Raw genomic sequence first — 56,490 nt, 5'->3', positions numbered from 1 at the left:
GTGACCCAGGTCTCTGGGTTTGGGGATGATTCTTCCCGCTGATCCTAAAGACACGTATGTGGGGGCGTATAAGAAATACGCCCCCACATTGTGTTAGTTCACGAAGACGTGACTTCCGAGGCCAGTTCGACGAAGTCGCGGTCCGGATTTCCAAAGCGATGCATGGTCATCGACACGGCTTGCTCGGCGAGCCAGTACCGCAGTTCTACGCGACCCGAGGCGGTAACTGCGTCGTCGAGCAGAGCCAGTTCCGGTCGGCTCGCGACCAGCGACGTCAGGTCGTCCGTGGGAGTGCCAGCCACGCGGATTCGGGTGATCTTGCGTCCGTCGACCTGTGCGAGGAAGCTACGCGTGTCGAGTTCGACGCTGACGGCGAGGCCCAGTCCGACGGCTGCACTGAGCACCTTACGAATATTGGCACCGACACCATGGTCGGGAGACACCCACACATCGGCACCGCTGCGGTGGGCAGCGGCCAGCAGGCGTGCGAGCTGTGCCGGTTCCGCGTCGGCGCTGACACGCAAGGCCACCCAAGTTGGACGGTAGCGGAAGATGTTCGCTTCGCTGGTCAGTCCGGTTTCATCGCGCGGGGTACCGAACTCGGTGTTCCAGGCACGATCGTCGTCGGCGATTGCGGCGCGCAACCATGCGGTATCGCCGGAAGACAGACCCGCCTCGACAGTGTTGGCGAACTTCGCCAGTCGTGGCGACGGCGGGGCTCCCAGCGCCGGGAGTTGGCTGCCGTTGGCCCAGGTACCCATGAGCATCAGGTAGTTGGGGCCGCCAGCCTTGGAGCCGAGTCCCACCGACGAGCGCTTCCAGCCACCGAACGGTTGCCTGCGCACGATCGCGCCGGTGATGCCGCGGTTCACGTAAACGTTGCCAGCCTGCACGCGGTTGAGCCAGGTGCGGACTTCCCGGACTTCGAGGGAATGCAGGCCTGCAGTCAGACCAAAATCGGTGGCATTTTGCAGGTCGATGGCTTCGTCGAGGGACTCCGCGCGCATTAATCCGAGAACTGGCCCGAAGCATTCGGTGAGGTGGAAGAACGAGCCGGGTGCGACGCCGTCCTTGATGCCTGGCGACCAGAGACGGCCGGAGCCGTCGAGTTGACGTGGCTTGCACAGCCAGGACTCACCGGGTTCGAGGGTGGTCAAGGAGCGCAGCAGCTTGTCGCTGGGGTCTTCGGTCAGCGGGCCGATGGTTGCTGACAAGTTCGCAGGCCAGTCGACGACCATCGACGAGGCGGCGTCGACCAACTGGCGGCGGAAGCGCTCGGAAGTGTAGGTGCTGCCGACGAGAATGCCGAGCGAGGCCGCCGAGCATTTCTGGCCGGCGTGACCGAACGCGCTGTGGACTAGGTCGGCGATCGCCAGGTCGCGGTCCGCCGATGGGGTGATGATCAGGGCGTTCTTGCCGGAGGTCTCGGCGTTGATCCGCAGCTCCGGTCGCCACGACGAGAACAGGGCGGCAGTCTCGGAAGCACCGGTCAGGATTACCCGGTCAACATCGGGGTGGCTGATCAACCGACGCCCAGCCGGGCCTTCGTCGGGGAACACTCCCTGACACGCGTCGCGGGGGACGCCAGCCTCCCACAGGGCTTCGAGGATGGCCATTGAGCAGTGGGGAGTGGGGTTCGACGGCTTGTGGATCACGGATGCGCCAACCGCGAGGGCAGCGAAGGTGCCGCCCGCCGGGATCGCGATGGGGAAGTTCCACGGCGGAGTGACGACCACCACGCGATCTGGAACGAACTTGGCACCGGGAATGGTGTCGAGTTCGAGCGCGCGGTGAGCGTAGTAGCGGGCGAAGTCGATGGCCTCGGAGATTTCCGGGTCGGACTGGGCGACTGCTTTGCCTGCCTCGGCGGCGGCCAGGGACACCAAGTGCCCTCGGCGGTGAGCCATGATGTCGGCGGCGCGGTACAGGATCGCGGCGCGTTCGGCCGCCGGACGGGCGCTCCACTCGATTGCGGCAGTGCGGGCACGGGCGATCAGGGCATCGACTTCGTGTTCTGCCACTTTCGCGGGAACCGTCTGCGCCGCAAGCCATTCCGGAGTAGCGGTGGCGATCGCCTCGCGTGCCCATGCCTGGTTGGCGGGAACGGCCGGGTTGGTGTCGGGCTCGTTGGCGAAAGCGGGAATGGCGGTGTCCGACGACAGCGATGCCGCCTGCTCTGCACCGCGATCCTGGCGATCGTTGCCCAGCGGGGCACGATGACCATCGTGAATCAGGATCTCAGCAAGTTGGTCGACGCAGGTGCGGAAACGACCGGCCTCCAAGGCGAAAGCGGCGCTACCGGGCGTCAGGTCGAAGATGCTCGACATGAAGTTCTCGGAGGCAGCATTCTCCTCCAACCGGCGCACGAGGTACGAGATCGCAACGTCAAACTGTTGCGGCTTGACGGTCGGAACGTACAGCAGCAGCGTGCCGACGTCAGCGCTGAGCACCTCGGCCTGCTCGGTGGCCATACCCTGCAGCATCTCGAACTCGACTCGATCGGCAACGCCGCGGTCGTCGGCCAGCAGGTGCGCAAAGGCAATATCGAACAGGTTGTGTCCGGCGACGCCGACACGGAGCCCCCGCATGTGGTCGCGGTTCAGCAGCCAGTGCAAGACCAGCTTGTAGTTGGCGTCGGTCGCGGACTTCGACGGGCACGTCACCTTCGGCCAGCCGGCGACCTCGGCGTGGACGGTCTCCATCGCCAAGTTGGCACCCTTGACCAATCGCACCTTGATGCTGGCCCCACCATCGGCAACCCGCTTCGAGGCGAACTCCGACAGTCGCTGCATGGCACCGAGAGTGTCGGGTAGGTACGCCTGCAAGACGATGCCCGCCTCGAAGTTCTTCAGTTCGGGACGGCTCAGCAGGCGGGTGAACACCTCGATGGTGAGGTCCAGGTCCCGGTACTCCTCCATGTCGAGGTTGATGAATTTGGTGCCGCGTGGAGCGGCTGCGGCTTCGAGGAACATGGGTGTCAGGCGGCTCAGAACTTCTTCGACAGTTTCGTCGAACGCCCACATCGAGATCTGTGAGACGACCGACGAGACTTTGATCGACACGTAGTCGACATCGTCGCGCCGCAGCAGGGCGCGGGCGTCAGCAAGATGGTTATCGGCTTCGGCATCGCCAAGGACGGCTTCGCCGAGCGGGTTGATGTTGAGACGGTGACCGGTTTCGCGGAGTTTGGCGACCGACTTGCGGAACGGGCGGTCGCGGGCATCGACAATCATGTGCCCCACCATGGCGCGCATGCGCGAGCGTGCGGCCGGGATGACAACGCGCGGGAGTTTGTCGGCCAGCACGCCGCCAGCGGCAATCTGGAGACGGTCAAGACGGCCAAGCGTTGAGGGCATCTTACGGGCGAGTTCGGCGAGGGCTTCCCCGGCGGCGTCGATGTCCTCGGTGCCGATCACGCGGTCAACGAAGCCGACGGTGAAGTCCAGTCCGTTGGGGTCGGAGAGGACGGCGGCGAGGCGCTGGGCGGACGGATGCGGCTCAACGTCCGAGGTTGCCGCAGCCCGCAACCATTGCGTCACAAGGCTTTCGGCACGGTCAGCAAGGTCGTGCAATTCTGCGGTCGCGTCGACCGGCGAGCCTGCAGGGAGGTCTGCGGACGGATTAGTGGCGTGTACTGCGGTCATGTTGCCAGTAGACGACAGGAGCGTCGATGCGGTCGTCGTTGATGTCTACGAATCAAAACGCCTTTTGTTGTGCGATCGTCCAGATGTGGTGGAAGACTTGAAAACCATGGTGGATAGATCCCCGATATCGGTCGCGGAGGTGATTGGGGCACTCGACACGGCGGTCGTTCGAGTGGCTTCGATGTCGACCGTCGCCGACACCGGTCAGGTTGATTCGGTCGCGGTAATCGATTCCACGGAGTTGGCGACGCTGCCCGAGGCGGTGACCGAAGCGCTCCTGCTGGTGGGGATCGCCGATGCCGACCTGCTGCAGTGGCTCCGGAGTCTCGGGGAGCCTGCCGCCGCGGGGCGACGACCGGCAGTGGTCTTGGTGAAGTCCGACCCACCGCAACTCGATGAGGCAGCCGCCGCGTCGGGGGTGGCGGTTGTGGTGATCGATCCGCGCGCGCGGTGGGATCGGGTGTTGACCACCGTGCAGGCGAGTCTGGACCGTCACCACGATGATGAACTCGGTACCGCGCTCACCGCCGGAGTCGATGTGGACCTCATCGGCCTCGTGGGTCTCATTGCGCACGGTACGGGCGGCTTGGTCTCGATCGAAGATGCGACGAGTGCCCGAGTGCTCGCGTACTCGCCGTCGAAAGGCGAAGCTGACGATCTGCGGGTGGAGACGATTTTGGGCCGCGCGGGCCCGCCAGCCTACTTGGACTTGCTCAGACGGTGGGGAGTCTTCGATGCGATCCGGCGCGGCAACGAGGTGGTCGACGTTCCCGAGCATCCCGAGCAGGGAATGCGGCGTCGCCTGGTGGTGGGAATCCACTCTCGCGCCGGGCGCCACCTCGGGTCGATTTGGGTTCAGGAAGGTCTCGGGCCGCTGGCTTCGGACGCAGTCGATGTGCTGCGAGGTGCGGCCGCTATTGCCGCCCGCATCCTGACCCGCGAACTACAGGCACCCACCGCGGAGTCGCAACTGGTGCAGCGGGTTTTCGGCGCGCACGGTGGCGTCGACGCGACATCTGCCGGGGCCTATCTGGCCTGGCCGGTCGATGAGCCGATCGCCGTTATCGGCGTGGTGCCGGTCGGTGGGGATGAAGCCGCCCATGCCGATGCCATGACGTCCGTGGGTGGTTCGCTTCGGTTGCACGCCAGTGCTTTTGCTCCGTCCGCCCTGACCTCGGTCATGGATGGACGAGCCTACCTGCTGCTCCCTGCGGCTGGTGCCGACGCGATTACCCGGTGGGTTGGCGGTCTCGTTCGGCGGTTCGATGGTGACCCGGCGCTCGGCGGTGCGGTGCTTCGCGCAGCGATCGTCATGCCGCTGGCGGGGTTGGCCGAGGCACCAGCCGGGCGTGCCGAGGTGGACCGAGTTTTGTCGGCAACGACCCCCGACGTCGAGCAGACACGGGTGACGACGCTGGCCGAATCCCGGACGGCAGTCCTGCTCGGCGAGATCCTTCAAACGTTGGCCGGACGGGCCGACCTCATTGACCCGCGCGTGGAACTCATTGCCCGCTACGACGCCGAACACGCCACCGAACTGGTACCGACTATGTCGGCGTACCTCGCGGTGGCGGGGCGAGTGCGGGATGCCGCCGCGGCAATGGGCATTCACGCCAACACCCTCCGCTATCGGATAGATCGGGCCCAACAACTGTCTGGCCTCAGACTCGACGACCCCGACGATCGGCTCCTCACCGCCATCACCTTGGCAGTCCGTGAGCGACGGGCCGCCCATCGCTCGGGCCGCGTCGATATGCAGTAGGGATAGAGGTATGGAAACTACGCGCGAGATGGCGGCAAATCGATTACAAAGCTGGGATCGTCGCGTCATCGACGACGTCGACGGGAAGCTACGCAAGTCAGCCGTCGCCATCACCGTGGTCCGGCGAGGGGAGATGTACGGGATTTGGGTTGCCCGTCGCCCCAAAACGATGCGTAATCACGCCAACCAGTTCGCTCTTCCAGGGGGACGATGTGATGCGGGAGAAACCGCGATCGAAGCGGCATTGCGCGAACTGCACGAGGAAATCGGCGTCGAACTCACGCAAGATGCGGTGATCGGGGTGCTAGACGACTATGAGACTCGGTCCGGCTACCTCATGACGCCCGTAGTGTGTTGGGTCGACGAGGATCCGGCCATTGCGCCCAGCCCCGACGAGATCGGCGAACTGTTCTTCGTCACCTTTGACGAACTCCGGCGGCCGCCACTGTTCAGCACCATCCCGCAGTCGCCCCGAACCCTGGTAGCGCTGCAGATCGCGGGCACAGTGGTGCACGCGCCGACTGCCGCAGTGATCTACCAGTTCGCCGAAGTGGTCCTCGCCGGCCGCGATACCCGCGTCTACGACCTGGAGCAACCGGTCTTCGCGTGGCAGTAGCCGCCCTATACCGCCAGGTGGTGAGTGGTGATGCCGTGCGTCGGCGGCCGACGTGACGGGTCCGGGACGTGAGCGCTGGTCAGCACAAAGGCCTCGGCGCTGGAGAACTCCCAGTCCTCGCGCCACGACTCCGGAGGATTGCTCAGCAATTGACCGGGCGTGAGCCACTCGTAAATTTCGGCGTAGGACCGAGAAGTATTCGCGCTGACGGTCCGCATCAGCATGGACGGGTGAAGGTCGTCGAACGTTCGCAGGCCCATCGAAGCCACGAATTGTTTGGCGTTGTCGACGACGTGGCGCTGCAAGTTGTAGACGCGCTCGGATTTGTCGGGCACGTTCAGTGCCCGCTGACGCTTGGGGTCCTGCGTCGTCACACCTACCGGGCAGTGATTGGTGTGGCAGCGTTGCGCCTGGATGCACCCGACGGCCATCATCATGGCGCGCGCGGCGAGGGTGAAGTCGGCACCCTGGATGACTCGTTTAATGATGTCGATGCCGTTCGTGATTTTACCGGATGCCCCAATCCGGATCTGGTCGCGCAGACCGGTCCCGACCAGCGCATTGTGCACGGTCATCAGACCCTGGGTCAGTGGCATTCCGACGTTGTCCTCGAATTCGATCGGTGCCGCCCCGGTTCCGCCTTCGGCGCCGTCGACGATGATGAAGTCGGGCGCGATGCCCGTTTCCAGAATTGCCTTGCAGATCCCGAGCAGTTCACTGCGCGAACCGACACACAGCTTGAACCCAATGGGTTTGCCGTCAGATAGTTCGCGAAGTTGGCCGATGAACTGGCACAGGCCAATGGGGGTGTGAAAAGCATTGTGCGAAGGCGGTGAAACGACGCTCTTGCCGGCTTCCACACCGCGCATCTCAGCAATCTCGGCCGTCACCTTGGCGCCGGGCATCACCCCACCCAAACCGGGCTTCGCGCCCTGCGAGAGCTTGATGGAAATGCATTTCACCTGAGGTGTCGCCGCCTTCTTGCGAAACATCTCGGGGTCGAAGTGGCCGTCGAGCGTGCGTGCACCAAAGTAGCCGGTACCGATTTCCCAGATGAGATCCCCACCCGGCTGCAGGTGATATGGGCTCAGGCCACCCTCCCCGGTGTCGTGGGCGAAGCCGCCCTTCGCGGCTCCGGTATTGAGCGCCAGGATCGCATTTGCCGACAGCGCACCGAAGCTCATCGCCGACACGTTGTACATGGCGATGTCGTACGGCTGCTTGCATGCCGGTCCGCCGATCCGCGCCCGCGGTGATCCCTCCGGAGCCGGCTGCGCGACGATCGAATGCTGCACGTACTCGTAGCCGATAGCGCTCGGATCTCGTTCGGTACCAAACGGATCCACGTCTTTGACGTCCTTAGCCCGCTCATAAATCGTGGTGCGGGTATCGCGGTCGAAGGGTGTGCCGTCGGTGTTGCGTTCGACGAAGTACTGCTGAATCTCCGGACGCATCACTTCCATCAGGAACCGCATATGCCCAATGATCGGATAGTTGCGCAGGATCGAGTGTCGACGCTGGGTGAGGTCGTAGACGCCGGTCAGTGCAAGCAGCGCCAGCGGCACGGTTAGAAACAACCACCAGGGTGAAACAAGAAACACCAACAGCAACGACAGCCCGCTCACCACCGCGATCCCGACAACGATTAGCCAACGCATAGCGTGCCCCACCCTTCGATCGGCGACATCCCTTGCCTTGTAATGTATGCCGCCGATCTCACAGGCGGGATAAAACCGACTTTGGCGCCCCCGCGGGCCTACCGGCCAATTTCCTCATTTCTGTCACGATTCGACCGATCCGTCACGACACGCCGTGATCGGTGACGGAACTGTCGTGTCGCTGAGCGATGTCTGTGACAGAAATGAGGAAATTTGACGGGCTTTCCGGGCCGAAAAGCGTTAGGCGACGGGCGCGGCCACCTCGGCTCGGGCCGCGACCGCTGCGGCGACCATGCGCTTCAACGCCACGACGACCTCATCGGTGCGACGCGTCTTGAGCCCACAGTCGGGGTTCACCCACAGGCGATTAGCCGACACGGCACCCAGTGCCTCGCGGAGCGACGTGGTGATCTCGTCGATACTCGGGATGCGAGGCGAGTGAATGTCGTATACCCCGGGACCCACCTGGGCAGCGAAGCCCGCGTCGTTGAGGTCGTCGAGCACCTCCATGTGCGAGCGCGCCGCTTCGATGGACGTCACGTCGGCGTCAAGCGCCGCGATTGCCCCGATGACATCGCCGAACTCGGAATAACACAGGTGCGTATGCACCGCGGTGGTGTCTTCGACGCCCGCGGTCGACAGGCGGAAGGCACGTACCGCCCAATCGAGGTAGGCGGCTCGATCAGCGGTCCGCAACGGCAGGAGTTCGCGGAGTGCCGGCTCGTCGACCTGAATAATCGGGACCCCGGCCCGCTCCAGATCGACGGTTTCGTCGCGGATCGCCAGCGCTACCTGGTTTGCCGTCACGGCGAGCGGCTGATCGTCGCGGACAAACGACCACGCGATGATCGTCACCGGACCGGTCAACATGCCCTTGACCGGTCGGTTCGTCAACGACTGCGCGTAAGTGGTCCAGCCGACTGTCATCGGGGTGGGCCGTGCCACGTCACCGAACAGGATCGGCGGCCGCACACACCGGGAACCGTACGACTGCACCCAGCCGTTGGCGGTGGCGGCGAAACCGTCGAGTTGCTCGGCGAAGTACTGCACCATGTCGTTGCGTTCCGGTTCCCCATGAACCAGCACGTCGAGGCCAACTTTCTCCTGCAAGGCGATCACCTGGGCGATCTCTTGCTCCATCCGCGCGCGGTACGTGGCCGCATCGATGGTCCCGTTCTTCAGTGCCGACCGGGCCCTGCGGATTTCGACGGTTTGCGGGTACGAGCCGATGGTCGTCGTGGGGAGAATAGGCAGAGGCAAAGCCGCATCTTGGGCTTCCCGCCGAACAGCGGCGTCGGCGCGTGTCCAATCCGACGACGAGAGGCCGGTCAGGCGCTCACGAACGGCCGGCACGTGCAGGCGAGGGTCAGTGGTTCGCGACAGCAGAGCCGTGCGCGATGCCGTGAACTGCGGCTCTTGGTCCGCTTCACCGTGCAACAAGGCCCGGGAAAGCGCACCAACCTCGGCGAACTTTTCCTCAGCGAACGCGAGCCAGCCGTACAGGGCGTCGTCGATCTGCGACTCGCCGCGCAGCGTATACGGCACGTGGAGCGTGGAACACGACGTCGAAACCGCCAGTGATCCGACGTGTGGTCGTAGTTCGCGGAGGGTTTCCAACGCTGCGTGCAGGTCGGTCCGCCAGATATTACGACCGTCGACGACGCCGGCAACGACATGCTTGCCGGTTAGCTGGGCGTCGCGAATTGAATCGGCCGAGCCAGCAATGAGGTCGACGCCAACGCCGTCAATTCCCGTGCGACCCAGGGCTGCCAACCGGTCGCGAGCATCGCCGAAGTAGGTCTGCACCAACAGCTTCGGACGATCTGTCGATTCCGACAGGGCGCGGTAGACGCGCTCTGCCAAGCCGGCGAGACCCTCGGCCTGATCGGTCACCAGGGTGGGCTCGTCGAGTTGGACCCACTCGACGCCCGCGGCCGCCAACTGCGCCAACAGGTCGACGTACAGGGGGAGCAACTCGTCGATCCGCGCCAGCGGGCTGATCGAGACCGCCTCGGCATCGTCGCCGACCGTCTTCGACAGGGCTAGGAAAGTGATCGGGCCGACGACCACGGGTCGTGCCGGGATGCCGAGAGCTTGGGCATCTGCGACCGCGCCGAGCACGGTACTCGCGTCGAGCGCGAAGCTGGTCTCCGGACCGATCTCAGGGACCAAATAGTGGTAGTTCGTGTCGAACCACTTGGTCATTTCCAACGGGGCCACGGTGTCGTTTCCACGGGCCGCGGCAAAGTAGCGGTCCAACGGATCGGTAATTGACGCCACCCGAGGGGGCAGGGCGCCGAGCATCACGGCGGCGTCGAGCATGTGGTCGTAGTACGAGAATGTGTTTACCGGAACGGAGTCAAAGCCATTGCGTACCATTTGATTCCAGCTGTCGCGCGCAATACTGTCGGCAACCTGCTTGAGGTTGGCAGCATCGGTTCGGCCCGCCCAATAGGCTTCGACGGCGCGCTTGAGTTCCCGATTTGCGCCGATTCGGGCGACGCCGGGGACCGTCGTCGTGAAGGTGCCGCGGTGTGGACTTGGGGCCTTGTCGTTGGACATGACGTTTCTTCTCTCCTGCATGAGTAGTTAACGGGTTGCCGCCATGTACGGGCACAGAAGAAACGAAGACTTCGAGCCCTTCCGCGAGGCGGACAACCATCGGGAGCGTGTGCTTCCGATGCATCAGGCAGGTCTTCGGGCTGGTCGGCGTGCGTGCTCGCCGTAAGGGAGCCCGCTTCTAGTGGCCGTCGCTTCCCGGGAGCTGCGAGTGCAGCACATTCCCAGTGCAGGTGACGGCGGTCGTTCCGACATACCGCTGCGGGTCAGCTCCGGATTCTCACCGGATTCCCTCTTCACGGGCGGACACTGCACGGTGGCGGTGTCGTCGCGTCGACGCCCGGGGTCGAGAAGCAGGGGCTCCTTGAGTATCTCGTTCGGGCGAACCAGTTGCGATCTCAATACTATTCAAACGAGTAGAATTGGGCGTCATGGGATTTGGCGATGATTTTAATTCAGGGTCGTCGGCTGGATCTGTCGCTGGAATCGTCCTCGTTGCTCGCGGGGATGAGCGCATTCCCGCAGGTGAGAGCGACGTACCTGGCATTGAACGACTGATGGCTGCGGTGTCAAGCCTTGGCGCTGGTGGATGTGATTCGGTCTACGTGGCGCTTGGGGCACGCGTGGTGCCAGCACCTGACACCATCTCAACCACCCTGTATTTGCCCGAGTGGTACGACAGTCTCGACGCCTGTGTGAGGGCGGCGCTGAGTTTCGTGGACCAGCATCCGGCGCTCGACGGCGCGGTCCTGCAGACCCTCGATAGTCCTGATCCTGGTCCGAGCGCGGTGTCTCGAGTGTTGGCGGTGGCCGCGCAGGGTCCGAACACGATTTGCCGTGCCGAGTTCGCAGGGAAGCCAGCCCAGCCCGTTTATTTGGGTGCGGATCGGATCCGCGAGGCGATCGAGCAGGCGGGTGCCGGCCTCACGACGGTCCGCTACTTGATCGATCACCGCAACGACGTTGTGGGCGTCGACTGCACCGACTTGGGGAACCCCGCCAACTCGGTGCTGTAGGCCGAACCGTTCGGCCTTCCCCATAACGCGCCCCCACTTGTTCTCGCATGATGCGTTGATTCCCGCACTACGTTAGACGTGGTGCGGGAATCAACGCATCATGCGGGAACGGCCTAGGTGCGGTTCGGGACGCCGACGGTCAGGGGGGCGGGTGTCACGTCGAGCAACGCTGTGGCGCAGCGGGCGGCAGGGTCGGCGGCGGCGGAAAGCGCGTCGCCGAAGCCGTCGCGGCTCAGGCCACGGAACGTGCCGTCGCGGTCGACTCCAATGAGGGCCGCGAGTTCGCCCGTCGTCGGGACACAAATCGCCCAGGTGAGACTGGATTCGTCGGCCCACGCCGCATCGGTGTCGCGAACATAGCCTGCGGGGTCGTCGATACCGAGAAGCGTCAAGGCCGGAACGTCCGAGAGCCGATCGTCGTCCCGGAGGGCACGCAAGTACCAAGCACCCGCATTGATCTCGACAGCTTCCACATTCGACTCCTAAAAACAGCTATGCCGTACTTTGGGCCCAGTAAGCGGGCCCAAAGTACGGCATAAGCGGATAAGACTACTTAATCTCCAGCAGGACGGTGCCCTGGGTGACGGCAGCGCCAGCTTCAGCCGACAGCCCGGTGATCGTGCCAGCCTTGTGCGCGGTGACCGGGTTCTCCATCTTCATCGCTTCCAGCACCAAGACCAGATCGCCTTCTTCGACGGTGTCGCCCTCAGCGACGGCAACCTTCACGACGGTGCCCTGCATCGGTGCGGTCACGGCGTCGCCCGAAGCAGCGGCCGCGCCGCCCTTCTTGCGGGTGCGTGCCTTCGGCTTGCGGGTGGTTGCACCGTTACCGGAGCCGCCGCCCAAGTTGAGGTCGCCCGGGAGCGAGACCTCGACACGACGACCGCCAACCTCGACGACAACCTTCTGTCGTGGGGCTGAGTCATCTTCGATGGCTTCGCCGTCGGTGTACGGCTCGATGGTGTTGTCCCAGTCGGTCTCAATCCACTTGGTGTAGATGTCGAAACCGTCTTCGCCGCCAATGAAGGCGGGGTTGGAGACGATGTGGCGGTGGAACGGGATGACGGTTGCGAGACCGCCGACCTCGAACTCAGCGAGCGCACGGCGTGCGCGGTCGAGGGCCTGGTTGCGGTCCTCGCCGGTCACGATGAGCTTGGCGAGCATCGAGTCGAACTGGCCGCCGATGACGTCGCCTTCGCGGACGCCGGAGTCAACGCGGACACCGGGGCCCGAGGGCTCGCGGTAGGTGCTGACGGGGCCGGGGGCGGGGAGAAAGCCGCGACCGGCGTCCTCACCGTTGATGCGGAACTCGAAGGAGTGGCCGCGCGGTGCGGGATCCTCGGTGAGGGTCAGCGCCTTACCTTCGGCGATGGCGAACTGCTGGCGAACCAGGTCGATGCCTGCGGTTTCCTCGGTGACAGGGTGCTCCACCTGGAGGCGCGTGTTGACCTCGAGGAACGAGACGGTGTCGCCCTGGACGAGGTATTCCACGGTGCCTGCACCGTAGTAGCCTGCTTCCTTGCAGATGGCCTTGGCCGAGTTGTGGATGCGGGCGCGCTGGTCGTCGGTCAAGAACGGCGCCGGGGCCTCCTCGACGAGCTTCTGGAAACGACGCTGCAGCGAGCAGTCGCGGGTACCGGCAACGATCACGTTTCCGTGCTGGTCGGCGATGACCTGGGCCTCAACGTGGCGGGCCTTGTCGAGGTACTGCTCAACGAAGCACTCGCCGCGACCGAAGGCGGCAACAGCCTCGCGGGTGGCGGACTCGAACAGTTCGGGGATCTCTTCGACGGTGTGCGCGACCTTCATGCCGCGACCGCCGCCGCCGAATGCCGCCTTGATGGCAACGGGAACGCCGTATTCCTTGGCGAAGGCGACGACTTCGTCGGCACCCTGCACGGGGTCCTTGGTGCCTGCGGCCATCGGGGCGTTGGCGCGCTCAGCGATGTGGCGAGCGGTGACCTTGTCGCCTAGGTCGCGAATCGACTGCGGTGACGGACCGATCCAGGTGAGGCCAGCGTCGAGCACAGCCTGTGCGAAGTCAGCGTTTTCCGAAAGGAAGCCGTATCCGGGGTGGATGGCGTCAGCACCGGAGCGAGCGGCAGCGTCGAGCAGCTTGTCGAAGACCAGGTACGACTCGGCGGAAGTCTGGCCACCCAGTGCGAAGGCCTCGTCGGCAAGCTGAACGAACATGGCGTTCGCATCGGGCTCGGCGTAAACGGCAACACTGGCGATGCCCGCATCCTTGGCGGCACGAATGACGCGGACGGCAATTTCGCCGCGGTTGGCGATGAGGACCTTCTTGATGGTCGTCTGGCTGATCTCAGCGGAACTGGTCACTGGCACTCCTGTGGCCCACCGCTCGGCGGGCCGTTGTCGGGGACGGCGTTCACCATCCGGGGTCGACGGGCTGCGTCTCGTGCGGGACGTTTCCCGCGCGTAGTTCTCTCACGTACGTCGCTTTGGGCGACCAACGTGATTTCCGCGACTTAGATTATCGCACCGAGCGATTGCTCGGTACGTGGCATGTCGCACAACTATGGAAACTGTCTACCTCCCATTCGCTGTACGCGCGAGTAGGGAGGCAAAATCGTCAAGGAAGGTTGGCACGTTCTCAGCGCCCGTCGCCGGATATCGCGCGTGCATCCGCAGACCGCCCGGAGTTCGGTTGGCCCACACGTAAACTTCGTCGTCAGCGTACGAATGGCTCCGCAGAACTCGGGCTGCACCCGCATCGCCGATGTCGGATTTAGGGCTGGCCCGCGTGTCCATATAGGAGAACACCATGTGCGGTGATCCGGTGACGCCAATGAGATCTGCCACACGTAGGAACGGGAGGTCGGCCCCATGTCTCGAATTGGTTAGTTCGGCGGTACTTCGACACGCGGCGACGGCCAATGTTGGGTCGTCGGACACGTCGATCACCATCGGTGCCAGTCCGACAAACCAGCCGAGCGAATGTAGCCATGTCCGATCGGTCCGCGTGTGGCGCGGCATTACGACGGCAAACTCGTCGGCACCGCACGCCTCGCGGAAGGCGACGGCCAAGGCCCCGAGAAGGCCACCGACGAGGGAGGCCCCGGCCGCGGCACAGAAGTCTTCAAACCGGACCGCGGCGGATTCATCGAGCAGGAGGGCAGTCCGCGATGGTTGGACCGGCATCGGTGGCGCATCGTCGGCGGTGACGACACCCGGGCGCAGATCGCGGAGCGACGACGTGGAGGCCACCTTGGCCGATGGGTTCAGCAGGGGATTGGCTGGCATCTGATTGTCGAAGCGCTGAACAAAGTGGGCCCACGTCTGCGCTGCCGGATGGTCGATATCGGCGGCCTCGGCTTCCCGTCGCTGCGCGTCGCTGAAGTCGAGGTAGCTTCCCGACGACTCAAGCTGTGCCGGGCGACGATCGCGAGCAGCCCGGTACAGCTCCGACAGTTCGTGGTGTGCGGTCACCAGCGAATAGCCATCGACGAGCGAGTGGTCGGCGGCGAACAGCAAGGTGAAACTGTTGGGTCGGGCGACCGTTGCGAACCGGTAGGCCGGCCAATGCAGAGGTGCGGTGGCGCGGTCGAAGGAACCGGCAATCTGCTCCAACAGCAGCGGTGTCTCGGTATACCAACCGATGCGCGCCATCTTGAGCTGCACGGTTTCCGGCGCAGTTGTGTAGCGTTCCGTCAGGTAGTTAGCGTCGTGATCGGCTTTCAGGACGACGTGCGAGCGCAGCACTTCGTGACGGTTGATGTAGGCGGCTACCGCGGCGCGCACGGACGGCACCGACATTGGCTCGTCGAATTCGACGGACAGTCCCAGCCACGACTCCCGCCCGCCTTCGCGGTGCGTTCGGGCACGATATTCGAAGGCCGAGCGGAGATGCTCCTCGTGATTGTGCGAGGTTTCGCGGTCGTCGCGTCGCCAACTGCCGAGGCCGCCAGCGACTGCTGGAATCCATTCGACGAGGCCGCCCGGTCGAATTGGCGCATCAAGAATCTGGATGAAGTCCATTCCGGTGAGCTGGCTTTCAGCCTGCGGTTTGCTCTTTGACCTGACGCTTGATGCGGGCCAGCATTCCAGCCATTCCGTTCAGGCGCAGCGGGCTGACGACCGCTGCCAAGCCCAAATCGTGGAAGAAATCGTTCGGGACATCGGTGATCTCCGCCGCGCTGGCACCGTCGAGCCCCTCGTGCAGGATCGCCGCAAAACCACGCGTTGTCGGTGCCTCCGGCGGCGCGCTGAAATACAGGCGCACGGCCGACGCGTCGGAGGCGTCAACCGACAAGAAGATCGGCGACTGGCACTCGGGGACCGGTTCCATGGCCTCGACCTTTAACGTCTCCGGCAGATCAGGCAGATCTCTGGCGAACTCCAACAGAAGGGTCACCTTGTCGGAATCGACCATCTCCGAGAAGTCGGAGACGATTTCGGCAAGCGGGGCAGGCAAGCTCATGAGGGCCTTCGCTCACTCAGTTCGCAGCGAGGGTGCCGGGCTCTTCGCCGACCGCGATCGGAACGCGAACGCGGTTGCCCCACTCGGTCCACGAACCGTCGTAGTTGCGAACGTTGTCGAAGCCGAGCAGGTACGTCAGCACAAACCACGTGTGGCTCGAGCGTTCGCCAATACGGCAGTAGGCGATCGTCGGGGTCTTCGGGTCGAGGCCCGAGTAGACCTCCTTCAACTCTTCCAGCGAGCGGAAGCGACTGTCGGGTGCGGCGGCCTTCGCCCACGGGATCGAAACGGCCGTCGGGATGTGTCCGCCGCGCAGCGTGCCTTCCTGCGGGTAGTCGGGCATGTGGGTGCGCTCGCCGGTGTATTCCTGCGGCGACCGCACGTCGATCAGCGGGGTGCTGCCGAGTTCGGCAATCACCGCGTCGGCGTAAGCGCGAATCTTGGAGTCATCGCGCTCGACCACGGGATAATCGGTGGCCGGGTAGATCGGCACATCGAAGGAAGTCTCGCGCTGCTCATCCATCCACGCATCGCGGCCACCGTCGAGCAGTCGTACGTCTTCGTGGCCGAACAAGGTGAATACCCACAGTGCGTATGCGGCCCACCAGTTGCTCTTGTCACCGTAAATGACGACGGTGTCGTCGCGGTTGATGCCCTTTTCGCTCATCAGCTTGGCGAACTGCTCACCGTTGATGTAGTCGCGGGTCACCGGATCGTTCAGGTGAAGGTGCCAGTCGACCTTCTGGGCGGTGGGAATGTGGCCGATGTCGTAAAGAAGGACGTCTTCGTCGGACTCGATGATCTTGAGGCCGGGAGCCCCCAGGTGCGCCGACAACCACTCGGTGGTCACCAGCCGTTCCGGGTGTGCAAAGTTGGCGAATGCTGGATTCGGATCGAATTCCACAGTCACTGAAGGTCTCCCGCCGCTGCAAGTGCATAAACGCGGCCAAGTTTGACCGCCCCCTCTAGCATACTGACGAGTTCGATAGCGACTTGCGCAGGATCGATTTGGGCCCGGTTCCATTCGGTCAATTCGATCAATTCGATCGCTGAGATCGGGTGAATGACGCTGAGATCGGGTGAATGACATTGTTGTCCGAGGATTCGTTGCCGATGTTAGCGTTCTTCCCATGATGCGGAGGGGGAGTGCAGTGGTGCCTCGCAGGACTGGTGAGACTTGGCGAGCGACGCTCGCGGCCGTGGTGGCCCTTGCAACGGCGGCGACGTTGGCCGCGTGCGGGACAAACGGCACGCCTGAGCGGGTGGCGGTGAAGCCGCCGCAGCATTGCTCAACCACCAGTTGCCCGGAGCTCCCGGTGTATTCGTCGAAGCGGCTCGCACCGTCGGGTGTCGATGCGTCGAACCAAGCCACGGCAGCTCCCGCCTACATGAGCGAGGTGCTTGACGACCTCGATGCCGTCTGGCAGGACTGGTTCGCTCAGCTCAACATCGAACGGACTTCGGCGGGCCGCGCCCTGATTCCGGCGAATCAGCCGTTCGTCAGCAAGTGCTTGGAAGACGAGATGCCCGAGGGGATTCCGTCGGACTTCCCGAACGCCTTTTTCTGCCCAATCGACACGCAGCCGGACGGGAGTGGCACCGAGCGCGACGGCACGATCATCCTGCCGGAGCAGACTTTCACCGACATTTGGAATGGAAAACTGATGGGGTCGTCGGGCATCATGCTCGGTGATTTCACGGCGGCAACCATCATCGCCCACGAGTACGGGCACAACGTGGTGTTCCGCCTCAACCAGGCGTACGGCTTGGGTGACAACGGCGTTCCGACCGGTGACAACCGCGAACTCATCGCCGACTGCTTCGCCGGGAACTGGGCGGCCACCGTTTTTGAGCGCAAGGACCTGTCGTTCAAGGAAATGGCACAGGCCGCGGCACTCATCATCAGCGTCGGAGATGCGAAGTCCGGTCAGGGCCACGGAACTTCCTTTGCCCGCGCGACCGCCCTCTGGCGTGGCTTCAGTGAAAACTTGAAGCGGCAGGGCCAGCCCGGTGACTGCTTGAAGCAATATTGGCCAGAGGTCTTGCAGGGCTAATTCGCGGAGCGAATTAACCTACGACCGCCTACGAAGACGGTGGCCTACGAAGACGGTGTCGGAGCGATCCAGAGGTCGGTGACGTTGATGTTGATCTCAGCGAGCAGCTTGCGCACCAGCGGCAGACTGATGCCCAAGACGGATGAGGGATCGCCGTCGATGCCGTCGATGAGCCAGCCACCGTAGCCGTCGAGGGTGAAGGCACCCGCCACTTCAAGTGGCTCGCCCGTGGCGGCGTAGCGCTCGATGACCTCATCGGGGGCATCAGAGAAATGGATCGCCGTCGACTCGCAGCGGCTCGTTGAGGCGACCGTTTCGCCTTCGACGATTTTCCGAACGCAATGCCCAGTTAGCAAATGTCCGGTACTGCCGCGCATCGCCTTCCACCGCTCCACCGCGACGTCGGGGGTATGCGGCTTTCCCGCCAGCTCGCCATTGATGAGGAGCATGGAATCGCACGTGAGGACCACGGTGTCGACGGCACGACCATCCGCTACGACCGCCGCGACCACCGCATCGGCTTTCGCCTCGGCAAGGCGTGTCACGATCTCGTCGGATGGGGCACCGGCCAACTCGTCGAGGAGGGCGTCTTCATCCACATCCGAAACGACGACCGTCGGCCGCAGACCGGCCATTCGCAATACCCGCAAGCGGGTTGGCGAGGCCGATCCGAGGACGACGGTCGTCGAAGGTAAAGCGGGAACGCCCGTCACCAACTACCGCTGTTGGTGAAACTGCCGGGCTGACCCCAGTTGACGCGGAACATGTCGATGGGGCGACCCCAGTCGTTCCGGGTTGGCGGCTCAGTGTTGCCCGAGCCGCCGGCGGATGCGAAGACACCGACCAGGACGGCCAGTTCTTCGTCGGTGGGGTTGCCGTCGACGATGGTCAAAAACGGTGCGGCCGGCTTATCGTCGCCGGTTGCCGAGGTGACGTCTGCACTCATGCGGACTCGCCTTTCTGTTCTCGGGCGAAACTACAGTTCTGGCACGGGCAACTACAGGGGGATGTTGCCGTGCTTCTTCGGCGGAAGCTGAACCAGCTTGCGCTCGAGTAGTTTCAGGGCGTTCGCGATCTGGCCGCGGGTGTGGCTCGGCGGGATCACCGCATCCACGTAGCCGCGCTCGGCCGCAACGTACGGGTTCACCAAGGTGTCTTCGTACTCCTGCTGCAGTTCGAGCATCAGTGCGTTGACGTCGTCGCCGTTGGCCTGAGCTTCCTTGATCTTGCTGCGGTACACGAAGCCGACAGCACCGGAGGCACCCATGACGGCGATCTGGGCGGTGGGCCAAGCCAGGTTGACGTCTGCGCCCATGTGCTTGGAGCCCATGACGTCGTACGCGCCGCCGTAAGCCTTGCGGGTGATGACGGTGATCTTGCCGACGGTGGCTTCGCCGTAGGCGTACAGCAGCTTGGCGCCGCGGCGGATGATGCCGTTGTACTCCTGGTCGGTGCCGGGCAGGAAGCCGGGGACGTCGACGAGGGTGACGATCGGAACGTTGAACGCATCGCAGGTGCGAACAAAGCGGGCGGCCTTCTCCGAGGCGTCGATGTCGAGGCAGCCGGCGAACTGGGTCGGCTGGTTCGCCACGATGCCGACGCTACGACCGTCAACGCGACCGAAGCCGACGATGACGTTCATGGCGCGCTCAGCCTGCACTTCGAGGAACTCGTCGTCGTCCAGGATGTTCCGGATGACCTCGTGCATGTCGTACGGCTGGTTCGGGGAGTCCGGGATGATCGTGTCGAGCTCGAGATCTTCTTCGGTGAGGTTGTCCTCGATGGACCCGTCACGCTGCGGGGCGGGCAGACGGGGGGCGTCGGCGCGGCAGTTGCTGGGCAGGTAGCCGAGGAGTTCCTTGACGTAGTCGAGGGCGTCTTCTTCGTCAGCTGCCACGTAGTGGGCGACACCGGACTTGGTCATGTGGGTCGACGCGCCACCGAGGTCTTCCTGGGTGACGTCTTCGCCGGTGACGGTCTTGATGACGTCGGGGCCGGTGACGAACATCTGGCTGGTCTTGTCGACCATGACCACGAAGTCGGTCAGTGCGGGGGAGTAGACGTGGCCGCCAGCGTTCGGGCCCATGATGAGCGAGATCTGGGGGATCACGCCGGAGGCGCGGACGTTGCGGCCGAAGATTTCGCCGTACAGGGCCAGGGAGACGACGCCCTCCTGGATGCGGGCGCCAGCGCCTTCGTTGATGCCGACGAGCGGGCGGCCGGTCTTGATGGCCAGGTCCATGACCTTGACGATCTTTTCGCCGTACACCTCGCCGAGGCTGCCACCGAAGACGGCAGCGTCCTGGCTGAAGACGCAGACCTCGCGGCCATCGACGGTGCCGTAGCCGGTGACCACGCCGTCGCCCATCGGGCGACGATCGGCGAGGCCGAAGTTGGTGGAGCGGTGACGGGCCAGCGCGTCGAGTTCCACGAAGGAACCTTCGTCGAGCAGGTGCGTGATGCGCTCGCGAGCGGTCAGCTTGCCTTTGTCGTGCGCCTTATCGGCAGCAGCCTTGCCTACGGGGAACTCGGCTTCAGCGAGCCGGTTGCGGAGGTCGGCGAGCTTTCCGGCCGTTGTGTGGATGTCAGGTGCGGTGCCCTCATCGCGTGAAGCAGTGGTCATGACCATCGATGCTAACTATCTCCACCCCACCCCGGTCAATCGCGGCCAGAAGATGAGAAAAGCCTCACATTTGAAATCACTCTCAACATCCTCGTGTGAGGGCCAACACCCGGATCCGTAAACTGCCCTCCTATGAACAGCTCAGATCCGAGTCTCGAGGTCCCCGACCAGGACATCCTCACTGTCGAGTTGAGTGGCACCGCGTGGCGGCGGATTGAGGTGGTCGCCGAGACCGGTTCGACGAATGCGGACCTCATGGCCCGGCTCGCCGAAGAACCGGTATCCGCTGACGACATCAACGGCACAGTTTTGATCGCGGCGCGCCAAACGTCGGGCCGAGGCAGGCATGCGCGAGTGTGGGAAACCCCGCCCGGGCAGCTCGCGATCTCGGTGGCCGTCACCGTCGATTCGGCTGGCGTGGAGCACCTGGGTTGGTTGTCGTTGTTGACGGGGCTGGCCGTGCACGACGCCGTCACCGCGATGGACGGTGCCGCACCACAATTGAAGTGGCCCAACGATGTGTTGGCACCGGGTGTTGACGGTCAGCAGGGCGGAAAGCTGTCGGGCATCCTGTCGGAGTTTCGGCAGCTTCCCGGTGGTGGGGGAGTCGCGGTGATCGGGACCGGACTCAACCTCGACTTGCCCGCTGGGAGTGCCCCGGACACGGCGGCATCGATCAGCACTGTCGTGGGCAGGCCCGTCGACCAAACTGCTGTGGCAGTGGCCTACCTGCGGGCGCTGTCGGATCGGTTGGCCTCGTGGCCTGCCGACATTGCGGGCCTCGCAGAGGGCTACCGTGCGGTGAGTTCGACGCTGGGGTCGCGTGTCCGGTTGATCCTGCCCGGGGAAGTGGAAGTGATCGGGACTGCTGTCGACATCGACGACGAAGGCCGCATCCTCGTCGACGGGCCAGCGGGCGTCATCGCCGCCTCGGCGGGCGACGTGACGCACCTGCGACCCGTTTAAGCGTTGACCCTAGGCCTTGCGATGGCTGCTGCGGCCCATCGTGGGGATCAGCGTCAAGATCGGCAGGCCGATCACCAGATGCACGATGGCCGTGCCGATGCCCGACGAGATCTGTGCCGACAGCAGCAACGGCAGGAGGACTGCGGCGGCAATCAGTAGACCGACCACCCAGCCGTAAAACTTGTCTGGGGCGGGCGTAGAAATCTGTAGCAGATACCAAAATGCGCCCGCGACAATCGCGGTGACGAAACCAGCCAGCGCAAACCACAGCTCGCTTTGCGCTAGGGGGTTCCAGACGCCGAACTGTCCGGAATCGTTGATCTTCTGGACGATCGCCTGCATCACCCAGGCGACGAGCCATGCGGCCAGACCGGTCACCACGCCGGTCATCAGGACGCCGCCGCAGAACATCAACGGATCAATGTCCGGGCCGCGGCGGGGTGCTTTAGCCGGGGCGGGAGAGTACTGGTCGTCGTACTGTGCCTGCTGATCGTAGCCTTGGCCATAGTCGACCGGCTGACTGTAGGCCTGCGTACGAGGCGGTTGGCGGTAGTTCGGGTCGCGCGGATCGTTGTAGGTCATGGTCCCTATGCTCGCTCGGTGGGTGCCGTCTAGATGCCGATGGCCCCCGATCGGGCCAGTGTAGCGCTGTTATCGGCTCCCTTTAAGGTTCCGGCACTAAGGTAAGTCAGCATGGGCTACCCCCGCGAGAATCTGGCACCCGGCGAGGTCGTTGTCATCCATCGGCACCCACACTGGAAGAGCCTGGTTGTGCCGATTTTGGCATTCTGGCTGGGCACTGCGGTCGCAGGTGCTGCGGTCGGCTACCTGCGGTCGTCGGGCGCCTCGGATGCGGTGAAGTTCTGGGTCACGATCGTGATTGCGGTCCTGTGGGTAGTGCTGGTCGGCTGGTTCCTGGTACGACCGCTGCTGTCGTGGAAGACGACGCACTTCGTGGTGACCGACCGACGCGTCATCTACCGCAATGGGATCCTGACTCGGTCGGGCATCGACATCCCGATCCGGCGAATCAACACCGTGGAATTCCGGCACGGCCTCGTCGACCGGATCCTGCGCACCGGCACCCTCATGATCGAGTCGGCATCCGACGAACCGCTGCAGTTCCACGACATTCCGAACGTCGAGAGCGTGCACGCTCAGCTGTATCAGGAACTGCTCGACGAGCGCGACGATGACAGCCTCTTCGACTCGCGAGGCGACCAGTTCCGGGGTGATCGGAATCGGAACGACCCGCATCGGTCCGACCTACGAGGGGAAGGCCAGCGATGACTGGAAGCCGTCAAGTGCTGCTCGCCGAAGACGATGCGGCCATTGCCGAACCGCTCGCCCGGGCGCTAACGCGGGAGGGCAATGACTGCGACATCGCCGCGACCGGCCCCGATGCGCTGGAGCAGGCTCTATCGGGCGATTACGGGCTGTTGATCTTGGATCTCGGCTTACCCGGCATGGATGGCCTCGAGGTGTGCCGGCGGGTTCGTGCCGAACGCCCGCAGCTCCCCGTTCTGATGCTGACCGCACGGACCGACGAAGTGGATTTCGTTGTCGGACTCGACGCCGGTGCCGACGATTACGTCGGGAAGCCGTTCCGCCTCGCGGAACTGTTGGCGCGTGTCCGCGCCCTGATGCGACGCAGCGTAGCCACCGCAGAGGAAGCCGAAATCCTCGACTCCGGCGACATCCAACTCGACCCGCGTGCCAGGCGTGTCGTGGTCGACGGGGAAGACCTGACGCTCGCCAATCGCGAATTCGACCTTTTGCAATTCCTCATGGAGCGGCCCGGCGAGCTCGTCTCGCGCGACGACATCATGACCGCGGTCTGGGGCTCGGAAGACCTGCGATCGTCAAAGACCCTCGACATGCATATTTCCTGGATCCGCAGAAAGATCGGCGACGACCACCCGAAGAAGCGCAAGCACATCGTCACCGTCCGGGGCGTTGGCTTTCGCTTCGATCCGTAGGCTTTCCCCGTGCGCCGCCGAATATTGAAGATGATGATCGCTTCGCTCGTCGCCATGGGCGTCATGTTTGGCGTCCCGATGACGATCATTACCTGGGATTGGTTCGCCACCACGTCGCACCAGGATTTGTCTCGGCGACTTAAACGCATGAGCGAGCACGTCCTCGCCGAGGAAGCGGCTGGCCGTGCCGTGCCCGCTCAAGAGCTGAATCTGGAGCAGTTTCGACTGTTGGTGCCGAGGAACGGTCGGCTCACGCTGTCGTACCGGATTCCCGATCCTGAGCATCCCGGGACATACCTGCGCGGGACAAACCAGATCGGTTCGACGTTCGACGGTGCGTCGACCTCCGAATCGGTCAACCTTGGGCCGAACGCCGACCTCACCTTGGCTGTCCCTCAATCAGACATTCGACCAACCCAACTCTTGGCCGTGTTGACCCTGCTGGCCGCGGTGTTGATCGCCGTCATTGGCGGAGCGCTCGTCGCGGTGATTACTGCCAGGAGGCTGTCAGAACCGCTGACCGACGTTGCCGAGCGTGCCGGGGCGATGGCGCGTGGCGATTTTTCCTCGGACTGGCCGACCTACGGGATTGACGAACTTGACCGGGTGTCCTCGGCGCTCGCCGACGCGAACCAGGAAATCCTGCAGCGACTTGAACGCGAAGGCGCCATCGTTGGGGACGTATCGCATCAGTTGCGGAGTCGCCTGACGGCCATTCATCTGCGTCTCGACGAACTCACCCTGCATGCCGATCCCGCTGTGGTTTCCGAAGCTGAAGCGGGTATGGAGCAGGTTGAACGGCTGGCGAATGAGCTCGACGAAATGGTGACCGCATCGCGGGCGGACTCCAAAGCGCGCGTAGCGATCGATGTCGCCGACGTGATCGGCACCCTGATCCAGGACATGGAACCGGCGTTCGCGGCGCAAGACCGGGAACTCCGCATGGAGGTCGCCGACTCGGTGGAGCGCACTTACGGGAGGCCCGGACGGTTGCGTGAAGCTCTGAGCGTCCTCGTCGACAACTCGCTCATCCATGGTGCCGGTACCTGTGTGGTGCGCATCGGCATGTTGCCTCGCACCGAAATGGTGCGGATTACTGTCTCCGATGACGGTCCCGGTGTCTCCGACGAATTGGCAGCCGACATTTTCCGCCGCGGAGTGTCCGGAAGTAGTCGCAGCGGGTACGGATTGTCGCTGGCGCGGGCACTCGTCGAAGCGGACGGTGGGCGATTGGAACTGGTCTCGCGACGGCCAGCTGTATTTTCGCTGGTCTCGCCGATGCATCCGGTCGTTTCGGAGAGTTCAGCCGACGACGGATCCGACGACGGACTTATGCGTGTCCGAGTTCCTCATCGTTGAGTTCGCCGGCCGTCGGATTGATATCGGTGGAGCCGCCCTCGCCGCCGCGGGGTTGCTCCTCGGGAAACGCGAATCGGCGCAGTGCCCAGAATCGGAAGCCCATGCCGAGAATGTTGCCGAGAATAAAACCGAGAAGGAAGTCGACGACTGCCAACTCCAAACCGGAAATATTGGTGCGCAAGTCGAAAATATTGTTGGCGACGAAGATCGGTGCGGCGGCTAACAAAACGCCGATGCCGCTGATCATGAAGAACAATGTTGCTTCGTGGGTGGGTTCGCGACCACCGCGGTTCTTGAACGCCCACTCGCGGTTCAGAACGTAACTCAAGATGACGGCGATGACACCGGAAATGATCCTCGCGAACACAGGCTTGGTCTCCAGCACAGTGAACGCAAGGATGAAGTAGATGACGGTGTCGACCACGAACGTGGTACCGCCGACGATCGCAAACTTGATGAGTTCGCTGTGCTTCAACACCAGACGTCGCACGGGTTCAGGCAAGCTCTTCACTACCCCGTCAATGGTTGGCACAAGCGCCGAGTCTACTTAATCCGGTCCGAATGGTAAGCACCGGCAGGTGGCAGTGAGCGCGAGACCTGCCCGGCATGACACCATTGACGGGTGACTTCTCGCCCAGATCGTCGTTCTCCCGCCATGCCTACCGTCACCATGATCGGTGGTGGACAGCTGGCTCGCATGACGCACCAGTCAGCGATCGCTCTCGGTCAGTGCCTGCGGGTTTTGGCTGGCAGTGCCGATGAACCAGCCGCGCAAGTGAGTGCGAATGTGGTTTTGGGTTCGCACAATGATCTGGACGCGCTCCGTGCGGCAGCGGAGGGGGCGGTGGCGTTGACCTTCGACCACGAGGGCGTCCCGTTGCATCTGCTGCAGGCTCTGGAAGCCGAGGGAGTTAACGTCCGACCGCCGTCGACAGCGCTTCACTTTGCGCAAGACAAGCTTGCGATGCGGTTGCGCCTATCGGAACTGGGTCTGCCGATTCCCGACTTTGCTGACCTTTCTGGCGATTCGTCGGAGGCTCGCGCGACGCTAATCGCCTTTGGCGACGCCCACGACTGGCAGATCGTCCTCAAAGCGGTTCGCGGCGGCTACGACGGTCGTGGGGTGTGGCTGACGGATTCGCGCGCGGAAGCCCTTGAGGTTTTCGACGCGCAGGTTGGCGGCGACGCCGTGTTGATGGTGGAGCAAAAAGTGGCGATGGTGCGCGAGCTGTCTGCCATGATCGCGCGGTCGCCCTATGGGCAGGGTGCGGCGTGGCCCGTCGTCGAAACTGTTCAGCGAAAAGGCCAGTGCGCCGTCGTCGTGGCCCCGGCTCCCGGATTGAGCGCCGAACGGGCCGAGGAAGCGCAACAGATGGCGTTGCGATTGGCGGACGAACTCGGCGTTGTCGGCGCGATGGCCATGGAATTGTTTGAAACCGTTGACGGCACGCTCATCATCAACGAACTTGCGATGCGCCCGCACAACAGCGGCCACTGGACCATGGATGGTGCGGTGACTTCGCAGTTTGAGCAGCACTTGCGCGCGGTTCTCGACTATCCGCTGGGTGCGACGTCGGCACGCTCGGACGTGGTCGTCATGGCCAATGTTCTCGGCGCTGAACAGGCTCCGAGTATGTCGATGGACGAGCGCCTGCATCACCTGTTTGCCCGGATGCCGGAGGCGAAGGTTCACATGTACGGCAAGGGAGAGCGGCCCGACCGCAAGATTGGGCACGTGAACATTGTGGGGCTGGCGGGCGAAACGATTACGGACGTCCGCGAGCGCGCCGAGCGTGCCGCGCACTGGATGAGCCACGCGGAGTGGACCGACGGCTGGGATCCGCACGCAGCGTAGCCGCACCGACTTAATGCCCGACCTTCACCAGATTTGGAGCAAAGAATGACCGCACCGACCCCGCCCGCACCGCGCGTTGGCCTGATCATGGGCAGCGACTCCGATTGGCCGACGATGAAGGCTGCCGCCGAGGCACTCGCCGAGTTCGGTATCCCGTTCGAGGTGGGTGTCGTGTCTGCGCACCGCACCCCGCAACGAATGCTCGACTACGCGAAAGCCGCTGCCGGGCGCGGAATTTCGGTAATCATTGCCGGTGCGGGCGGTGCCGCGCACCTGCCGGGCATGGTCGCCTCGGCCACGCCGCTACCGGTGATCGGGGTACCGGTGCCACTGAAGTACCTGGACGGAATGGACTCGCTGCTGTCGATCGTGCAGATGCCGGCCGGGGTACCGGTGGCGACCGTTTCGATCGGTGGGGCGCGCAACGCCGGTCTCCTCGCCGCACGCATCCTCGGTGCTTCCGATCCTCGCTTGCAGGAGGCTATGTCGGCGTTCCAAGCGAGCCTGGAGGAAATGGTCCTGGAGAAGGACGAGAACCTGCGCCGCAGCCTTTTCGAGGACTGAGAGGGCCTGAACCGACCGGCTACGGGGCCAGGCGCGCGATGACCTCGCGAGCCGGAATGGCTTCGGCGGCGCGGAAGCCCGCTCCGGCCCACAGGTTGATGACGTCTGCATTGTCCGAACCCGCCCGGCGGATGGCCCCGGTGAGCGTGTTGATCTGCGGGTACACAGGCGGCGCTGTCGCGGTGTACGAAGTGATGAACGCGTTGACCAGGCCGCGGGCCAATCGGCCGGAGTAGGCCCGCGTGGTGACGGTCTCGGTGAATCGGGGGTCGACGAGTGCATCCCGATGGGCCTGCCGAGTGCCTGCCTCCGGGCAGCGCAGCAGCAGCGTTCCCACACTTGCGGCGACGGCACCGGTGTCGAGCAGAGCGCGTACATCCGCGCGCGAGGTGATGCCGCCGGCACCAACCACTGGCAGTTCGGTCGCTTCGATGACGGTTTTCACCAGTGGGATCGTATCGATTTCGGGGTCTTCGCCGGTGATGTGGAAGGTGGCGCGATGGCCGCCTGCCGACACGCCCTGGGCGCAGAGGGCGTCGACGCCCGCACGCTGGGCGATCAGCGCCTCCTCGACCGATGTCACGGTACCCATCACGGCCGTACCTGCCGCGTGCAAGCGAGCAACTGTGGCAGCGTCGGCACAACCGAAGGTGAACGATACCGCCGCCACCTGTTCGGCAATCAGCACCTCGATCTTGTCGTCGAATGAATCATCGGTGTAAGCAACAGTCTCGGGGAGGTCGACCCCCAACTCCGCAGCGAGCGGTAGGAGGTGATCGCGGAACGTGGCGAATGCCGCCGCGTCGAATCCGATCTCCTCCGGCACAAACAAATTCACTCCGAAAGGAGCGTCGGTCAGGGCCCTGATTTCGGCGATGGCGGCACCGAGTTGGTCGCCCGATAGGTATGCACCGCCGTGAATGCCGATACCGCCAGCGTTGCTGACGGCTGCGGTCAGTTCGGCGGTACTGACGCCGCCAGCCATGGGTGCGCCAGCGATCGGGACAGACAATTGGTCAAAGCTAAACACGTCAGGCCTCCTGTGGGACTCGAACTATTTCCAGGGTGACATTGCTGCGCAACACAAAACCCATGCGTTCGTACAGGCGCCGAGCCGGGTTGTCGCCGGAGGTGTGTAGAAAGGGAGTTTCGCCACCGTCAACGATCACCTGGGCAACGGCAGCCACCAACCGTCGTGCCAACCCTCGCCCGCGGGCATCGGGATGGGTGCAGACGGCGCTGATCTCGACCCATCCGGGAAGGTGGAGTCGCTGCCCGGCCATGGCCAGCAGCCGACCACCTTCGCGGTAGCCGAGGTACGTGCCCATCTCGATGGTGCGCGGCAGGAACGGACCGGGTTTGGTCAGTTCGACGAGCGCCGTCATCTCGGGCACATCCTCGACACCGAGCACGGTGAAGTCGTCACTGGCTTCGGGGACCACGTTTTCGCCCGAGTATTGGACCAGGTCGATGGTGTCGAGTGAATCCCAGTGGGCAGGCACGGGAGTTTGGCAATCCCGCACACTCGCCGTGCGGCCGGGGCCGGCGAGCGCAGCCATGTCCGCCCAGTCGGTGTCGGTCATCACGCGCGGATGCCCGTAGAAGACGGAAACGTCGGGTGTGAAACTGGTGATGCGACCGCGGCTGCGGGCGAACTCCGACTGCAGGCCGTTGAGGGCCACGTTGAAGGGGTCACCGAGCGAACGGTAGTCGAGCGAGTCGCTCACGCGACCTCCAGTTTCTGTCGGAAGAAGTCGATGATGGCGTCGAGTGTGTCCCGGGTCGGCTCGCCGGGCCGATCAATCAGGTGCTCGGTCACGACCGAGTGGGGCGGGATGAGGGCAGCGGGATTGGCTGCCGAATTGGGGAGTTCAACCCCGATAAAGGCGTCGCCGAGTTGGTCGCGCAAAAAGTCGAAGCGACTACCTGGCACTAAGAGATCATCCGCGAATCGCGCACCCATCACCTGAAGGCCCTTGGCGCAGCGGGCTTTCACCACGGTCAGGTCGTCATCGGAGATATCGATGGTGCGACGCCGCGCGGGCGTGATACCCAACGGAAGGGATGGCTGCGACAAAACTGGGGCCAGCATTGCGTCGTCGACCGCCATCCCGAGCGCAAAGCCGCCGGTGACGCACATTCCGATCGCGCCAATGCCCGGGCCACCGCATTCGGCATGTGCGTGGCGGCCGAGGGCACGGAGCCAGGCGACGGCGGGGGAGGTCTTCCCGGTGGCAAAGATCGTGAATTCTCTACTGACACAAACTTTTCCGAGTGAGCGAACCATGAGCGCTCCGGTGCGAGGAGCGTCGCTAAGGCCGGTTGGTTGCGGTTCGGCGCCGTCGACCCCAAACAGCGACGGTACGAAGACCGTGCATCCGGCGTCGCTCACACGTCGGGCAAAGTCGGCGACCTTCGGGGTCAGTCCGGGGATTTCCGGAATCACGATGACGGCCGGGCCCGATCCGCGCCGATAGTAGTGATGGCTGACGGAGTTCTCAGTGAACTCGCCGCGCTCGAACCCGTCGAGCGGGCCGTGGATCACGGGAGACCGCCCTTAGTTTCCGACGACGCGGCCATACAGGACCGAGTCGGCGAGCATTGCTGGGATGCGGGCGGGTTTGACGATGTCGGGGGAGTCGGAGGGAATCACGCGAACGCCGGCAATCTCAATCTTCTTGCCGCTTTGTTCAAGTGTGAATTCACCTGCTGCCAGCACGTTCTTGACCCAGTCAGAGTTCTCGCCGTAGTTGAGCGCAATGCTCAGGCGGCCGTCCTTAACAAAGGCGATCACGGGGGTGGTGTACGCGCGATTCGACCGGCGCCCGACGTGATGGACAATCGCCCACGGTGCGATCCGGCCGGCCCACAGGCCTTGGATCGGGTTGGTGACGTACTTGTTGGCGCGGGCGACCATGTGCGGAACCTTCATGGTTCCAGCTTGCCCCATTGGGACAGTCGGGGCGAGGTAGCCGGGGCGGAATCACTGGCAGCGTTGCGCACATTCAGAACTGTTCTGCGCCATACTTACGCCATGGCTACGACCGACCAGGTATCCACCGATGTGGCGGAATTTCGCATGCATGTCGTCGCCGAATCGATTCGACTTTTCGCCGAGCGCGGCTACGAAGCCACCCCGGTCGATGACATCGCGGCGGCCGCTGGCGTCTCGCGTCGAACCCTGTTTCGGCAGTTCCGGTCGAAGGAAGACCTGATTTTTGCCGACCATGAGTCGCTCCTGACTCAGGTCGACGAACACCTGAGCTTCGCGGAAGCTGCTGGCGAGGATCCGTGGTGGGCGGTGTGTGCGGCGGCGGAATTGGTTTTCGACCACTTCGCCGCGGTTCGGGAGTTGGCTGTTCGTCGGTACCGGATCGTCGCCCAGGTTCCGGCTCTGCGCGATCGCGAACTCGTGACCACCTACCGGTACCAACGCGTGTTCGAGGACTATCTGCGGCGCTGCCTGCCCGATGTGCCGCGGGTGCGGATCGTGGCATTTGCTTCGGCGGTGACAGGTGTCCACAACTTCCTGCTGCGGTCGATGGTGCGCGGCGAGAAGGAAGCGACGGCGCAAACCCTGCACCGCGAGCTGTTGACGATCCACGCCACCGCAATCGGGCCGCGGCCGACGCCGCCGACGACGCCCGACCTGTCGTCGCAGGTCGCCGTCGTGACGTTCCCGGCGGCAGCGACACCCGACGAGATTGCCGAAGCGGTGCGAAACCAATTGACGCGGCACTCAGTGCCGTGGTCAACTGAATTAGAATAAAAATGCGGCACTCAGTGACAAGCGGGTGTCTTGAAGCTGCGCGGCAGCGAAGGAGAAATGATGGGCAAGTTCGGAAACCCCGGTTTCGACCTCTTCCAGCTCCCGGAAGAGCATCAGGCGCTGCGCGAGGCCATCCGTGCCCTCGCTGAGAAGGAGATTGCGCCGCACGCCAAGGACGTCGACGAGAATGCCCGCTTCCCGGAGGAAGCGCGCGCCGCTCTCGTCGCCAACGGTTTCAATGCCGTGCACGTCCCCGAGCAATTCGACGGTCAGGGCGCAGACTCGGTCGCGGCCTGCATCGTCATCGAGGAAGTCTCACGCGTCGACGTCTCGGCATCGTTGATTCCCGCCGTGAACAAGCTCGGCACGATGGGCTTGATCTTGTCCGGAAGCGACGAACTCAAGGGCAAGGTGCTGCCGTCGATCGCGTCGGGCGAGGCCATGGCGTCGTACGCCCTGTCCGAGCGCGAAGCGGGCTCCGATGCCGCATCGATGAAGACCCGCGCCCGCAAAGACGGCAACACCTGGGTTCTCAATGGCTCCAAGTGCTGGATCACCAACGGCGGCAAGTCCTCTTGGTACACCGTCATGGCCGTCACCGACCCAGAAAAGGGCGCCAACGGCATCTCGGCATTCATGGTCCACAAGGACGACCCGGGCTTCACCGTGGGACCGCTCGAGCACAAGCTCGGCATTAAGGGCAGCCCCACCGCTGAGTTGTACTTCGAGAACTGCACCATCCCCGACGATCGGATCATCGGCGACGAGGGCACCGGCTTCAAGACGGCGCTCGCGACGCTCGACCACACGCGTCCCACCATCGGTGCACAGGCCGTCGGTGTGGCCCAGGGTGCCCTTGACGCAGCGATCGAATACGTCAAGGACCGCAAGCAGTTCGGTAAGACGATCAGCCAGTTCCAGGGCGTCGAGTTCATGATCGCCGACATGGCGATGAAGGTCGAAGCGGCACGCCTCATGGTGTACACCGCTGCGGCTCGCGCCGAGCGTGGCGAATCGAACTTGGGATTCATTAGCTCGGCATCCAAGTGCATGGCGTCCGACGTCGCCATGGAGGTCACCACCGACGCCGTGCAGTTGTTCGGTGGCGCCGGATACACCACTGACTTCCCGGTCGAGCGCATGATGCGCGATGCCAAGATCACCCAGATCTACGAAGGCACCAACCAGATTCAGCGTGTCGTGATGAGCCGCGCGCTCCTGCGCTGATCCCGTAAGCGTTAGACAGCAAAGATCCGCGCGGCCTCCGAGGTCGCGCGGATCTTTGCTGCTTAAGCCGCCAGACTGGAAGCGGGGCCGTTAGCCGCGCTGAACGGTGACCCTCTCGGTTTCGGCGATCTTCGCCAGGCGAACATCGTCGGCATCGCCAGCGACAAACACCAGCGAGGCACCCGACAGTAGGGGCGCGGCAAAGTTCTCGACGACATCGGCGGCCGTTCGCCACGGCCGGGTCGATAGGAGTCGGTCGTGGGCGGTCAATTGCGGATCGGCGGCAGCTAGCACGTCGGCGACGCTCAGTTGGCCGACGGCGTCGACTCCGGCACCGCCGGGGATGAACTGATCGCCGTGGGCGCGGATAGTTTCACCGAAATCGTTGACGCCGATCGGCAAGTCCCGCACGCCCATGGCGAAGGGGTCGAGCGGCACCACGATGACCTCGTCGGCGTGATGATTGTTGAGTTCATCCTTGGAGGTAAACGCGGCACGACCGTCGTCGCCGTCGTCGTTCAGGTCCACGGCCACGCCGGCCCACCATGCACCCAGCAGGATGGCCGCGGTCTGCCAATGCTCGGGAAGGTCCACGCGTACCCGGTCGCCCGGTGCCAGCATGAGGTCGTTGCGCAGGTAGTTGCCGATCTTGGCCGCCCAGTTACCGAGGGTCGCCGCCGACAGTTCGGTCCGCTCGCCGGTTGACTCGTTGTAATAGGTCAGCATGGGGCGTGCAGAGTCGGGGGTGGCGGCAAGAATTGCGCCGGTGATGGTGCTTTGGCTCATCGAGGAGTGCCTTTCACCAGTTTGCGCTAGCTAGTTGACGCAAACTGGACCGTTGGAATTGGCCTTGATGACCGATGTGCTGGGCTTCGGTGCCGGAGTCGATGCGGTCTGCGACGCCGGGTCGTCGTCGCTTCCGGTATTGGAGATGGCACCCAGGCCGAAGTTGTAGGTGTTCGTCAGGACCAGACGCAGTTTGTTGTCCGGAAGGGATGAGTCTTCGCGGATTTCGATCGGCCCGGCTTTCAAGTCGCTGACGAGTTTCTTCGCGGCGTCACTGTCGGCGGACTTGGCAAAGACCAGCGAATCGAACTCGTCCATCGGCTTATTTGACGTTTTGCCTTCCTGATAACCGAGGTTGCCGAGCAAGCGTAGGACGTTGGATGCGAGACCATCGACGGTTCCCGCGTTGACGACATCGACGGTGTATCCGGTGCGGGGATTGGTGGACTTGGCTGGCGCGTCGTTACCGAGCTGTTTGTTGACGAATGCCTGCACGGTCGACGGATCCACGCCGAGCACACTCTGGGTGCCGTCGTCGCTCCACGCTTGATCGTCAGCGATCGGGATGGTCGTGAACTTGACGTTGCCGCCGGTCAGATCCTTGAGATTCTCCGCGAACGTGACGATGTTCCAACCGTCGTCGATCACCACCGACCTCGACACCGCGTCCTGCAATTCCTGCAACTTGCCGGGGTTCGTCAACGTTTGGGTCGAGAGGATCTTCTGTGCGAGCGAAGCCATGTACACCTGCTGGCGAGTGATGCGGTCGAGGTCACCGCGCGGCAGATCGTGTCGCTGCCGCACAAAACTCAGTGCCTTGGGGCCAGTCAGCGTCTGGCGGCCCGCACGGAACCGGGCACCGGACAGCGGCTCGTTGACCTTTTGCTTGAGGCAAACGTCGACGCCACCGACAGCATCGGTGAGCAGGGCAAAGCCGAGCAGTCCCACCTCGGCATAGTGGTCGACGGTTATCCCGGTCAGCTCGGCGACGCTATCAATCAGCGCCTTGCGGCCAGCTTTGGTGCCGTCTTTCTCGGCCTGTGCCTCGCCGCCGCCAGCCTCGACTTCCTTGAGGCGGACGCCTTCCTTCGTGGCGCCGTAGGCGGCGTTGATCTTGCTCATCCCGATACCGGGCACGTTGACGTACGCGTCGCGGGGGATCGAGATGGCCGTTGCCCGTGAGCCATCGGTGGGGACGCGGATCAGGACGATCGTGTCGGTGCTGGTGGTGACGTCGCCGCCAACGCGCAGCCATTTCAGTTCTTCCTCCGACAGCGGATCTCCCTTGGCGTCGACGCGGGAGTCGGTACCGACGAGCAGAATGTCGATGGCTCCGTCGTCGCCGCCGCCGAGACCCAAATCGCTGAGCAGTGTCACTGCACTGTTGAGGTCACGGACTTTGGACCAGCCAATTCCGGTGACTGCCAGCGTCAGGACAGTCAACACGGCAACGAGACTGCGACCGATGTTTTTCGGAGCGACCCCGGCGATAGGGCGGGTAGTCCACGTTTTGACGGTGTCTCGGAAGCTACCGGGCGGAGTCGCCTTCCGCGGGGCGGATCTTGCGGCGGCTGGCTTGCGGCTGCCTGCGGACTTGCGGTTGCCCGTCGACTTGCGGTTGCCCGTCGAACTGCGGTTGTTTGCGGCCGGTTGGGGTCGGGAACCCTTCGCTTTCGAGTCCGGTCCGTCGGGCCTCTGGCGGCGCACAGGGGTGTGAATCTCTTCTGAATTGCGACGGTGGGCGTCGGAACCCGTGTGGGCGGGCGCCGGACGAGATGGCCGTGCCTTCCGCGGGCGATCATTCGTCGCCTCACCGGAGGTCGTGCCGTCATTCGCGTCCTCGGGGTCCCGAGGGCCTTCGCGTCGTGAATCCACCTGTCGTGCTATCCGATCTGTCGTACCACCACTGCCTCTTTCGGCAAGAATACTGATGGAAGGCACTCGAATGAGGGAGGCGCTACCGGTGTGGGGTGCGGTGATATCGCCCACCGGGTGCCGGTCACCCCGCCAGATGGACCAAGATGGTGCGTTATGAGTGCGAGCCAAATCTATGTGATCGGTGCTGCCGGGCAGGTGGGATCGGCGATGATGGCGACTTCCGACGGTCGTGCGGTGATTCCGTTGACCTCTGCGGATATCGACATCACCGATCCCACGTCGACCCGCAGTGCGCTCGCCAATCTCTCTGCCGGCGATGTCGTGATCAACACTGCCGCCCACACGGCGGTCGACGCCGCCGAAAGCGACCGGGCTGCGGCCTATGCCGTCAATGCGGACGGGCCAGCGAATCTGGCGGCCGTGACCAGTACGTCCGGGGCGCGCCTGGTGCACCTGTCTACCGACTACGTATTTGCCCATCCCGTCCTTGGTGACGACGGTGCGCCTCGGCCGTTCGAGCCTGACGATGTCGACGGTGTGCCGGAGACCGTTTATGGGGCCAGCAAACTGGCGGGGGAACGGGCGGCGCAGGCAGCCGATCCGGCGACCGTCGTGGTGCGCACCGCATGGGTTTTCACCGGTGGGCGTCAAGATGCCGACTTTGTCGCCACCATGTGCCGACTCGAAGCAGAGCGGCCGCAGATCCGAGTCGTCGACGACCAGACCGGATCGCCGACCTATGCGCCCGATCTTGCGCGGGCCCTGTGGGACCTTGTCGATCAGCTGAATGAACCGGCGCTGCGCGGCGGTGCGGTCGTGCACGCCACCAATGCGGGTTCCGCGACGTGGTGGGACGTGGCCCGGGCAGTGTTCGACAATCTTGGGGCGCAACAGGAGCGGGTGCAACCGTGCACTACCGCGGAGTTTCCACGGCCAGCGCCGCGACCGTCGTATTCGGTGCTTTCGGCAAAGAGTTGGGTCGGTGCCGGGCTTGCGCCGTTGCGTGATTGGCGTGCGGCCCTCGGCGAAGCGATGACCGCCAGGTCGGGGGACGGTAACTCGCTCGGATAGTCTGAGCCGGTGACTGTCAGCTTCGCCGTCGTAACCGTGACGTATTCATCGGGTGACTACCTGCGTAATTTTCTCCGCACCCTCACCGCGGCATCGACCTCAACGCCTCAGGTCATCATTGCCGACAATGGGTCGACGGATGGTGCGCCGGAGCAGGCGGCAGCCGACTACGACAACGTGACGCTGGTACATACCGGCGGCAACATTGGGTACGGCGGTGCCGTTAATCGTGGCGTGGTTGAAATCGATCCGGACATCGAGTTTGTGCTGGTGGCCAACCCCGACATTGAGTGGTCGCCCGGCAGTATTGATGAACTGCTCGCAGCAGCTGAACGCTGGCCGCGGGCGGCGAGCCTCGGGCCACTGATCACCGAACCGGACGGCTCAATCTATCCGTCTGCTCGCCGCGTCCCCGACCTGGTTTCCGGAACCGGGCACGCTCTTCTTGGCGCCGTCTGGAAGTCGAATCCGTGGACTGTGGCCTACCTCAATGAGGATCAGAATGAGGACGTCGAGCGGCCGGTCGGATGGCTGTCGGGATCGTGTCTGCTATTGCGCCGCAATGCTTTCGACAACATCGGCGGCTTCGATTCCCGCTACTTCATGTTTATGGAAGACGTCGACCTCGGTGACCGTCTCGCCAAGTCCGGTTGGCTCAACGTGTTTGTCCCGAGCGCCCGCGTGATGCACGCCAAGAGTCATTCGGTGAGTAAGCATCCGGAGAAAATGATCCCGGCGCACCATGCCAGCGCCTACCGTTTCAACGCCGACCGGAATCCGGGACCGTTGCGCGCCCCCATCCGATTGGCGTTGCGCGCCGGGCTGGCCGTTCGTTCCAAGATCGCCGTCGCCGCGGCTCTGCGCGAGCAGAAGCACGCACATCACCTTGGGAAGGAAACCCCGTGACCTCTTCTGTGCAGGCGCTCGTCCTCGTCGGCGGTAAAGGCACCCGACTGCGCCCCCTGACGCTGTCGGCCCCGAAGCCGATGCTTCCGACAGCGGGTACCCCGTTTCTGACGCATCTGCTCTCGCGTATCCGCGAGGCCGGTATCACCGATGTGCTCCTCGGGACGTCGTACCAGGCGGAAGTTTTCGCCGAGCATTACGGCGATGGTTCGTCCCTCGGACTCAAGCTGACCTATGTCACCGAAACTGAACCGTTGGGGACCGGCGGCGGTATCCGCAACGTGTACGACCATCTCACCGCCGACACCGTCCTCGTTTTCAACGGAGACGTATTGGGTGGCACCGATATTCGCGATGTTCTGGCGACGCACGAGGAGTCGAAGGCCGAGGTGACGCTGCATTTGGTACGCGTCGGCGATCCCCGGGCATTCGGCTGCGTTCCGACCGACGCCAATGGCCGTGTTACAGCCTTCCTCGAAAAGACGCAGGATCCGCCGACCAATCAGATCAATGCGGGCACCTACGTCTTTAATCGCAACGTGATTGGGGAGATTCCGGCCGGTCGTGCAGTGTCGGTGGAGCGGGAGGTGTTCCCGTCGTTGCTGGCTCAAGGCAGACACATCCATGCACACGTGGACGCTGCCTACTGGCGCGATATGGGTACTCCCGAGGACTTTGTCCGGGGCTCGGCGGACCTCGTTCGCGGTATCGCGCCGTCGCCGGCCGTCGCCAAGCCGTGCGGAGAGTCGCTGGTTCTTGCCGGTGCCGATGTTGCCCGTTCGGCCGTGCTGATCGGCGGGACCGTGGTGGGGCGCGGTGCCAAGATCGGCGCGCGTGCACGACTCGACGGTGCCGTCATCTTCGACGGCGCAACCGTGGAGGCCGGGGCCGTGGTGGAGCGCAGCATCGTCGGATTCGACGCGAAGGTCGGTGCCAACGCCTTGATCCGTGACACCGTGATTGGCGACGGCGCAATCGTCGGCGCTCGCTGTGAACTTCTCCGCGGTGCTCGAGTGTGGCCGGGCGTTGAGATTCCCGAGAGCGGGATCCGGTTCTCGACCGACGTCTAGCCTTTAGGCTTTTGCTGCTGCCAACAAGCCGGTGCCAACGGGAATCACCGCGGGCAGCAGTCGGTCGTCTTCGGCGATGATGACCGCTGCCTCGCGTGCGGCCAGGGTGCGCGGATCGGAGGCATTGCGGTCGGCGATGGTGCCGTCAGCGGAGGCGTTGTTGACGATGACGAGGCCACCGGGCCGAAGAATTCGGATCGCCTCGGTGACGAAAAGCGGATAGCTCAGCGGAGCACCATCGATAAATACGAGATCGTAAGTTTCGTCGGCCAACCGGGTCAGGACATCGGTCGGCGCACCGTTAATCAGGCGCGTCCGCCCCGGTGCGATGTGTGCTTCTGCGAACGTTTCGCGGGCCGCACGATGATGCTCAGATTCGGGATCGATCGTGGTCAAGACACCATTTTCGGGCATTCCCGCCAACAGCCACAGTCCACTCACCCCGACCCCGGTGCCGATCTCCACGACGTGCTTGGAGCCCGCCACCCGCGCCAACAATGACAGCAGCGCACCCGTTGCCGGAGAGATGGCACCGGCACCCAACTCCTCGGCCCGCATTCGGGCACCCGTGAGTGCATCATCTTCGACGATGGCGGCTTCGGCATAGTCGCTGATCGATTGGGATGCGCCTGCGGTGTCAGTCATGACAACGAGGTTGCCACAGTGCAGTTGACCTGGGCCTGCTGGCACGCCGAATGGGCCGGTTCTGGCCCGTCGCCTTCATCCTTAGGTAACGCTCAGCCCAGTAATAGGTCACCCACATTCAGATGGGACAGGGTAGAGCCTGGTAGTCCGGAATATCGATCGCGTCGGTGGCGTTGTACGGGAAACGAACCTCCCAGTGAAAGATGCCGCCGCGAGGAAAGGAACTGGCACTTCAACAATGACCGTCCCTGAGATTGGCAAAGCGGCACAAGAGCGTGCAGCACAAGACAGTTCGGCAGGAGCCTTCCGCGGAACTGCAGGATTCGACGCCACCGGCGATCGGACCCTGATGCCATCGTGGGATGAGCTCGTCGCTGAACACGCCGACCGGGTGTACCGCCTAGCCTTCCGTCTCTCCGGTAATCAGCACGACGCCGAAGACCTCACGCAAGAAACGTTTATCCGCGTCTTCCGGTCGCTGACAAACTACAAGGCCGGCACTTTTGAAGGCTGGCTGCACCGCATCACCACGAACCTGTTTCTCGACATGGTTCGTCGCCGCAGCAAGATCCGCATGGAAGCCCTCGAGCAGGACTACGAACGGATTCCGACCACCACGCCGGACCCACAGCAGGCCTTCGCGGACGCCAACCTCGACCCCGACCTGCAGGCCGCGCTTGACTCGCTGGCACCGGAGTTTCGTGCTGCCGTCGTTCTCTGCGACATCGAAGGACTGTCGTACGAGGAAGTTGGTGCCACCCTCGGAGTCAAAATGGGCACGGTTCGCAGCCGAATCCATCGCGGGCGCCAAGGGATTCGTGAGTTCCTCGTCAACCGGGGCTACACGGACAGTCGTTCCGTTTCCATGGCGGACTAAACACCGCCACGCACACCGGCGTCGGTGCAGCGCATCTTCGGCTACCCTCGGCAGTTGCGATAATGTGAGCTAGACGTAGGACGTACTGCAACGAAAGGGGTGACGCCCGTGGGCCTAGGACAGCAAGGCCGTTCCCGGGGGAGCCGGTGGCTGCCATCGCAGGCGATCCCTACCCCGTTGCCCGACTACCGAGCGCCGGTGGGATTCGGCTCGACGGAACACTTGAATCCGGAAGCCGTCGTTGCCTACGTTGATAACGAACTCACGGCTTCCGCCTCGTCGCGCGCAGACGCCCACCTGGCACTGTGCCCCGACTGTTCACGCGAGGTCACCGCGCAGGCTCGGGCCCGCAAGATCCTGCAAGGTTGCCAAGGCAAAGTCAATGCACCGGAGTCGCTGCGGGCTCAGTTGAGCCAAATTCCGACGCAACAAATCGACCTGCGTCGTGATCGTCGCACTAACCGCTGGGGCCGCTGACTCGTGACCGACAGTTCTGTATCTTCTGACCTTGCTACGCGTCCCGATGCCCCTGTTCGTCCGGAAGTTTCCGTGCCCTCGGAAGTGGCCGCCACATTTGGTCGGCCCGACGGTGTCCGCGGCTCTTTTGCCTCCGATGCCACGCCCGTGCGTGGCCCGCAGCCGGAGATCGCACCGCCCGACCCGGTGCTCGCCGAGGCTTTCAGTCGTCCCGACGGCGAAACCGACACGCTCCAACGCGACCCTTATGCTCAGCCCGACGTCGAACCCGAGGTGGAACCCGACCCGTGGCGCGACCCGGACAGTGCGGCAAGGCTGTCTGCCCCGGCCGTCGCCGAGGATGCGGTAACTGCGGTCAGCGAGGGCCCCAAACTTGGGATCCGCGAACTCCTCTTCGGTGGGCGTGTCCACTGGTGGGCGTTGGCGACCCTCGGCCTGTTGACCCTGTTGATCGGCCTCTTCGGTGGTCTCATCGGACGGTGGACCGCCGAGGTGGTGTCACCGCTGCATGCCAATAGCGTCCAGTTGGAAGGCGAAGCCCCCAATTCCGATAGCGCGAGCACCAATGTGGCTCGGGTCGCGAAGGCCGTCCAGAATTCGGTTGTGACGATTGAAGTTCGGACGGCAGTCGACGGTGGCTCTGGTTCCGGATTCATCGTGGACAAGCGCGGCTACATTGTCACTAATAACCACGTGATCTCGAAGGCGGCGAACGACTCGAAGGCCAAGCTCGAGGTGGTCTTCTCGGATCGGCAGCGAGTTCCAGCGCGACTGGTCGGCCGCGACATTAAGACCGATCTCGCGGTTATTAAGGTCGACGATGTTGCGGGCTTGACCGTGTCAAAGCTCGGTGATTCCGACAAGCTGCAAATCGGCCAGGAAGTCATCGCGTTTGGTTCGCCACTGGGCCTGGACAAGACGGTGACGAGCGGAATTGTCAGCGCCTTGGGCCGCGCAGTGCCATTGCGACCCGACGCCGACTCTGATACCGATGCTGTGATTAATGCCATCCAGACGGATGCGTCGATCAACCCCGGTAACTCCGGCGGTCCGCTCCTCAACGATGATGGCCAGGTTGTCGGCGTCAACACTGCGGGCGCGATGACTGCTGGTGGTTCGATCGGACTCGGTTTCGCCATCCCGGTCAATGAAGTCATTCCGATCGTGAACGCCCTGATCAAGGATGGCAAGGTCAAGCATCCGGCGATTGGTATCTCGGCCGCGACGGTCCGTAACGACCGGGTTTTCGGCGCGAACGTCAAGGACGTGGCTGCCGGTAGCCCGGCTGCTGCGGCCGGTGTTCGCGAGGGGGACGTGATCACCAAGTTCAACGGCCATCAAATTGAGGGTGCCGACGAGTTGACGGTCGCGGTGCGGACGTCAAAGATTGGTGAGAAGGTTAAGTTCACCTATTGGCGTGACGGCCGGTACTTCGATGGCGAGATGACGCCGGTCAGCGACTAGCGAACGGCGCTTCCCGCAGGTGTTCGTCGAGGGCGTCGCCGTGGGGCTGTTGCTACGAGATTGACGTTGTTGCTGCGAGATTGACGAGGAATCATGTTTGCCAGTGTGGGTTGGGGCGAGTTGCTCATCCTGTTGCTTGCTGCGCTGATCATCCTTGGTCCCGAGCGGCTGCCGGGTGCAGTGTCGTGGGTAATGGGTTCCATTCGCAAGGCCCGCGACTACGCCACGGGGGCGAGTTCGCAACTGCGCGATGAATTGGGCCCGGAGTTCGACCAGATCCGTGAGCCGCTGAGCCAACTCAACGAACTGCGACAGATGACCCCGAAGTCGGTGGTCACCAAGCACTTGTTCGACGGGGACTCGTCGGCGATTGACGGTATGACGAAGAACGTTCGCGATACCTTGGACCTCGGTAAATCGTCGTTGACGAACCGGGACAGCCCAGTTGCCCCGACCCCGCCGACCTCGTCGACTTCGCCGGAGGAGCCCAAGGCCCCCCGAGCCAACGACGTCACCGACTGGGACGCCACCTAGCCCCGCGCCCCGCGCCCGGCTTTTCCGCAATCCTTTGGGCCTCCGGCCCGGCCCTTTTCCGTCACGAAACGACCAAACCATCACCGATTGAGGCTTCCGGTGATGGTCTGGTCGGTCTGCGGTCGTCAAATGTGACAGAAATGGGGGAAATCCGGGGCCGACCGAGCGGGCGGCAGGATTCGGGGCCTACTGGTGGCGGGTGGTGTCGATGCCGAGGTTCATTCCCGCTAGGCCGCGGCGGCGGACAGCGAGCTTATCGGCAATCTTCAACAGTGCCGCGCCGGAACCCGTTTCCGGGCCAGACAGCACGACGGGAGTGCCAGCGTCGCCACCTTCACGCAGGTCCTGCTCCAACGGAACCTGACCCAGAAGTTCGACGGTCGCGCCGACTGCACGCGTCAACCGGTCGGCGACGAGTTGCCCGCCGCCGGAACCGAAAGGCTCCATCCGGGTGCCGTCGGGCAGGTCCATCCACGACATATTCTCGACGACGCCGAGGATCTTCTGGCGTGTCTGCAACGCAATCGCACCGGCACGCTCTGCCACCTCTGCTGCAGCCTGCTGGGGCGTCGTGACAACAAGGATCTCCGCACCGGGAATCAGCTGTGCGATCGAGATTGCGACGTCACCGGTGCCGGGCGGGAGGTCTAGGAGGAGGACATCCAAATCGCCCCAGTAGACATCCGCCAAGAACTGTTGCAGCGCTCGGTGCAGCATGGGGCCGCGCCACGTGACCGGGGTGTTCCCGTCGGTGAACTGGCCGATCGAAATGAACTTCACGCCGTGGTTCTGCGGCGGCATGATCATCGACTCAACTTGGGTCGGCTTCGCGTCGCTGCCGAGCATGCGAGGAATGCTGTGACCGTAAATGTCGGCGTCCAACACGCCGACCGACAGACCGCGGGCGGCGAGGGCCGCAGCGAGGTTGACGGTGACGCTCGATTTGCCGACCCCGCCCTTGCCCGAGGCAATTGCGTACACGCGAGTTAGGTTGCCGGGCTTGGCGAACGGGATTTCCGGCTCCGCTCGATCGCCGCGGAGGCTCTTGCGGAGTTCGGTGCGCTGTTCGTCGTTCATGACGTCGAGTTCGACGCGCACGGTGCCGACACCGGGAACATCGGCGACCGCGTTCTCCACACTCTCGGAGATCTTGGTTTTCATCGGGCAACCGGCGGTCGTCAAATAGATGCCGACGTCAACGCTGCCGTTATCGGCGACGGCAACGGATTTCACCATGCCGAGGTCGGTGATCGGTTTCCCGATCTCCGGGTCCATAACCTTGCTCAACGCGGAGCGGACAGCGGATTCAGTGGGACTGGCGACGGTGCTCACGCCTCCACCATATCCTTGCGACGACAGTCCCGGCCGATCGGCTTAGCCGTTCGAGCCGCGACAACGACTAGCGTGCAGTCGGTTTGGCGGTCGGCGCCTGCTGCTTAGGCTTTGGCTGAGTCGGCTGCGGCTTGGGGGTCGGGGCCGGTGCCGGACCAACTCCCGGAGGCAAGCAAATGACGCCGAGGCAATTCTGCGGCGGCTTCGGTGCAGGCTTGGAAGTCTTTGGCGTTGACGGCGCAGTGGACTTCGGGGTCGACGGCTTGGTCCTGTCGGCCTCGTCCTTCTTCTTCGTCTTGTTCTTGTCCGGTTTGTCATCAGCCGGTGCGTTCGACATTTCCGGGATCGGGGTCGTCGGCATGACACCGGTCGAGTAGGCGCCCGCCCAGCCGAGGACGTTGTTCGCATACGCCACCGAGCGGTTATAGCGCAGCACCGCATTCACTCGGTTTTGGGCCGACATGATGTCGCTGACACCCGCACACAGGTAGCGACCCGCGGAGTAGGTGGCGTCAAAGATGTTGTCCGGATTGGCCTGACCGTCGCCGTTGCCGTCCGAACCCCACGAGGCCCACGTGCTCGGAATGAATTGCATCGGACCCATGGCACGGTCGTGGCCGAGGTCGCCATCGAGTTTGCCGCCGTCGGAGTCGTGGATGACCGCATTACCGGCGAGCGAACCGTCCAGCACCGGTCCGCGGATCGCCGTGCGAGTGTTGCCGGATGCATCGACGTTGCCGTTGCCAGCGTGCCCGGATTCGATACGGCCAATGCCTGCGAGCAGGAACCAGGGGAGCTTGCACTGGGGAGTCTCGGCCGCCACGCGTGTTGCCGCTAGCTTGTAGGCCTTCAAGACCATGCCGGGAATGCCGAGCGGGCCGGGCGGCAGGTTGGCTGCGAGCCGGAATTGGGCAGCGTCATCGCCGGACACGGCGGGATCGGCGGGTGGAGCAAAACCAATGAGGGGGGTGCTGCGCGTCGGGACGGTCTGTTGGTCGGCGGCGATGACCGAAGTGTGATCGCCGCTCAGGGCGACGGCAGCTTGGCCGGATGCGGTAGTCGATGACGGTTCAGGAGCCACGCTCGAAGCGGCGCCACCAAGTACGAGTGCCCCCAAAGCCACGGCGGTCGTTCCGACGGCCATGCCGTGGCGCGGAATGTGAACCCGATTCGGGTGATTCCGCCAGAAAGACATCCCCATAAGCCTTCTCTACTTAACTCGCGTGTCGGTCCGACAAATTGCAGGGAGACTTTGCGATCATCCCCCCGGGTGACTGTGAGCCAGCATACATGGCACGATTCCTTCGGTCATGTTGGATCTGTATCTTGGGATTTTCCAGGCGCAGCAGCGAGCCGTTTGGCGAGTTCGTCTACCAGATCCTCAAGTTCGTGACGAAGGTAGTCGCGTGTGACCGTATCGCCCACGGCAATCCGGACAGCTGCTAGTTCGCGCGCCAAGAACTCGGTGTCATCTTTGGTCTGGGCTGCACGTGCACGGTCTTCCTCAAGGGAGACGCGGTCGCGATTCTCCTGACGATTCTGCGCCAGCAAGATCAGTGGTGCGGCGTAGGCGGCCTGGGTCGAGAACGCGAGGTTCAACAAAATGAACGGGTAGGGATCCCATTCAAAAGCAAAAATGCCAACGTTGAGGAAGATCCACACCACGACGAGCACGGTTTGGATAGCCAGGTACCGGCCGGTTCCGAGGAAACGGGCGATGCGTTCGCTATAGACACCGATAACGTCGGAGTCGAGGTTGAAGTTGAGGCCGCGGCGCGAGCTGGGCGTATCTAGGTGTCGGCCGGCTGGGCTCATACAGCGTTGCCTTCCGGGTCGGTCTCACGCCAGTCGCGAGGAAGTAGGGCATCAAGGAGGTCGTCAACAACGACTGCACCAAGCAAATGCTTGGCGTCGTCGATGACGGGCGCGCACACCAGATTGTAGGTGGCGAAGAACCGCGTCATTACCTCAAGGGAATCGTCGGGATGCAGCCGCGGCATTTCTTTGTCAAGGATGCCACCCACCAAGTTGGCGGGCGGCTCCCGCAAAAGCGCTTGGATGTGGACGGCGCCGAGAAACTTGCCGGTTGGCGTATTTGTCGGTGGGCGCACCACGAACACCATGCTCGCCGCAGCCGAATTGATGTCGGGGTCGCGGAGTCGAGCGAGGGCCTCGGAAACCGTGGCATTCGCGGTCACAATCACGGGTTCGGGCGTCATGACACCGCCAGCGGTATCGGGGGAGTGCATGAGCAGGCGTCGGACCGACTCGGAATCTTCGGGATCCATGCGAGCCAGAAATGCCTCGGCCTCAGCTTGGGGCAGTTCGCCCATGAGGTCGGCGACGTCGTCGGGATCCATGGCCTCGAGGACGTCGGCGGCACGCTCGGGATCCATGCTGCCGAGGATGGCGGTTTGGTCGTCCGTCGGCATTTCCTGCAGAACGTCGGCGAGCCGCTCATTGTGCATGGCGGCGGCGATCTCGTCGCGCCGCTTTATCGGCAGCTCGCGCAGGGCGTTCGCGACGTCGGGGGCACGCATGTCCTCGAACTGGGCGAGCGCCATCTCGACTCCTTGACCTGACCGCGCCAATTCCAAGTGGTTGAGGCCGAGCACGTGACGCCATTCCACGACGACGGTTTCGCCCCGTCGCCGCAGGCCCTTGCGGGTGGTTCGGAGGGCAACCCGGCTGACCATCCAGTCGCGACTGCGGTTCTGCTCGATGGCGAGGTCCACCACGACGAGGTCGGTGTTGTGTAATTCAACGCAGTCCGGGTCGTCGGTCCGGACCTGCGTGTCGAGGATCTGGCCGACGGCGAGGGCTTCGTTGGGGCGCAGGCTGATACGGCGTAGGTTGACGTGTCCGGTGGTGAGGGTGACAGCGTCGGGCTCAATGCGTGTCACACGCAGCATGGGGACGAAGATCCGACGGCGGGTGGTCAACTCGACGGCGAGGCCGAGGGCTCGCGGCTGCTTTCCGGGCATGGGCATCGAGATGACGACGTCGCGGACACGGCCAATCGATTCGCCGTCGGGCCCAAGCACGGCAAGTCCGACTAGTCTGGCCACATAGACCTTGAGGGCGGGCGTCATGCCCCCAAGCCTAAAGCGAACAGACCTCAGGAGCAGAAGTGACGAACCCAATGCGACCAATGCCGGGCATGCCGACACCTCCCAAAGGGTGGCCGGTTGGCTCGTACGACACTTACGCGCAGGCGCAGCGCGCAGTCGACCACCTTTCCGATAACCAGTTCAAAGTGGAAGACCTGACAATCGTCGGCGTTGACCTGATGCAGGTTGAGAAGGTCCTGGGTCGGCTCACCTGGGGCAAGGTGATCGCCGGCGGTATCGGCTCGGGTGCCTGGCTTGGCCTCTTCTTCGGTGCGCTGGTGTCGTTGGTGGTCGGAACCACATGGACCCCCATCCTGTTCGGTGTCATCGCAGGCATGGTGTTTGGGCTCGTTAGCGCCAGCATCCCGTATGCCGCGACCCGCGGCCAGCGTGATTTCACCTCGACGATGCAATTGGTCGCGGGCCGCTACGACGTTCTTTGTGATCCGCGGTCGGCGGAACAGGCGCGCGACATGCTCGCTCGCCTCGCCATTCAGTAGGGGCGTTCGTCGCCTCTGAGTCACGCGCAACACGCATTCTTTGAAGCTGTGCGCTGTGTCACCCAGTCGTGGGATAACCTAAGCGACGCATCAGCTTTCACAGCTGGTTCTTAGACGTGGGTGAACGGCAGGAGGCTGGCAGCGAGATGAGCAAGGGTTATTCCGCGCCACGTAAACGCGTAGGCAAATCACCACTTTGGCAGGGGCGGTCACTGGTCAGGCGGGTTACGGCCGCAGCGATGGCGGCCGCGGTCGCAGTGCCCCTATTTGCGGCCTGCTCGACGGGCTACGAAAAGGGCGTGCTCAACATTTACGCCCCGACCGACGGCTTCGATTTCATTAAGCAGTTCGCCGAGACCTGCAGCAACGAGTCGGGCGGCAAGTACACCTTGAAAGCCAACGTCCTCCCGAAGGGTGCCGACGACCAACGACTGCAGTTGGCTCGTCGATTGGCGGGCAACGACCGCACGCTCGACCTCATGGGCATGGATGTGGTGTGGACGGCCGAGTTCGCGAATGCTGGTTGGCTCGTTCCGATTCCGGACGACATTGCAGCCGGGATTGACCAGACGAATCTCGCCGGCCCGGTGGCAACCGCAATGTGGCAGCGACCCGACGATGCCGCCAAGCGCATGTACGCCATGCCGATCTGGACCAACACCCAGCTGCTGTGGTCGCGCCCGGACATGATGAAAAAGACGATCGGCACTCGTAAGCCCCCGACGACGTGGGACGAAGTCCTGAGCGATACCGCGGCCATCGCAAAGGCCGGTGGCCCGAGCTGGATCATGGTGCAGGCCAAGCAGTACGAGGGCCTGATGGTGTGGTTTAACTCGTTGCTCGCGAGTGCTGGCGGTTCAGTGCTCGACCCCGACGACGCATCGAAGGTCACTCTGAACGACACCCCCGAACACCGGGCGGCGACGTTGAAGGCGCTTCAAGTCATGAAGGCGGTGGCGAAGGCTCCGGGGCAGGATCCGTCCGTCACGCAGTCCGACGAAGGTACGGCTCGTCTTGGAATGGAAGAAGGCAAGGCAGCCTTCGAGATCAACTGGCCGTTCGTGTGGGCGTCGGCCCGGACCAACGGCGCAACCGGCGATGTGGCCTTCCTGAAGGACACCCTCGCGCCGTACGCGGATCTGTTGACGAACGAAGACAACCCACCAACCGATGCCCAACTGGCGCCGATCAACAAGAAAATGCGCGCCCGCTTCAACTTCAGCCGCTACCCGGGCATCTTCCCCGACAAGCCGGCCAAGTCGACCCTTGGCGGATTGAACATTGGTGTGGCGACCACCTCGCAGCAGCCGGAGTTGGCGATCGAAGCAGCCAAGTGCATGACCAGCGAGCAAGCGCAGAAGGTGTACGCAATTTCCGGTGGCACGCCGCCGACAATCGCGTCACTGTACGACGACCCCGACTTCAAGCTGGCCTATCCGATGGGCAATGTGATCCGCGACCAACTCGAAGCTGATGCGGCCGCGCCGCGCCCGGCGTCCCCGCAGTATCAGGCGATTTCGACGCTGGTGACCGCCACGCTGGCACCTGTCGGCGAATGGGATCCGGAGACGATGGTCGACAAGTTGGCCGAGCAGGTCCAGCGGGCTATCGACGGTGAAGGAATTATCCCGTGACCGGCGACACCCCGGGCGGGGATGCAGCAGACGATCCGGAAACCCCCGGTGGCGACCACTACGGTCTGACGCCAAGTCAGCCCGCCCCGGATCCATCGCCGGGCAAGCATGCCCGCGCCGAGGACACTGAGGTTCCGACGCCAGCACCGGGTACTGTTTCGGACCCGAGTCCGTCCGTCCACTCGGACGTCTGGCAGGCCCCGGAAAGTTCGCCAGCGGTCGAACCGCCGGTCAACGAACCCCCGGCGTTTTATCCGGAGGCTGACCATCCGGAAACCGTTCCTATCCAGTCACCTGCGCCCAGTCGGGAGCAGTTGACCGAACCAATCAGGCAAGTGTCACGACCACCAGTAGCTGAACCGGTGGCAGTCGGCGCGGCGTCGGCCGGGCTTGCAACGAATGGAGGTTCCATGTCGGACATCCTCGACACCGGCCCGGCGCCTGCTCTGCCGGTGCCAAAGTCGGGCAAGGCAAAAGCATCGGGACGCAAGTCTTCCGAACGGAAGCTTGCGTATTGGTTGATCGCCCCCGCCGCGATCGTCATGGCGCTGGTGACCGGCTACCCGATCATTTACGCGTTCTGGCTGTCGTTGAACAATGCGACGCTGAGCGCGCCCGGCGAGCAGAAGTTCGTCGGACTCTCGAACTACGGAACCGTGCTTTCTGACGGCTACTGGTGGTCGGCGCTCGGCGTCACCCTGTTTATCACCGTCGTGTCGGTTGCCATCGAGTTGGCGCTCGGTATGGCCATTGCCTTGGTCATGCACCGCACGATTTTTGGCCGCGGAACGATCCGAACGGTCGTGCTGATTCCGTACGGCATCGTCACTGTCGCGGCGGCTTTCTCCTGGTACTACGCCTGGACGCCGGGTACCGGTTACCTCGCGAATCTGCTGCCCGACGGGTTGGCACCGCTCACCCAGCAGTGGCCGTCGCTGTTGATCATCATCTTGGCCGAGGTCTGGAAGACAACGCCGTTCATGGCACTGCTGCTCCTTGCGGGCCTGGCCCTGGTCCCGGACGACCTCCTGAAGGCCGCACAACTCGACGGTGCGGGGCCATGGACGCGACTGTTCCGTGTGATTTTGCCGCTGATGAAGCCCGCAATCCTGGTGGCTTTGCTGTTCCGCACGCTTGACGCTTTCCGCATCTTCGACAACATCTACGTGCTGACCGCGGGGTCGAACGGAACCGGGTCGGTGTCGATGCTCGGTTACGACAACCTGTTCAAGGCGTTCAACTTGGGCGTTGGTTCGGCGATCAGCATCTTGATCTTCATTTGCGTGGCGATCATCGCGTTCTTGTTCATTAAGGGATTCGGCGCGGCCGCTCCCGGTTCCGACGACGAGGGGAGGTAACCACTCATGGCTGCAAACTCTCGCCGCAAAGTTGGTTGGACCATCGCCAATGTTTTGGTGGTGCTCTACGCGATCATTCCGCTCTGGTGGATTATTAGCCTGTCTTTTAAACCGACCGGCAGTGTTACCGATGGCAACTTCATTCCGAAGCAATGGACCCTTGATAACTACAAGGGCATCTTCGACACCAATATGTTCACGTCGGCGCTTATCAACTCGATCGGTATTGGTCTCATCACCACCGTCATCGCCGTGATCTTGGGAACCATGGCGGCTTACGCTATTGCCCGCCTGGAATTTCGCGGCAAAAAGCTGCTGGTCGGTGCTGCCCTGCTGATCGCGATGTTCCCGCAGATTTCACTGGTGACACCGCTGTTCAACATCGAGCGACGCCTCGGCCTATTCGATACGTGGTTGGGCCTGATCCTGCCGTACATTGCGTTCGCATTGCCGCTGGCGATCTACACGTTGTCGGCATTTTTCCGCGAGATCCCGTGGGACCTGGAGAAAGCGGCGCAAATGGACGGTGCTTCACCCGTGCAAGCCTTCCGTCGCGTTATCGTGCCGCTGGCTGCGCCCGGTGTGGTCACCGCAGCAATTCTGGTCTTTATTTTCGCCTGGAACGACCTGCTGCTCGCCTTGTCTCTGACCTCGACGGAGAATGCGATGACCGCCCCCGTGGCGATCTCGCAGTTCACCGGTAGCTCTCAGTTTGAGGAACCAACCGGTGCTATCGCGGCCGCCGCCGTCGTCATCACCATTCCGATCATCATCTTCGTGCTCTTCTTCCAACGTCGTATCGTCGCCGGGCTCACCTCCGGCGCGGTGAAGGGATAACCCATGGCCGACATCGTTCTGGAGAACGTTTCCAAGCAGTACCCGGACGGCTCGACAGCCGTGCACGACTTCGACCTCACCATTTCCGAGGGCGAGTTCATCATCTTGGTGGGGCCCTCGGGTTGCGGTAAGTCGACGACCCTCAACATGATTGCCGGTCTGGAAGACATCAGCAGCGGTGAATTGCGCATCGGCGGCACGCGGATGAACGAGACGGCTCCGAAAGACCGCGATATCGCGATGGTCTTCCAGAGTTACGCGCTGTATCCGCACATGACGGTCCGCGAGAACATTGCGTTCCCACTGAGCTTGGCTAAGGTCGACAAGGCGGAGATCGCTCGCCGTGTCAACGATGCGGCGACGATGCTTGACCTCACCGAGTACCTCGATCGCAAGCCGGCGAACCTGTCCGGTGGTCAGCGGCAGCGTGTCGCGATGGGACGCGCGATTGTGCGCACGCCGAACGCATTCCTGATGGATGAGCCGCTGTCGAACCTTGACGCCAAGCTGCGTGTGCAGATGCGTACCGAGATCGCGTTGCTGCAGAAGCGACTGGGCACCACAACCGTGTACGTGACCCACGATCAGACTGAAGCTATGACGCTCGGCGACCGCGTCGTCGTGATGCGGGCTGGCGACGTTCAGCAGGTCGGTGCACCGCAGGACCTGTACGACCATCCCGTCAACCTGTTCGTCGCGGGTTTTATCGGCTCGCCCGCGATGAACTTCATCCCCGGTCGCCTGACGGCCAATGGCATTGACTCGGTAATTGGTCCCATCCCGTTGGCTGACGCTCCGAACGTCACCGCCCGTGCCCAGCAGATCAACAGTAACGGCGAGGTCCTGGTGGGAATCCGTCCCGAGCACCTTGAGGATGTCGCGCTACTGCCGCCCGGGCACCCCGGCGGAACCGTCGAGTTCCCGGTGACCGTGGACGTCATGGAATCGATGGGGTCGGACAAGTTCGCCTACTTCCGCCTCGATGCGCCGGGGCAGGCGATGGGCGTGCTCAACGAGCTTGCCGCCGACCTTGGCAGCACCACCGAGGGCGGGCAGAAGGTGGCTCGGCTGTCGCCAGCGTCACGCGTCATTCGCGGCGAAGCGATCAATTTGGGATTCGATCCGAGCCACGTCCACGTCTTCGACACCGCGAGCGGTCAGAGCCTGCGATAGTGCTTCTCGGTGACTCGGGCGTACTGAGTGCGCCCGGCTTACTCGAAGGCTGACGAACCGACGTGCTTGACTGGACAGGTGAGTTTGTCTTTCGGATCCAAGCCCGCCGGCTCTATCATCGAGCAGGTTGCCGAGCACCTGACGGGGACCTTCGGGTCCGACCCTCAACGTGCCTCTGTCACGTTCCTCGGTGTGGAACCCATCGACGTGTTGCGGTTTGTTCGCCAACGTGACGTGGTATTCGCGACGGTCGGTTGTGCGCGGCATCCCATGCACGACCCGTCCGACTTCGCGCCGGATCCGCAGCGCGGACCTCGTGCGGAGGTGACCGTGACGATGCGGGCAACGGCCGGATTGCAGGGACTGCACAAGTCTCTGGCGACCTTGGCTGCGGCCCCGTCGATCGAGGGGCTGATCCTCGCCGAGGATTCGCTCGTGGATCTCCAGGCCCCGTTGTGGGTCGGTGCCATCTGTACCGCGTTCCTCTTGGAAGCAGACCCGGACGTGGCGAACCTCGAGTTGGCCGACCCCTACGATCCCGTGCAGTTTCTCCGCGCCATCCCCATCACTGCCAATGAGGCGGCGTGGGTCCGCCTTAAGGGTGCCGGAGCACTGCGCGAAGCGTGGGCCGAGGCGGGCACTGACCCAACGGACCCGCAGCGAACGGCAGTCACTCCAGCTTGACGATTACAACCAGTCGTGGCGGTGGAACACGCGCCACAGCGTGAAGCAGACGGTAAGCAGCAGGGCGACAAGCACCGGATAGCTGTACTGCCAATGCAATTCGGGCATGTGATCGAAGTTCATGCCATAGATGCCCGCAGCTGCCGTTGGTACTGCCGCTATGGCGGCCCACGCGGAGATCTTGCGCATGTCGGTGTTCATTTGGATGCTGACTTTGGTGGCGGCGGCATTTAACAGGGCAGTCAACCGCTCATCGTATTCGGTGACCATGTCGTTGACGGTGGTCAAGTGGTCGGCGACGTCGCGGAAGTGTCGGCGAATTTCCTTGCCGCCCTGGGTGAGGTTCGACCATTCGATCGGCGACTTGTTGTCCGACAGTTGCAGCAGCGGCAAACCGAGCGGGTGGACCGCCCGCCGCATTTCCAGCACTTCCCGCTTAAACAGGTAAACCACGTCGATGTCGACGTCGCCGGACGGTGCGTCGAAGACGCGCTCCTCCAAGTCGTCGACATCGGATTCCATTTCACCGACGACCCGCAGGTATGCGTCGACCACATGGTCTGCGACGGCGTGCATCACGGCCGCGGGACCCAACTTCAACTGCTCGGGACGGTGTTCCAGCAGGCGTCGCACACCGGCGAGGTGGGTGTGTTCACCGTGCCGGACGGTGATGACGAAGTTGTCGCCGGCGAGAACCATGATTTCGCCGGTTTCCACAATGTCATTGGCGACATCGTCGTCCTCGTGGTCGACGTAGGTGAGCGTTCGAAGCACCATGAACCGGGTGTCGTCGTACAGTTCAAGTTTCGGACGCTGGTGGGCGTGGACGGCGTCCTCCACCATCAAGGGGTGCAGGCCGAATGCTTCGCCGACGTCGGTCATCTGCTGGTCGCTGGGGTGATGCAGGCCCAGCCACACGAAGCCTCTTCCTTCGGCTCGAACCCAGGCAAGGGCTTGGCGGAAATCATGCGACTCGGTGCGGCGCACTCCGTCGACGTACACGGCGCAGTCGACGACTGCCTGTGAGACCGGTACCGGGGGCGTCGGGAAGTCCGGTCCCTTGGCTGGCGGGACCTTTCCCGGCCCGCGGTTTCCGGGCTGCAGCATTCTCGGCATCGATGGCACTCATCGACCATAGCTACTGCACGCGTGTACCGGTGTTAACCCGCGCCTTTACACTCGACATCGTGCCTTTCGACATGACCGTCTATGCAGCGACAGCGATCACGCTGATCGTGATTATGGACCCGCCAGGCCAAGTGCCCGTGTTCTTGTCGCTGGTGGGACGACGCTCGGTGGAGTACCGGAGAAAGGCGGCGTGGCAGGCGCCGCTGGTGTCGTTGTTCGTGATTAGTCTGTTCGCCGTTGGTGGTCGTGCCATCCTCGGCTACCTGCACATCGGCATCCCCGCGTTGCAGGGCGCCGGTGGGCTCCTGTTGCTGCTCGTGGCGTTGCAATTGTTGACGGGTATGGGCGTCTCGACGGCTGGTCAGGCCTCCGACGACGTGAACGTCGCACTCGTGCCGCTCGGCACTCCGCTCCTTGCCGGGCCGGGGGCGATCGCCGCGGTGATCGTGGCCGTCAGTGAGAGTCACGGCGATGTGGGGGCCTACCTCGCGATCGCCGCAGCCATCTTGACCGCGCACGTGGTGGTCGCGTTGGCGCTGTTCTATTCGACGACGTTGATTCGCGTGTTGAAAATTGGTGGCATTACCCTGCTGGCGAAGATTGCTGGCCTGCTGCTGGCAGCGATCGCCGTCCAATTGATCGCCACGTCAGTTATCGGTTTCGCAGCGACGGCTTGAGTGCGTGGGGTTGCCCCGGCGGTGACTATTCTGGCTGTGATGGCTATTCGAGGATTCTTTCGACGTACCGCCGTACTGGTTGCGACGGCCGCGACCGCGGCAACGCTGCTGAGCGCATGCGGGTCCGATAACCAAGTGCCCTTGCGTGTCAGCAGCGACGGCACCGTCTCCATGCGGGTCGCGGCGCAGGTGTACGCCAAGGCGTTGGCGCGGACCGGTGTTTGGGTCGACGTCACCGATGAGGTCGCGGGAGACCGTCGACTGCTGGAGCGTGCTGCCGAAGGGGAGGTGGATCTGTTCCCGGCCTTCACCGGGGACCTGCTGACGACGCTGACGCCCGCACCGACTGCCGTCACGGGGGACGAGGTAGCGACGGCCGTCAATCGTGCACTGCCGCAGGGAGTCACGATTGGCGATCCGGCATCGGTCAGCAACCGGCGGCAACTCGTCGTCGCAGAGAGCCTCATCGGTACCTCCGGCTTGGCTGACCTTTCCGACTGCGCGGTACTGCCAGCCGGGCTACCTCTAGTGACGACCGGGATCCTGACATCGGAGGAACGACGGTCGTTCGAGGTGTGTCGCTTTGGGTCGATTGTCGACCAGCAGTCTCCCGCGCAGGTGCTTGCCGCCGTCCGCGACTCGCGCGCGTTGGGGACGCTGACCGGCTTGGAGGCGGCGGGTACGCTGGTCGGCCAAGACACCGTTATCGCCGTCCGGTCGGCCGATGCCGGACCGATGGCCGAAGATCTGGTGCCGGTGTTCCGGAGCGGGAGCATCGGAAAGTCACAGATGAAGGCGCTGAGCCGCGTCGCGGGCGAGTTAACGTCCGCCGATGTGGTTGCGATGTCAGAGCGTGTCGCGAACGGTGCTGATCCCGCTGTCGTCGCTAGCGAGTGGGTTAGTACGCACGGCGTGTAAGGCTGCGCGCCCCGGGCGACTTATTTTCGGTCGGAGTTCAACATTTCGGAGGCTGAAACGAAAAACTGCGGCCCGCCCGACAAGAAATCGTCGTCGGCGGGCCGCAGTGGATTGTGCGCGGTTAGGCCTTCTTGAGAGCCCATCCCGTCAGTCGGGCACTGATGCCCTGGTAACTGGAGGCGACGACGCGAACCGCGAGGTCGAGGACCTTGGCGTCGGCACCGACGAGGACGCGGGCGTGCTCACGTTCGACGGCCTTGATGATGATCTGGGCAGCCTTCTCGGAACTGGTGTTGGCCAGGTACTTGTCGAACAATTCGGCGGTTTTCGCCTGGTCGTGATCACCGGAAGTCGTGGCGTTGCGGGCGATGGCGGTCTTGATGCCGCCGGGGTGAACGCACGTCACTTTCACCGGATGTTTGGCGATGATCATTTCCTGGTTGAGGGCCTCGGTGAAACCGCGTACCGCGAACTTCGCCGAATTGTAGGCGGCCTGACCGGGCTCGGCCAGGAGGCCAAACAGTGACGAGGTATTGACGACATGCCCGTCACCGGAGGCAATCAAGTACGGCAGGAAAGCCTTGGTGCCGTTGACGACACCCCAGTAATCGATGTCCATGACGCGTTCAATGTCCTTGAACTCCATGGTTTCGACCTCGCCATGATGAGCGATACCGGCGTTGTTGAAAATGGCGTTGACCGTGCCGAAGTGTGCGGCAACAGTGTCGGCGTACTCGAGCATCGCTTCGCGCTCAGCGACGTTGAGAATCTGACTGTGTACCTGGGCGCCGGTGGCGGCAACGAGGCGTTCGGTTTCGGCGAGACCAGCGGGGTCGACGTCGGAGATGGCGACCTTGGCGCCTCGTTCGGCGAGTTGCACCGCGAGGTCGCGGCCCATGCCTGAGCCCGCACCGGTGATGACGACGACCTTGTTCTTGAAGTCCTTCATGAAATGTCTCCTGAGGTTAGTAGTTAGACGGTCGCGATGGCCGGCTCGGAAGATTCGTTGGCTGGCGCCGCGGGCTGCTCTGCAGTCACGGTCTCGTAGGCGTCAAGGTCGAAAGACCGTGTTGCATTGCGGAAACTGAACGTGAATCCCGGCCACAGGGCGGTGATCTTGCCGGTGTGATCCTTGTACCAGGACGCGCAGCCGCCGGTAACCCACACGCTGTTGCGGAGGGTGCGCTGCAAGCCGCTGTTGTACGCGTCTTGGACGTCGTGCTTCACGTCGGTACGAACAATGCCGCGTGCGTGCGTCTTGCGGACATAGTCGACGAGATAGTTGAGTTGAGATTCGATCATGTAGACCATCGAGCTGTGGCCGAGACCGGTCGACGGG

General features: G+C 63.5%; 55 protein-coding genes and 1 riboswitch (1 of these 56 running past the window's edge). Of the genes, 28 read left to right on the top strand and 27 right to left on the bottom strand.

The window, feature by feature from the left end:
* Positions 1–98: 98 nt before the first annotated feature.
* On the bottom strand, positions 99–3,644 hold the full coding sequence (locus AC1L34_RS08550; RefSeq protein WP_424323074.1) for a bifunctional proline dehydrogenase/L-glutamate gamma-semialdehyde dehydrogenase: 3,546 nt from the start codon (positions 3,642–3,644) through the stop codon (positions 99–101).
* On the opposite strand from AC1L34_RS08550, the gene AC1L34_RS08545 reads away from it, so the two are divergent.
* Positions 3,643–5,406: a PucR family transcriptional regulator gene (locus AC1L34_RS08545; protein ID WP_480035278.1), complete on the top strand. Its 1,764-nt coding sequence runs from the start codon at positions 3,643–3,645 to the stop codon at positions 5,404–5,406. The genes AC1L34_RS08550 and AC1L34_RS08545 overlap by 2 nt on opposite strands.
* Positions 5,407–5,416: 10 nt before the next feature.
* Positions 5,417–6,022, top strand: coding sequence for an NUDIX hydrolase (locus tag AC1L34_RS08540; protein ID WP_424295547.1), 606 nt, complete (start codon positions 5,417–5,419; stop codon positions 6,020–6,022).
* Positions 6,023–6,027: 5 nt separating this feature from the next.
* On the opposite strand, the gene AC1L34_RS08535 is transcribed toward AC1L34_RS08540, so the two are convergent.
* Both AC1L34_RS08535 and metE read right to left on the bottom strand, forming a co-directional pair.
* Positions 6,028–7,680, bottom strand: coding sequence for an FMN-binding glutamate synthase family protein (locus tag AC1L34_RS08535; RefSeq protein ID WP_424324302.1), 1,653 nt, complete (start codon positions 7,678–7,680; stop codon positions 6,028–6,030).
* 240 nt (positions 7,681–7,920) lie between these two features.
* A complete protein-coding gene (gene metE / locus AC1L34_RS08530; protein WP_480035277.1) occupies positions 7,921–10,242 on the bottom strand; it encodes a 5-methyltetrahydropteroyltriglutamate--homocysteine S-methyltransferase in 2,322 nt (773 codons plus the stop codon).
* Positions 10,243–10,351: 109 nt separating this feature from the next.
* Positions 10,352–10,567: riboswitch (cobalamin riboswitch) on the bottom strand.
* 103 nt (positions 10,568–10,670) lie between these two features.
* Between metE and AC1L34_RS08525 the strand changes: the two genes are divergently transcribed.
* Positions 10,671–11,255: a glycosyltransferase family protein gene (locus AC1L34_RS08525; RefSeq protein WP_424324300.1), complete on the top strand. Its 585-nt coding sequence runs from the start codon at positions 10,671–10,673 to the stop codon at positions 11,253–11,255.
* A gap of 113 nt (positions 11,256–11,368) precedes the next feature.
* Here AC1L34_RS08525 and AC1L34_RS08520 read toward each other — a convergent pair whose 3' ends face one another.
* From AC1L34_RS08520 to AC1L34_RS08500, 5 genes are all read right to left on the bottom strand, one after another.
* Positions 11,369–11,728 carry a hypothetical protein gene (locus AC1L34_RS08520; protein WP_424323069.1) on the bottom strand — a complete coding sequence of 120 codons (360 nt, stop codon included), beginning with the start codon at positions 11,726–11,728 and terminating at the stop codon, positions 11,369–11,371.
* A gap of 76 nt (positions 11,729–11,804) precedes the next feature.
* Complete coding sequence (locus tag AC1L34_RS08515) at positions 11,805–13,601, bottom strand: acetyl/propionyl/methylcrotonyl-CoA carboxylase subunit alpha (RefSeq protein ID WP_424323068.1); 1,797 nt, start codon at positions 13,599–13,601, stop codon at positions 11,805–11,807.
* A gap of 204 nt (positions 13,602–13,805) precedes the next feature.
* Complete coding sequence (locus AC1L34_RS08510; protein ID WP_424323067.1) at positions 13,806–15,254, bottom strand: condensation domain-containing protein; 1,449 nt, start codon at positions 15,252–15,254, stop codon at positions 13,806–13,808.
* A 16-nt stretch (positions 15,255–15,270) separates the two neighbouring features.
* The gene (locus AC1L34_RS08505; RefSeq protein WP_424295604.1) at positions 15,271–15,696 is read right to left on the bottom strand and encodes a SufE family protein; all 426 of its coding nucleotides are present in this window, start codon (positions 15,694–15,696) and stop codon (positions 15,271–15,273) included.
* Between the two features lie 16 nt (positions 15,697–15,712).
* Positions 15,713–16,606 (bottom strand): sulfurtransferase, encoded by an 894-nt coding sequence (locus tag AC1L34_RS08500; RefSeq protein ID WP_424295602.1) that lies wholly within the window; start codon positions 16,604–16,606, stop codon positions 15,713–15,715.
* A gap of 244 nt (positions 16,607–16,850) precedes the next feature.
* Here AC1L34_RS08500 and AC1L34_RS08495 point away from each other — a divergent pair, with 244 nt between their 5' ends.
* The gene (locus tag AC1L34_RS08495) at positions 16,851–17,750 is read left to right on the top strand and encodes a neutral zinc metallopeptidase (RefSeq protein ID WP_480035276.1); all 900 of its coding nucleotides are present in this window, start codon (positions 16,851–16,853) and stop codon (positions 17,748–17,750) included.
* Between the two features lie 44 nt (positions 17,751–17,794).
* Here AC1L34_RS08495 and AC1L34_RS08490 read toward each other — a convergent pair whose 3' ends face one another.
* The 3 genes from AC1L34_RS08490 to AC1L34_RS08480 all read right to left on the bottom strand — a co-directional run bounded on the left by AC1L34_RS08490 (position 17,795) and on the right by AC1L34_RS08480 (position 20,373).
* Positions 17,795–18,385 (bottom strand): Maf family protein, encoded by a 591-nt coding sequence (locus AC1L34_RS08490; RefSeq protein ID WP_480035275.1) that lies wholly within the window; start codon positions 18,383–18,385, stop codon positions 17,795–17,797.
* 74 nt (positions 18,386–18,459) lie between these two features.
* Complete coding sequence (locus AC1L34_RS08485; protein WP_424293735.1) at positions 18,460–18,696, bottom strand: acyl-CoA carboxylase subunit epsilon; 237 nt, start codon at positions 18,694–18,696, stop codon at positions 18,460–18,462.
* Between the two features lie 51 nt (positions 18,697–18,747).
* Positions 18,748–20,373 (bottom strand): acyl-CoA carboxylase subunit beta, encoded by a 1,626-nt coding sequence (locus tag AC1L34_RS08480; RefSeq protein ID WP_424293734.1) that lies wholly within the window; start codon positions 20,371–20,373, stop codon positions 18,748–18,750.
* Between the two features lie 132 nt (positions 20,374–20,505).
* Here AC1L34_RS08480 and AC1L34_RS08475 point away from each other — a divergent pair, with 132 nt between their 5' ends.
* On the top strand, positions 20,506–21,339 hold the full coding sequence (locus AC1L34_RS08475; RefSeq protein ID WP_424293733.1) for a biotin--[acetyl-CoA-carboxylase] ligase: 834 nt from the start codon (positions 20,506–20,508) through the stop codon (positions 21,337–21,339).
* A gap of 9 nt (positions 21,340–21,348) precedes the next feature.
* Here AC1L34_RS08475 and AC1L34_RS08470 read toward each other — a convergent pair whose 3' ends face one another.
* Positions 21,349–21,921 (bottom strand): hypothetical protein, encoded by a 573-nt coding sequence (locus AC1L34_RS08470; RefSeq protein ID WP_424293732.1) that lies wholly within the window; start codon positions 21,919–21,921, stop codon positions 21,349–21,351.
* Between the two features lie 111 nt (positions 21,922–22,032).
* Between AC1L34_RS08470 and AC1L34_RS08465 the strand changes: the two genes are divergently transcribed.
* The 3 genes from AC1L34_RS08465 to AC1L34_RS08455 are packed head-to-tail and all read left to right on the top strand — an operon-like array spanning position 22,033 to position 24,677.
* Positions 22,033–22,629 carry a PH domain-containing protein gene (locus tag AC1L34_RS08465; protein ID WP_424293731.1) on the top strand — a complete coding sequence of 199 codons (597 nt, stop codon included), beginning with the start codon at positions 22,033–22,035 and terminating at the stop codon, positions 22,627–22,629.
* Positions 22,626–23,318 (top strand): response regulator transcription factor, encoded by a 693-nt coding sequence (locus tag AC1L34_RS08460; RefSeq protein WP_424293730.1) that lies wholly within the window; start codon positions 22,626–22,628, stop codon positions 23,316–23,318. The genes AC1L34_RS08465 and AC1L34_RS08460 overlap by 4 nt, the downstream gene beginning before the upstream one ends.
* A 9-nt stretch (positions 23,319–23,327) precedes the next feature.
* Positions 23,328–24,677, top strand: coding sequence for a sensor histidine kinase (locus tag AC1L34_RS08455; RefSeq protein WP_424293729.1), 1,350 nt, complete (start codon positions 23,328–23,330; stop codon positions 24,675–24,677).
* Here AC1L34_RS08455 and AC1L34_RS08450 read toward each other — a convergent pair.
* Complete coding sequence (locus AC1L34_RS08450; RefSeq protein ID WP_424293728.1) at positions 24,649–25,209, bottom strand: GtrA family protein; 561 nt, start codon at positions 25,207–25,209, stop codon at positions 24,649–24,651. The genes AC1L34_RS08455 and AC1L34_RS08450 overlap by 29 nt on opposite strands.
* A gap of 123 nt (positions 25,210–25,332) precedes the next feature.
* On the opposite strand from AC1L34_RS08450, the gene AC1L34_RS08445 reads away from it, so the two are divergent.
* Together AC1L34_RS08445 and purE are read left to right on the top strand one after the other, a co-directional pair.
* Positions 25,333–26,532 (top strand): 5-(carboxyamino)imidazole ribonucleotide synthase, encoded by a 1,200-nt coding sequence (locus AC1L34_RS08445; RefSeq protein ID WP_480035326.1) that lies wholly within the window; start codon positions 25,333–25,335, stop codon positions 26,530–26,532.
* Between the two features lie 45 nt (positions 26,533–26,577).
* Entirely contained in the window at positions 26,578–27,096 is a 519-nt protein-coding gene (gene purE / locus AC1L34_RS08440) for a 5-(carboxyamino)imidazole ribonucleotide mutase (protein WP_424293726.1), read from the top strand.
* Between the two features lie 19 nt (positions 27,097–27,115).
* Here purE and AC1L34_RS08435 read toward each other — a convergent pair whose 3' ends face one another.
* Genes AC1L34_RS08435 through AC1L34_RS08420 form a run of 4 tightly spaced genes read right to left on the bottom strand, consistent with a single transcriptional unit; the run spans position 27,116 to position 30,028 of the window.
* Positions 27,116–28,126 carry an NAD(P)H-dependent flavin oxidoreductase gene (locus AC1L34_RS08435; protein WP_424323063.1) on the bottom strand — a complete coding sequence of 337 codons (1,011 nt, stop codon included), beginning with the start codon at positions 28,124–28,126 and terminating at the stop codon, positions 27,116–27,118.
* A 1-nt stretch (position 28,127) separates the two neighbouring features.
* Positions 28,128–28,823, bottom strand: coding sequence for a GNAT family N-acetyltransferase (locus tag AC1L34_RS08430; protein WP_424296586.1), 696 nt, complete (start codon positions 28,821–28,823; stop codon positions 28,128–28,130).
* Positions 28,820–29,638 (bottom strand): dienelactone hydrolase family protein, encoded by an 819-nt coding sequence (locus AC1L34_RS08425; RefSeq protein WP_424323094.1) that lies wholly within the window; start codon positions 29,636–29,638, stop codon positions 28,820–28,822. The genes AC1L34_RS08430 and AC1L34_RS08425 overlap by 4 nt, the downstream gene beginning before the upstream one ends.
* Positions 29,639–29,653: 15 nt before the next feature.
* Positions 29,654–30,028 (bottom strand): nitroreductase family deazaflavin-dependent oxidoreductase, encoded by a 375-nt coding sequence (locus AC1L34_RS08420; RefSeq protein WP_424296587.1) that lies wholly within the window; start codon positions 30,026–30,028, stop codon positions 29,654–29,656.
* Positions 30,029–30,130: 102 nt separating this feature from the next.
* Between AC1L34_RS08420 and AC1L34_RS08415 the strand changes: the two genes are divergently transcribed.
* Positions 30,131–30,865: a TetR/AcrR family transcriptional regulator gene (locus AC1L34_RS08415; RefSeq protein WP_424323062.1), complete on the top strand. Its 735-nt coding sequence runs from the start codon at positions 30,131–30,133 to the stop codon at positions 30,863–30,865.
* Between the two features lie 60 nt (positions 30,866–30,925).
* Positions 30,926–32,092 carry an acyl-CoA dehydrogenase gene (locus AC1L34_RS08410; protein ID WP_424296008.1) on the top strand — a complete coding sequence of 389 codons (1,167 nt, stop codon included), beginning with the start codon at positions 30,926–30,928 and terminating at the stop codon, positions 32,090–32,092.
* Between the two features lie 90 nt (positions 32,093–32,182).
* Here the strand turns inward: AC1L34_RS08410 and AC1L34_RS08405 are convergent, their stop codons facing one another.
* The gene (locus AC1L34_RS08405) at positions 32,183–32,878 is read right to left on the bottom strand and encodes a TIGR03089 family protein (RefSeq protein WP_424295967.1); all 696 of its coding nucleotides are present in this window, start codon (positions 32,876–32,878) and stop codon (positions 32,183–32,185) included.
* A gap of 30 nt (positions 32,879–32,908) precedes the next feature.
* Positions 32,909–34,324 carry an LCP family protein gene (locus tag AC1L34_RS08400; protein WP_424323061.1) on the bottom strand — a complete coding sequence of 472 codons (1,416 nt, stop codon included), beginning with the start codon at positions 34,322–34,324 and terminating at the stop codon, positions 32,909–32,911.
* A 19-nt stretch (positions 34,325–34,343) separates the two neighbouring features.
* Here AC1L34_RS08400 and AC1L34_RS08395 point away from each other — a divergent pair, with 19 nt between their 5' ends.
* From AC1L34_RS08395 to manB, 4 genes are all read left to right on the top strand, one after another.
* Complete coding sequence (locus tag AC1L34_RS08395) at positions 34,344–34,595, top strand: hypothetical protein (protein WP_424295970.1); 252 nt, start codon at positions 34,344–34,346, stop codon at positions 34,593–34,595.
* A 314-nt stretch (positions 34,596–34,909) separates the two neighbouring features.
* Entirely contained in the window at positions 34,910–35,827 is a 918-nt protein-coding gene (gene rfbD, locus AC1L34_RS08390) for a dTDP-4-dehydrorhamnose reductase (protein ID WP_480035274.1), read from the top strand.
* A 9-nt stretch (positions 35,828–35,836) separates the two neighbouring features.
* Positions 35,837–36,733, top strand: a complete 897-nt coding sequence (locus tag AC1L34_RS08385; protein ID WP_424323858.1) for a glycosyltransferase family 2 protein — start codon at positions 35,837–35,839, stop codon at positions 36,731–36,733.
* The gene (gene manB / locus AC1L34_RS08380) at positions 36,730–37,803 is read left to right on the top strand and encodes a mannose-1-phosphate guanylyltransferase (protein ID WP_424295975.1); all 1,074 of its coding nucleotides are present in this window, start codon (positions 36,730–36,732) and stop codon (positions 37,801–37,803) included. Before AC1L34_RS08385 ends, manB begins: the two co-directional genes overlap by 4 nt.
* A 3-nt stretch (positions 37,804–37,806) precedes the next feature.
* Here manB and AC1L34_RS08375 read toward each other — a convergent pair whose 3' ends face one another.
* A complete protein-coding gene (locus AC1L34_RS08375) occupies positions 37,807–38,448 on the bottom strand; it encodes an O-methyltransferase (RefSeq protein ID WP_424323860.1) in 642 nt (213 codons plus the stop codon).
* 238 nt (positions 38,449–38,686) lie between these two features.
* On the opposite strand from AC1L34_RS08375, the gene sigE reads away from it, so the two are divergent.
* The 4 genes from sigE to tatB all read left to right on the top strand — a co-directional run bounded on the left by sigE (position 38,687) and on the right by tatB (position 41,800).
* Positions 38,687–39,325: an RNA polymerase sigma factor SigE gene (sigE, locus tag AC1L34_RS08370; RefSeq protein ID WP_424295978.1), complete on the top strand. Its 639-nt coding sequence runs from the start codon at positions 38,687–38,689 to the stop codon at positions 39,323–39,325.
* 108 nt (positions 39,326–39,433) lie between these two features.
* The gene (locus AC1L34_RS08365) at positions 39,434–39,802 is read left to right on the top strand and encodes a zf-HC2 domain-containing protein (RefSeq protein ID WP_424324958.1); all 369 of its coding nucleotides are present in this window, start codon (positions 39,434–39,436) and stop codon (positions 39,800–39,802) included.
* A gap of 3 nt (positions 39,803–39,805) precedes the next feature.
* Positions 39,806–41,266, top strand: a complete 1,461-nt coding sequence (locus tag AC1L34_RS08360; protein ID WP_424295981.1) for a S1C family serine protease — start codon at positions 39,806–39,808, stop codon at positions 41,264–41,266.
* A gap of 93 nt (positions 41,267–41,359) precedes the next feature.
* The gene (gene tatB, locus AC1L34_RS08355) at positions 41,360–41,800 is read left to right on the top strand and encodes a Sec-independent protein translocase protein TatB (protein ID WP_424295982.1); all 441 of its coding nucleotides are present in this window, start codon (positions 41,360–41,362) and stop codon (positions 41,798–41,800) included.
* 186 nt (positions 41,801–41,986) lie between these two features.
* On the opposite strand, the gene AC1L34_RS08350 is transcribed toward tatB, so the two are convergent.
* The 4 genes from AC1L34_RS08350 to AC1L34_RS08335 form a co-directional block, all read right to left on the bottom strand.
* Positions 41,987–43,075, bottom strand: coding sequence for an Mrp/NBP35 family ATP-binding protein (locus tag AC1L34_RS08350; RefSeq protein ID WP_480035325.1), 1,089 nt, complete (start codon positions 43,073–43,075; stop codon positions 41,987–41,989).
* Between the two features lie 124 nt (positions 43,076–43,199).
* Entirely contained in the window at positions 43,200–44,327 is a 1,128-nt protein-coding gene (locus tag AC1L34_RS08345) for a lytic transglycosylase domain-containing protein (RefSeq protein ID WP_424295985.1), read from the bottom strand.
* Positions 44,328–44,440: 113 nt separating this feature from the next.
* Complete coding sequence (locus tag AC1L34_RS08340; RefSeq protein ID WP_424295986.1) at positions 44,441–44,947, bottom strand: DUF1003 domain-containing protein; 507 nt, start codon at positions 44,945–44,947, stop codon at positions 44,441–44,443.
* Positions 44,944–46,224, bottom strand: coding sequence for a magnesium transporter MgtE N-terminal domain-containing protein (locus tag AC1L34_RS08335; protein ID WP_424295988.1), 1,281 nt, complete (start codon positions 46,222–46,224; stop codon positions 44,944–44,946). Before AC1L34_RS08335 ends, AC1L34_RS08340 begins: the two co-directional genes overlap by 4 nt.
* Positions 46,225–46,262: 38 nt before the next feature.
* On the opposite strand from AC1L34_RS08335, the gene AC1L34_RS08330 reads away from it, so the two are divergent.
* From AC1L34_RS08330 to AC1L34_RS08305, 6 genes are all read left to right on the top strand, one after another.
* Positions 46,263–46,742 carry a YflT domain-containing protein gene (locus AC1L34_RS08330; RefSeq protein ID WP_424295990.1) on the top strand — a complete coding sequence of 160 codons (480 nt, stop codon included), beginning with the start codon at positions 46,263–46,265 and terminating at the stop codon, positions 46,740–46,742.
* Between the two features lie 239 nt (positions 46,743–46,981).
* A complete protein-coding gene (locus tag AC1L34_RS08325) occupies positions 46,982–48,376 on the top strand; it encodes an extracellular solute-binding protein (RefSeq protein WP_424295992.1) in 1,395 nt (464 codons plus the stop codon).
* Positions 48,373–49,734 (top strand): carbohydrate ABC transporter permease, encoded by a 1,362-nt coding sequence (locus tag AC1L34_RS08320; RefSeq protein WP_424325622.1) that lies wholly within the window; start codon positions 48,373–48,375, stop codon positions 49,732–49,734. Before AC1L34_RS08325 ends, AC1L34_RS08320 begins: the two co-directional genes overlap by 4 nt.
* 6 nt (positions 49,735–49,740) lie before the next feature.
* Positions 49,741–50,571: a carbohydrate ABC transporter permease gene (locus AC1L34_RS08315; protein WP_424295994.1), complete on the top strand. Its 831-nt coding sequence runs from the start codon at positions 49,741–49,743 to the stop codon at positions 50,569–50,571.
* A 3-nt stretch (positions 50,572–50,574) separates the two neighbouring features.
* Positions 50,575–51,744, top strand: a complete 1,170-nt coding sequence (locus tag AC1L34_RS08310; protein WP_424295996.1) for an ABC transporter ATP-binding protein — start codon at positions 50,575–50,577, stop codon at positions 51,742–51,744.
* A 114-nt stretch (positions 51,745–51,858) separates the two neighbouring features.
* Entirely contained in the window at positions 51,859–52,428 is a 570-nt protein-coding gene (locus AC1L34_RS08305; protein WP_424323864.1) for a suppressor of fused domain protein, read from the top strand.
* 3 nt (positions 52,429–52,431) lie between these two features.
* On the opposite strand, the gene AC1L34_RS08300 is transcribed toward AC1L34_RS08305, so the two are convergent.
* Complete coding sequence (locus tag AC1L34_RS08300; protein WP_424296012.1) at positions 52,432–53,535, bottom strand: magnesium and cobalt transport protein CorA; 1,104 nt, start codon at positions 53,533–53,535, stop codon at positions 52,432–52,434.
* 80 nt (positions 53,536–53,615) lie between these two features.
* Here AC1L34_RS08300 and AC1L34_RS08295 point away from each other — a divergent pair, with 80 nt between their 5' ends.
* Positions 53,616–54,233 (top strand): MarC family protein, encoded by a 618-nt coding sequence (locus AC1L34_RS08295; protein ID WP_424295997.1) that lies wholly within the window; start codon positions 53,616–53,618, stop codon positions 54,231–54,233.
* A 39-nt stretch (positions 54,234–54,272) separates the two neighbouring features.
* Positions 54,273–55,151: a glycine betaine ABC transporter substrate-binding protein gene (locus AC1L34_RS08290; protein ID WP_480035273.1), complete on the top strand. Its 879-nt coding sequence runs from the start codon at positions 54,273–54,275 to the stop codon at positions 55,149–55,151.
* Between the two features lie 121 nt (positions 55,152–55,272).
* Here AC1L34_RS08290 and AC1L34_RS08285 read toward each other — a convergent pair whose 3' ends face one another.
* Together AC1L34_RS08285 and AC1L34_RS08280 are read right to left on the bottom strand one after the other, a co-directional pair.
* Positions 55,273–56,100 carry an SDR family NAD(P)-dependent oxidoreductase gene (locus AC1L34_RS08285; protein WP_424296002.1) on the bottom strand — a complete coding sequence of 276 codons (828 nt, stop codon included), beginning with the start codon at positions 56,098–56,100 and terminating at the stop codon, positions 55,273–55,275.
* Between the two features lie 23 nt (positions 56,101–56,123).
* Positions 56,124–56,490 carry the end of a flavin-containing monooxygenase gene (locus AC1L34_RS08280; protein ID WP_424296004.1) on the bottom strand. It continues 1,166 nt past the right edge of the window, so the window shows 367 of its 1,533 coding nt (coding positions 1,167–1,533); its start codon lies beyond the right edge, outside the window; it ends in the stop codon at positions 56,124–56,126.

Source organism: Gordonia sp. 34D, from assembly GCF_056682775.1.
The sequence above is the reverse complement of the archived record's forward strand: the minus strand, read 5'-3'. Positions and strand labels throughout refer to the sequence as shown.

What these genes read in the sequence shown, in the direction of transcription:
- AC1L34_RS08545 (WP_480035278.1), top strand. Translation starts at nt 3,643, where the DNA reads ATGTTGCCAGTAGACGACAGGAGCGTCGATGCGGTCGTCGTTGATGTC.
- AC1L34_RS08550 (WP_424323074.1), bottom strand. Translation starts at nt 3,644, where the DNA reads ATGACCGCAGTACACGCCACTAATCCGTCCGCAGACCTCCCTGCAGGC.
- AC1L34_RS08540 (WP_424295547.1), top strand. Translation starts at nt 5,417, where the DNA reads ATGGAAACTACGCGCGAGATGGCGGCAAATCGATTACAAAGCTGGGAT.
- AC1L34_RS08535 (WP_424324302.1), bottom strand. Translation starts at nt 7,680, where the DNA reads ATGCGTTGGCTAATCGTTGTCGGGATCGCGGTGGTGAGCGGGCTGTCG.
- metE (WP_480035277.1), bottom strand. Translation starts at nt 10,242, where the DNA reads ATGTCCAACGACAAGGCCCCAAGTCCACACCGCGGCACCTTCACGACG.
- AC1L34_RS08525 (WP_424324300.1), top strand. Translation starts at nt 10,671, where the DNA reads ATGGGATTTGGCGATGATTTTAATTCAGGGTCGTCGGCTGGATCTGTC.
- AC1L34_RS08510 (WP_424323067.1), bottom strand. Translation starts at nt 15,254, where the DNA reads ATGGACTTCATCCAGATTCTTGATGCGCCAATTCGACCGGGCGGCCTC.
- AC1L34_RS08505 (WP_424295604.1), bottom strand. Translation starts at nt 15,696, where the DNA reads ATGAGCTTGCCTGCCCCGCTTGCCGAAATCGTCTCCGACTTCTCGGAG.
- AC1L34_RS08490 (WP_480035275.1), bottom strand. Translation starts at nt 18,385, where the DNA reads ATGGCCGGTCTGCGGCCGACGGTCGTCGTTTCGGATGTGGATGAAGAC.
- AC1L34_RS08485 (WP_424293735.1), bottom strand. Translation starts at nt 18,696, where the DNA reads ATGAGTGCAGACGTCACCTCGGCAACCGGCGACGATAAGCCGGCCGCA.
- AC1L34_RS08480 (WP_424293734.1), bottom strand. Translation starts at nt 20,373, where the DNA reads ATGACCACTGCTTCACGCGATGAGGGCACCGCACCTGACATCCACACA.
- AC1L34_RS08475 (WP_424293733.1), top strand. Translation starts at nt 20,506, where the DNA reads ATGAACAGCTCAGATCCGAGTCTCGAGGTCCCCGACCAGGACATCCTC.
- AC1L34_RS08470 (WP_424293732.1), bottom strand. Translation starts at nt 21,921, where the DNA reads ATGACCTACAACGATCCGCGCGACCCGAACTACCGCCAACCGCCTCGT.
- AC1L34_RS08465 (WP_424293731.1), top strand. Translation starts at nt 22,033, where the DNA reads ATGGGCTACCCCCGCGAGAATCTGGCACCCGGCGAGGTCGTTGTCATC.
- AC1L34_RS08460 (WP_424293730.1), top strand. Translation starts at nt 22,626, where the DNA reads ATGACTGGAAGCCGTCAAGTGCTGCTCGCCGAAGACGATGCGGCCATT.
- AC1L34_RS08445 (WP_480035326.1), top strand. Translation starts at nt 25,333, where the DNA reads ATGCCTACCGTCACCATGATCGGTGGTGGACAGCTGGCTCGCATGACG.
- purE (WP_424293726.1), top strand. Translation starts at nt 26,578, where the DNA reads ATGACCGCACCGACCCCGCCCGCACCGCGCGTTGGCCTGATCATGGGC.
- AC1L34_RS08420 (WP_424296587.1), bottom strand. Translation starts at nt 30,028, where the DNA reads ATGAAGGTTCCGCACATGGTCGCCCGCGCCAACAAGTACGTCACCAAC.
- AC1L34_RS08415 (WP_424323062.1), top strand. Translation starts at nt 30,131, where the DNA reads ATGGCTACGACCGACCAGGTATCCACCGATGTGGCGGAATTTCGCATG.
- AC1L34_RS08410 (WP_424296008.1), top strand. Translation starts at nt 30,926, where the DNA reads ATGGGCAAGTTCGGAAACCCCGGTTTCGACCTCTTCCAGCTCCCGGAA.
- AC1L34_RS08405 (WP_424295967.1), bottom strand. Translation starts at nt 32,878, where the DNA reads ATGAGCCAAAGCACCATCACCGGCGCAATTCTTGCCGCCACCCCCGAC.
- AC1L34_RS08395 (WP_424295970.1), top strand. Translation starts at nt 34,344, where the DNA reads ATGTTTTTCGGAGCGACCCCGGCGATAGGGCGGGTAGTCCACGTTTTG.
- rfbD (WP_480035274.1), top strand. Translation starts at nt 34,910, where the DNA reads ATGAGTGCGAGCCAAATCTATGTGATCGGTGCTGCCGGGCAGGTGGGA.
- AC1L34_RS08375 (WP_424323860.1), bottom strand. Translation starts at nt 38,448, where the DNA reads ATGACTGACACCGCAGGCGCATCCCAATCGATCAGCGACTATGCCGAA.
- sigE (WP_424295978.1), top strand. Translation starts at nt 38,687, where the DNA reads ATGACCGTCCCTGAGATTGGCAAAGCGGCACAAGAGCGTGCAGCACAA.
- tatB (WP_424295982.1), top strand. Translation starts at nt 41,360, where the DNA reads ATGTTTGCCAGTGTGGGTTGGGGCGAGTTGCTCATCCTGTTGCTTGCT.
- AC1L34_RS08350 (WP_480035325.1), bottom strand. Translation starts at nt 43,075, where the DNA reads ATGGACCCGGAGATCGGGAAACCGATCACCGACCTCGGCATGGTGAAA.
- AC1L34_RS08345 (WP_424295985.1), bottom strand. Translation starts at nt 44,327, where the DNA reads ATGTCTTTCTGGCGGAATCACCCGAATCGGGTTCACATTCCGCGCCAC.
- AC1L34_RS08340 (WP_424295986.1), bottom strand. Translation starts at nt 44,947, where the DNA reads ATGAGCCCAGCCGGCCGACACCTAGATACGCCCAGCTCGCGCCGCGGC.
- AC1L34_RS08335 (WP_424295988.1), bottom strand. Translation starts at nt 46,224, where the DNA reads ATGACGCCCGCCCTCAAGGTCTATGTGGCCAGACTAGTCGGACTTGCC.
- AC1L34_RS08325 (WP_424295992.1), top strand. Translation starts at nt 46,982, where the DNA reads ATGGCGGCCGCGGTCGCAGTGCCCCTATTTGCGGCCTGCTCGACGGGC.
- AC1L34_RS08315 (WP_424295994.1), top strand. Translation starts at nt 49,741, where the DNA reads ATGGCTGCAAACTCTCGCCGCAAAGTTGGTTGGACCATCGCCAATGTT.
- AC1L34_RS08310 (WP_424295996.1), top strand. Translation starts at nt 50,575, where the DNA reads ATGGCCGACATCGTTCTGGAGAACGTTTCCAAGCAGTACCCGGACGGC.
- AC1L34_RS08300 (WP_424296012.1), bottom strand. Translation starts at nt 53,535, where the DNA reads ATGCTGCAGCCCGGAAACCGCGGGCCGGGAAAGGTCCCGCCAGCCAAG.
- AC1L34_RS08290 (WP_480035273.1), top strand. Translation starts at nt 54,273, where the DNA reads ATGGCTATTCGAGGATTCTTTCGACGTACCGCCGTACTGGTTGCGACG.
- AC1L34_RS08285 (WP_424296002.1), bottom strand. Translation starts at nt 56,100, where the DNA reads ATGAAGGACTTCAAGAACAAGGTCGTCGTCATCACCGGTGCGGGCTCA.